General features: G+C 69.6%; 51 protein-coding genes and 3 pseudogenes (1 of these 54 only partly in view). 29 read left to right on the forward strand and 25 right to left on the reverse strand.

Features of this window, described 5'->3' with window-relative positions; genetic code table 11:
- On the forward strand, window positions 1–305 hold a 305-nt coding region (locus tag CRP55_RS38815; RefSeq protein WP_143235219.1), incomplete at its 5' end, for an IS30 family transposase.
- Between the two features lie 238 nt (window positions 306–543).
- Window positions 544–1,119 (forward strand): annotated as a pseudogene (locus CRP55_RS38820) (transposase); the annotation flags it as partial.
- A 26-nt stretch (window positions 1,120–1,145) separates the two neighbouring features.
- Here CRP55_RS38820 and CRP55_RS38825 read toward each other — a convergent pair.
- Window positions 1,146–2,708: an ISL3 family transposase gene (locus tag CRP55_RS38825; RefSeq protein ID WP_097327001.1), complete on the reverse strand. Its 1,563-nt coding sequence runs from the start codon at window positions 2,706–2,708 to the stop codon at window positions 1,146–1,148.
- Window positions 2,709–2,789: 81 nt separating this feature from the next.
- Here CRP55_RS38825 and CRP55_RS38830 point away from each other — a divergent pair.
- A pseudogene (locus CRP55_RS38830) lies at window positions 2,790–3,503 on the forward strand (IS256 family transposase); the annotation flags it as partial.
- A gap of 625 nt (window positions 3,504–4,128) precedes the next feature.
- Here CRP55_RS38830 and CRP55_RS38835 read toward each other — a convergent pair.
- Genes CRP55_RS38835 through CRP55_RS38845 form a run of 3 tightly spaced genes read right to left on the reverse strand, consistent with a single transcriptional unit; the run spans window position 4,129 to window position 9,584 of the window.
- Window positions 4,129–7,371, reverse strand: coding sequence for a discoidin domain-containing protein (locus CRP55_RS38835; protein ID WP_097327002.1), 3,243 nt, complete (start codon window positions 7,369–7,371; stop codon window positions 4,129–4,131).
- Window positions 7,368–8,741, reverse strand: coding sequence for a family 43 glycosylhydrolase (locus tag CRP55_RS38840; protein ID WP_097327003.1), 1,374 nt, complete (start codon window positions 8,739–8,741; stop codon window positions 7,368–7,370). The genes CRP55_RS38835 and CRP55_RS38840 overlap by 4 nt, the downstream gene beginning before the upstream one ends.
- 18 nt (window positions 8,742–8,759) lie before the next feature.
- Window positions 8,760–9,584, reverse strand: coding sequence for a hypothetical protein (locus tag CRP55_RS38845; RefSeq protein ID WP_245923641.1), 825 nt, complete (start codon window positions 9,582–9,584; stop codon window positions 8,760–8,762).
- 165 nt (window positions 9,585–9,749) lie between these two features.
- Here CRP55_RS38845 and CRP55_RS38850 point away from each other — a divergent pair, with 165 nt between their 5' ends.
- Window positions 9,750–10,844, forward strand: a complete 1,095-nt coding sequence (locus CRP55_RS38850; RefSeq protein WP_097327005.1) for a LacI family DNA-binding transcriptional regulator — start codon at window positions 9,750–9,752, stop codon at window positions 10,842–10,844.
- Here the strand turns inward: CRP55_RS38850 and CRP55_RS38855 are convergent.
- On the reverse strand, window positions 10,737–11,138 hold the full coding sequence (locus CRP55_RS38855; RefSeq protein ID WP_097327006.1) for a RidA family protein: 402 nt from the start codon (window positions 11,136–11,138) through the stop codon (window positions 10,737–10,739). The genes CRP55_RS38850 and CRP55_RS38855 overlap by 108 nt on opposite strands.
- 60 nt (window positions 11,139–11,198) lie before the next feature.
- Between CRP55_RS38855 and CRP55_RS38860 the strand changes: the two genes are divergently transcribed.
- From CRP55_RS38860 to CRP55_RS38875, 4 genes are all read left to right on the forward strand, one after another.
- The gene (locus tag CRP55_RS38860; protein ID WP_097327007.1) at window positions 11,199–12,170 is read left to right on the forward strand and encodes a helix-turn-helix transcriptional regulator; all 972 of its coding nucleotides are present in this window, start codon (window positions 11,199–11,201) and stop codon (window positions 12,168–12,170) included.
- A 5-nt stretch (window positions 12,171–12,175) separates the two neighbouring features.
- On the forward strand, window positions 12,176–12,745 hold the full coding sequence (locus CRP55_RS38865; RefSeq protein ID WP_245923642.1) for an RNA polymerase sigma factor: 570 nt from the start codon (window positions 12,176–12,178) through the stop codon (window positions 12,743–12,745).
- Window positions 12,727–13,641 carry a CU044_5270 family protein gene (locus tag CRP55_RS38870; protein WP_097327008.1) on the forward strand — a complete coding sequence of 305 codons (915 nt, stop codon included), beginning with the start codon at window positions 12,727–12,729 and terminating at the stop codon, window positions 13,639–13,641. The genes CRP55_RS38865 and CRP55_RS38870 overlap by 19 nt, the downstream gene beginning before the upstream one ends.
- 65 nt (window positions 13,642–13,706) lie before the next feature.
- Window positions 13,707–14,861: an alpha/beta hydrolase family protein gene (locus CRP55_RS38875; RefSeq protein ID WP_097327009.1), complete on the forward strand. Its 1,155-nt coding sequence runs from the start codon at window positions 13,707–13,709 to the stop codon at window positions 14,859–14,861.
- A gap of 3 nt (window positions 14,862–14,864) precedes the next feature.
- Here the strand turns inward: CRP55_RS38875 and CRP55_RS38880 are convergent, their stop codons facing one another.
- The 3 genes and pseudogenes from CRP55_RS38880 to CRP55_RS38890 form a co-directional block, all read right to left on the reverse strand.
- Window positions 14,865–15,683 carry a class I SAM-dependent methyltransferase gene (locus tag CRP55_RS38880; protein WP_143235221.1) on the reverse strand — a complete coding sequence of 273 codons (819 nt, stop codon included), beginning with the start codon at window positions 15,681–15,683 and terminating at the stop codon, window positions 14,865–14,867.
- 43 nt (window positions 15,684–15,726) lie between these two features.
- Window positions 15,727–16,616, reverse strand: a pseudogene (locus CRP55_RS38885) (IS5 family transposase).
- Between the two features lie 21 nt (window positions 16,617–16,637).
- A complete protein-coding gene (locus CRP55_RS38890) occupies window positions 16,638–17,477 on the reverse strand; it encodes a helix-turn-helix transcriptional regulator (RefSeq protein ID WP_097327011.1) in 840 nt (279 codons plus the stop codon).
- Between the two features lie 118 nt (window positions 17,478–17,595).
- On the opposite strand from CRP55_RS38890, the gene CRP55_RS38895 reads away from it, so the two are divergent.
- A complete protein-coding gene (locus tag CRP55_RS38895; RefSeq protein ID WP_097327012.1) occupies window positions 17,596–18,525 on the forward strand; it encodes an SDR family oxidoreductase in 930 nt (309 codons plus the stop codon).
- Here the strand turns inward: CRP55_RS38895 and CRP55_RS38900 are convergent.
- Together CRP55_RS38900 and CRP55_RS38905 are read right to left on the reverse strand one after the other, a co-directional pair.
- Window positions 18,512–19,504: a phosphatidylinositol-specific phospholipase C gene (locus CRP55_RS38900; RefSeq protein ID WP_097327013.1), complete on the reverse strand. Its 993-nt coding sequence runs from the start codon at window positions 19,502–19,504 to the stop codon at window positions 18,512–18,514. The genes CRP55_RS38895 and CRP55_RS38900 overlap by 14 nt on opposite strands.
- 68 nt (window positions 19,505–19,572) lie before the next feature.
- Entirely contained in the window at window positions 19,573–21,150 is a 1,578-nt protein-coding gene (locus CRP55_RS38905; RefSeq protein WP_245923662.1) for an FG-GAP repeat protein, read from the reverse strand.
- 113 nt (window positions 21,151–21,263) lie between these two features.
- On the opposite strand from CRP55_RS38905, the gene CRP55_RS38910 reads away from it, so the two are divergent.
- Window positions 21,264–23,240, forward strand: a complete 1,977-nt coding sequence (locus tag CRP55_RS38910; protein WP_218854816.1) for an alpha-1,4-glucan--maltose-1-phosphate maltosyltransferase — start codon at window positions 21,264–21,266, stop codon at window positions 23,238–23,240.
- Here CRP55_RS38910 and CRP55_RS38915 read toward each other — a convergent pair.
- Both CRP55_RS38915 and CRP55_RS38920 read right to left on the reverse strand, forming a co-directional pair.
- Window positions 23,224–24,360, reverse strand: coding sequence for a M48 family metalloprotease (locus CRP55_RS38915; RefSeq protein WP_097327015.1), 1,137 nt, complete (start codon window positions 24,358–24,360; stop codon window positions 23,224–23,226). The two genes, CRP55_RS38910 and CRP55_RS38915, sit on opposite strands and share 17 nt — an antisense overlap.
- On the reverse strand, window positions 24,357–24,803 hold the full coding sequence (locus CRP55_RS38920; protein WP_097327016.1) for a hypothetical protein: 447 nt from the start codon (window positions 24,801–24,803) through the stop codon (window positions 24,357–24,359). Before CRP55_RS38920 ends, CRP55_RS38915 begins: the two co-directional genes overlap by 4 nt.
- Before the next feature lie 96 nt (window positions 24,804–24,899).
- On the opposite strand from CRP55_RS38920, the gene CRP55_RS38925 reads away from it, so the two are divergent.
- Window positions 24,900–25,265 carry a BlaI/MecI/CopY family transcriptional regulator gene (locus tag CRP55_RS38925; protein ID WP_245923643.1) on the forward strand — a complete coding sequence of 122 codons (366 nt, stop codon included), beginning with the start codon at window positions 24,900–24,902 and terminating at the stop codon, window positions 25,263–25,265.
- Between the two features lie 29 nt (window positions 25,266–25,294).
- Here CRP55_RS38925 and CRP55_RS55870 read toward each other — a convergent pair whose 3' ends face one another.
- From CRP55_RS55870 to CRP55_RS38945, 4 genes are all read right to left on the reverse strand, one after another.
- Window positions 25,295–25,606 carry an alkaline phosphatase family protein gene (locus CRP55_RS55870; RefSeq protein WP_179855519.1) on the reverse strand — a complete coding sequence of 104 codons (312 nt, stop codon included), beginning with the start codon at window positions 25,604–25,606 and terminating at the stop codon, window positions 25,295–25,297.
- A gap of 55 nt (window positions 25,607–25,661) precedes the next feature.
- Window positions 25,662–26,381, reverse strand: a complete 720-nt coding sequence (locus CRP55_RS38935; RefSeq protein WP_097327017.1) for a sulfite exporter TauE/SafE family protein — start codon at window positions 26,379–26,381, stop codon at window positions 25,662–25,664.
- Window positions 26,378–27,010 (reverse strand): DedA family protein, encoded by a 633-nt coding sequence (locus CRP55_RS38940; protein WP_097327018.1) that lies wholly within the window; start codon window positions 27,008–27,010, stop codon window positions 26,378–26,380. Before CRP55_RS38940 ends, CRP55_RS38935 begins: the two co-directional genes overlap by 4 nt.
- 83 nt (window positions 27,011–27,093) lie before the next feature.
- On the reverse strand, window positions 27,094–27,375 hold the full coding sequence (locus tag CRP55_RS38945) for a cupin domain-containing protein (RefSeq protein WP_097327019.1): 282 nt from the start codon (window positions 27,373–27,375) through the stop codon (window positions 27,094–27,096).
- Window positions 27,376–27,393: 18 nt separating this feature from the next.
- Here CRP55_RS38945 and CRP55_RS55230 point away from each other — a divergent pair, with 18 nt between their 5' ends.
- The 3 genes from CRP55_RS55230 to CRP55_RS38955 all read left to right on the forward strand — a co-directional run bounded on the left by CRP55_RS55230 (window position 27,394) and on the right by CRP55_RS38955 (window position 29,301).
- The gene (locus CRP55_RS55230; RefSeq protein ID WP_245923645.1) at window positions 27,394–27,846 is read left to right on the forward strand and encodes a type 1 glutamine amidotransferase family protein; all 453 of its coding nucleotides are present in this window, start codon (window positions 27,394–27,396) and stop codon (window positions 27,844–27,846) included.
- A 249-nt stretch (window positions 27,847–28,095) separates the two neighbouring features.
- A complete protein-coding gene (locus CRP55_RS55235) occupies window positions 28,096–28,356 on the forward strand; it encodes a helix-turn-helix domain-containing protein (protein ID WP_245923646.1) in 261 nt (86 codons plus the stop codon).
- Window positions 28,357–28,476: 120 nt separating this feature from the next.
- Window positions 28,477–29,301: an alpha/beta fold hydrolase gene (locus tag CRP55_RS38955; RefSeq protein WP_097327020.1), complete on the forward strand. Its 825-nt coding sequence runs from the start codon at window positions 28,477–28,479 to the stop codon at window positions 29,299–29,301.
- Here the strand turns inward: CRP55_RS38955 and CRP55_RS38960 are convergent.
- Entirely contained in the window at window positions 29,291–30,061 is a 771-nt protein-coding gene (locus CRP55_RS38960; protein ID WP_143235223.1) for a hypothetical protein, read from the reverse strand. The genes CRP55_RS38955 and CRP55_RS38960 overlap by 11 nt on opposite strands.
- Before the next feature lie 170 nt (window positions 30,062–30,231).
- Between CRP55_RS38960 and CRP55_RS38965 the strand changes: the two genes are divergently transcribed.
- Complete coding sequence (locus CRP55_RS38965) at window positions 30,232–32,457, forward strand: ATP-dependent Clp protease ATP-binding subunit (protein ID WP_097327022.1); 2,226 nt, start codon at window positions 30,232–30,234, stop codon at window positions 32,455–32,457.
- A gap of 192 nt (window positions 32,458–32,649) precedes the next feature.
- Here the strand turns inward: CRP55_RS38965 and CRP55_RS38970 are convergent, their stop codons facing one another.
- The gene (locus tag CRP55_RS38970; RefSeq protein ID WP_097327023.1) at window positions 32,650–33,099 is read right to left on the reverse strand and encodes a hypothetical protein; all 450 of its coding nucleotides are present in this window, start codon (window positions 33,097–33,099) and stop codon (window positions 32,650–32,652) included.
- Window positions 33,100–34,198: 1,099 nt separating this feature from the next.
- On the opposite strand from CRP55_RS38970, the gene CRP55_RS38975 reads away from it, so the two are divergent.
- The gene (locus CRP55_RS38975) at window positions 34,199–34,807 is read left to right on the forward strand and encodes a response regulator transcription factor (RefSeq protein WP_097327024.1); all 609 of its coding nucleotides are present in this window, start codon (window positions 34,199–34,201) and stop codon (window positions 34,805–34,807) included.
- A gap of 102 nt (window positions 34,808–34,909) precedes the next feature.
- A complete protein-coding gene (locus CRP55_RS38980) occupies window positions 34,910–35,461 on the forward strand; it encodes a hypothetical protein (protein WP_097327025.1) in 552 nt (183 codons plus the stop codon).
- Window positions 35,462–35,520: 59 nt separating this feature from the next.
- Here CRP55_RS38980 and CRP55_RS38985 read toward each other — a convergent pair whose 3' ends face one another.
- Window positions 35,521–36,978 (reverse strand): cellulase family glycosylhydrolase, encoded by a 1,458-nt coding sequence (locus CRP55_RS38985; RefSeq protein WP_097327026.1) that lies wholly within the window; start codon window positions 36,976–36,978, stop codon window positions 35,521–35,523.
- A 244-nt stretch (window positions 36,979–37,222) separates the two neighbouring features.
- Between CRP55_RS38985 and CRP55_RS38990 the strand changes: the two genes are divergently transcribed.
- Both CRP55_RS38990 and CRP55_RS38995 read left to right on the forward strand, forming a co-directional pair.
- On the forward strand, window positions 37,223–38,428 hold the full coding sequence (locus CRP55_RS38990) for a right-handed parallel beta-helix repeat-containing protein (RefSeq protein ID WP_097327027.1): 1,206 nt from the start codon (window positions 37,223–37,225) through the stop codon (window positions 38,426–38,428).
- Between the two features lie 13 nt (window positions 38,429–38,441).
- On the forward strand, window positions 38,442–39,251 hold the full coding sequence (locus tag CRP55_RS38995; RefSeq protein ID WP_097327028.1) for an Fpg/Nei family DNA glycosylase: 810 nt from the start codon (window positions 38,442–38,444) through the stop codon (window positions 39,249–39,251).
- A 96-nt stretch (window positions 39,252–39,347) separates the two neighbouring features.
- On the opposite strand, the gene lon is transcribed toward CRP55_RS38995, so the two are convergent.
- Window positions 39,348–41,600: an endopeptidase La gene (gene lon / locus CRP55_RS39000; protein ID WP_245923663.1), complete on the reverse strand. Its 2,253-nt coding sequence runs from the start codon at window positions 41,598–41,600 to the stop codon at window positions 39,348–39,350.
- Between the two features lie 162 nt (window positions 41,601–41,762).
- On the opposite strand from lon, the gene CRP55_RS55240 reads away from it, so the two are divergent.
- Window positions 41,763–42,809, forward strand: coding sequence for a DUF6086 family protein (locus CRP55_RS55240; protein ID WP_245923648.1), 1,047 nt, complete (start codon window positions 41,763–41,765; stop codon window positions 42,807–42,809).
- A 94-nt stretch (window positions 42,810–42,903) separates the two neighbouring features.
- Window positions 42,904–43,608, forward strand: coding sequence for a polysaccharide deacetylase family protein (locus CRP55_RS39015; RefSeq protein WP_179855520.1), 705 nt, complete (start codon window positions 42,904–42,906; stop codon window positions 43,606–43,608).
- A 10-nt stretch (window positions 43,609–43,618) separates the two neighbouring features.
- Here CRP55_RS39015 and ppk2 read toward each other — a convergent pair whose 3' ends face one another.
- Window positions 43,619–44,515 carry a polyphosphate kinase 2 gene (ppk2, locus tag CRP55_RS39020; protein WP_245923649.1) on the reverse strand — a complete coding sequence of 299 codons (897 nt, stop codon included), beginning with the start codon at window positions 44,513–44,515 and terminating at the stop codon, window positions 43,619–43,621.
- Window positions 44,516–44,633: 118 nt separating this feature from the next.
- Between ppk2 and CRP55_RS39025 the strand changes: the two genes are divergently transcribed.
- From CRP55_RS39025 to chrA, 4 genes are all read left to right on the forward strand, one after another.
- Entirely contained in the window at window positions 44,634–45,122 is a 489-nt protein-coding gene (locus tag CRP55_RS39025; protein WP_143235225.1) for an ATP-binding protein, read from the forward strand.
- 77 nt (window positions 45,123–45,199) lie between these two features.
- A complete protein-coding gene (locus tag CRP55_RS39030; protein WP_245923650.1) occupies window positions 45,200–45,682 on the forward strand; it encodes a Chromate resistance protein ChrB in 483 nt (160 codons plus the stop codon).
- Entirely contained in the window at window positions 45,679–45,960 is a 282-nt protein-coding gene (locus CRP55_RS39035; protein WP_097327034.1) for a chromate resistance protein ChrB domain-containing protein, read from the forward strand. Before CRP55_RS39030 ends, CRP55_RS39035 begins: the two co-directional genes overlap by 4 nt.
- Window positions 45,957–47,315 carry a chromate efflux transporter gene (gene chrA / locus CRP55_RS39040; protein ID WP_218854817.1) on the forward strand — a complete coding sequence of 453 codons (1,359 nt, stop codon included), beginning with the start codon at window positions 45,957–45,959 and terminating at the stop codon, window positions 47,313–47,315. The genes CRP55_RS39035 and chrA overlap by 4 nt, the downstream gene beginning before the upstream one ends.
- On the opposite strand, the gene CRP55_RS39045 is transcribed toward chrA, so the two are convergent.
- The gene (locus CRP55_RS39045; RefSeq protein ID WP_218854818.1) at window positions 47,304–47,951 is read right to left on the reverse strand and encodes a class I SAM-dependent methyltransferase; all 648 of its coding nucleotides are present in this window, start codon (window positions 47,949–47,951) and stop codon (window positions 47,304–47,306) included. The two genes, chrA and CRP55_RS39045, sit on opposite strands and share 12 nt — an antisense overlap.
- Window positions 47,952–48,045: 94 nt before the next feature.
- On the opposite strand from CRP55_RS39045, the gene CRP55_RS39050 reads away from it, so the two are divergent.
- Entirely contained in the window at window positions 48,046–48,612 is a 567-nt protein-coding gene (locus tag CRP55_RS39050; protein ID WP_097327123.1) for a TetR/AcrR family transcriptional regulator, read from the forward strand.
- Window positions 48,613–48,625: 13 nt separating this feature from the next.
- Here the strand turns inward: CRP55_RS39050 and CRP55_RS55245 are convergent, their stop codons facing one another.
- Window positions 48,626–50,467 (reverse strand): alpha/beta fold hydrolase, encoded by a 1,842-nt coding sequence (locus CRP55_RS55245; RefSeq protein ID WP_245923651.1) that lies wholly within the window; start codon window positions 50,465–50,467, stop codon window positions 48,626–48,628.
- Between the two features lie 26 nt (window positions 50,468–50,493).
- Between CRP55_RS55245 and CRP55_RS39065 the strand changes: the two genes are divergently transcribed.
- Window positions 50,494–50,877 (forward strand): nuclear transport factor 2 family protein, encoded by a 384-nt coding sequence (locus tag CRP55_RS39065; protein WP_097327035.1) that lies wholly within the window; start codon window positions 50,494–50,496, stop codon window positions 50,875–50,877.
- A 43-nt stretch (window positions 50,878–50,920) separates the two neighbouring features.
- Here CRP55_RS39065 and CRP55_RS39070 read toward each other — a convergent pair whose 3' ends face one another.
- Together CRP55_RS39070 and CRP55_RS39075 are read right to left on the reverse strand one after the other, a co-directional pair.
- Window positions 50,921–52,279: a UTP--glucose-1-phosphate uridylyltransferase gene (locus CRP55_RS39070; protein WP_097327036.1), complete on the reverse strand. Its 1,359-nt coding sequence runs from the start codon at window positions 52,277–52,279 to the stop codon at window positions 50,921–50,923.
- A 51-nt stretch (window positions 52,280–52,330) separates the two neighbouring features.
- Complete coding sequence (locus CRP55_RS39075; protein ID WP_097327037.1) at window positions 52,331–52,900, reverse strand: hypothetical protein; 570 nt, start codon at window positions 52,898–52,900, stop codon at window positions 52,331–52,333.
- A 51-nt stretch (window positions 52,901–52,951) separates the two neighbouring features.
- Between CRP55_RS39075 and CRP55_RS39080 the strand changes: the two genes are divergently transcribed.
- Together CRP55_RS39080 and CRP55_RS39085 are read left to right on the forward strand one after the other, a co-directional pair.
- The gene (locus tag CRP55_RS39080) at window positions 52,952–54,877 is read left to right on the forward strand and encodes a Xaa-Pro dipeptidyl-peptidase (protein ID WP_245923652.1); all 1,926 of its coding nucleotides are present in this window, start codon (window positions 52,952–52,954) and stop codon (window positions 54,875–54,877) included.
- Window positions 54,878–55,074: 197 nt separating this feature from the next.
- A protein-coding gene (locus CRP55_RS39085) for a serine/threonine-protein kinase (RefSeq protein WP_097327038.1) crosses the window boundary here: on the forward strand, window positions 55,075–56,271 show its 5' portion. Its footprint extends 207 nt past the window's final position; the window shows 1,197 of its 1,404 coding nt (coding positions 1–1,197); its start codon is at window positions 55,075–55,077; its stop codon lies off the right edge, out of view.

Raw genomic sequence — 56,271 nt, forward strand, 5'->3', positions numbered from 1 at the left:
TGCCGACCCACTTGAAACGGTCTCTGACCTGGGACCAGGGCCGGGAAATGGCGTTACACCACCAATTCAGCACCGCTTCCGGCATGCCAGTCTATTTCTGCGATCCTCACTCGCCCTGGCAACGCGGCTCGAACGAGAACACCAACGGCTTACTACGCCAATACTTTCCTAAAGGCACTGACCTCAGCTCACACAGCCCGCAGCACCTCGCCGCGGTGGCTGTCGAACTCAACGGCAGACCCCGCAAAACCCTTGGCTGGGACACCCCGGCTGAACGCCTCGCTACACTCCTGACCAGTAAATAAACCAAGAGTGTTGCAACCACTCCTAGAATCCGCCAACCCCAGTTGCGTCATAAACCATTATCCCGCAACTCGGAGATCGAAGACAACAAAACGATCATGCCACTCGAATAGCCCAGGAAGACGGCTACGCAATACATTTCTCGGCCAGCGGGGACCGTGCCAGGAGCGGTGTTTCCGGCCCGACACGCCGGGCTGAGGTCGGGCGAGATGGGCACCGTGAGTGATGACATCGAACGTTATGAGTCGACGGAAGAAGACCGAGGGTGACGGGCGGCAGCTGTCGCCTGAGCAGGCCGCCGCGGCGGCGATGGTGGCCGAGGCCAAGGCCCGCGGACTGGAACTAACCGGCCCGAACGGCTTGTTGAAGCTGTTCACCAAGAATGTTCTCGAGACGGCGTTGAACGAGGAGATGACCGAGCATCTCGGTCATGAGAAGAACCAGGCCGATCCGGGCCGTGAGTCGACGAATGTGCGTAACGGCAGCCGGGGTAAGACGGTGATCTCTGACGCGGCGGGCGAGGTGCGCATCGCTGTGCCGCGTGATAGGGACGCGACATTCGAACCGCAGATCGTGAAGAAACGGCAACGCCGGCTGACCGAGGTCGACGAGATCGTCCTGTCGTTGCATGCGAAAGGAATGACGACCGGGAAGATCTCCGCGCATTTCGCGGAGATCTACGGGGCGTCGGTGTCGAAGGAAACGATCTCCCGGATCACCGACAAGGTCGTCGCGGAGATGACCGAATGGTCAACGAGGCCCCTCGACGCGGTTTATGTGGCGGTGTTCATCGACGCCATCATGGTCAAGGTTCGGCTCTGTCGCCGGTTGTGTGAAGCCGATCAGTGCGCGAGTAGGACGCGTTTGCGGAGTAGGTCGAGGCCGGCGCGGCCGAACATCTGCCGTTTGATCATCTTGAGGCGGTTGATGTTGCCTTCGACCGGGCCGGAACTGTGCGGCAGGGTCAGCCCGTTGCGGACGGCGTCGAGGTCGCGGCGCAGGCCGCGAGCGAATCCGGCCAAGGCGGTGAGGGTGTCGTGTTCGACGACGGTGATCCATTCCTCGAGGCGGTCGCCGTGGCGGCCGGTCATCATGATCGCGAAAGCGCGCACGTGTTTGACCAGCCGGTTCAGGTCACGTTGGCGGCTGCGGACATCACGCAGTTTGGCGGCGTCGCGGGGGTCGAGGTGGTCCGGGTGAGTCATAATCCATGAGGTCACCTGACGCACCGATGGTGGTTTCGGGCCTGGGTCCGGGGCGTGACCGCGACCGCGGCGGAAGCGCTGCAGGTAACGCTGGACGGCGAGTTCCCCGCCGGGATAGCCCTGTTGTTTGATCTCGCGGAACAGTTGAGTGGCGTTGCGTTCTCCTTCGTTCCAGCGCTGGTGCAGATAGGCGACATAGTCGTCGACCACGTGTGCGCGTTGCTCGGACACGGCGGTTAACTCGGCGGCAGTGGTGGCGTTCAGATATTTGCGGACCGTGGCGTGATGCAGGCCGAGTTTGCGGCCGATCGCCGACTTGTTCCACCCTTGAGACGCCAGTTCATGGACGATGGCGTGGTGCTCGCGAAGCCGAGTGACGATCTTAAGTTCCCTCATCGGCCGGACCTGGGCGGGCATGGTGTCGTCTGCGGGTGGCGCGGCGGGGGCGACGAGCCGGGCCCGATATGCGGTCACGGTCTTCTCGACGGCTTGGCCCAGGTTCTGCCAAAGGTGGAACCGGTCGGCGACCTGCAGCGCGTTCGGCGCGCCCAGCCTGGCGCCTTCGCCATAGCCGCCGGCTCGGTCCCGGCAGATCACCTCGACTTCGGGATGTTGCCGCAACCATTCAGCGAGGCTATCCCCGTCGCGGCCATCGAATATGTCCACTGGCCGGTGGCTGTCCATATCGATCAGCACAGTGCCGTAATGACGTCCCCTGCGGAACGCGAAATCGTCGACGCCGATCACAGTAATCGGCGTCTTCGGCGGATCCTGCAACGCCTTAACCAGCCGCAACAACGTGTCACGGCCCGCCGCCGAGCCGATGAGCGACGCCAGCCGGGAACCGGCCCGGCCGGCCAGCGCGAGACCGATCTGCGTCAGCATGGCTTTCAAACCGGCCGTCAGCCGCGCATGCGGCATGGTCAGTCCCTCGACCTGTTCGGCGAAGGTCTTTGCCGGGCAAGCGGTGTTGTCACAACGGAACCGCCGGATCTGCACCCGCAGCAGCACCGCCATCCCAGCCACGGCGACGTCTCGCAGCCGCCGTTGATACTGCCCATGAACCCGACTCGACGGCTGCCGGCACTTTCCGCACCGCGCGGTCGCTGCCCGGACCCGAGCTGAGAGCACCACCACGCCGTCAAGCTGCTCAACAGCCTCGATCGACAGACCCGACAGATGCGGCAACAACTGCTCCACAAGCGAACACAGCGGACATGATCAACGAAGCTGTGGTTCGGGTGACGGAACCGTCCACATCACAAGATCAGCGACAGAGCCAAGGTTCGGGAGGGTCAGGTCGCCAACCGGCCTATCTACGCGGCCATCGGGGTCACCGTGGACGGCCATAAGGACGTGCTGGGGTTGTGGGCGGGCTCCGGCGGTGAGGGCGCCAAGTTCTGGATGAGCGTCCTGGTCGATCTGAAGAACCGCGGCGTGCGCGATGTGTTCTTCGTCGTCTGCGACGGCCTGAAAGGACTCCCGGACACGGTCGAGGCGCTGTGGCCGGAAGCGATCGTGCAAACCTGCATCATTCATTTGATCCGGAACACGTTCCGGCTCACCTCACGGGCCGACGGCGACGCGATCAAACGCGATATCAAACCGATCTATACGGCGGTCAACGCCGACGCGGCTTTGGCTGCGTTGGACGAGCTTGATGAGAAATGGGGCAGTAAATACCGGGCGATGATCCGCCTGTGGCGTAACGCGTGGACCGAGTTCATTCCGTTCCTCGATTACTACGTCGAGATCCGCCGGGTGATCTGTTCGACGAACGCGATCGAATCGTTGAACGCCCGTTACCGGCGGGCCGTTCGGGCCCGTGGGCATTTCCCGAGCGAGCAGGCCGCTCTGAAATGCCTGTACCTTGTGACTCGCAGCCTGGACCCGACCGGGGCCGGCCGCGCCCGATGGACGATGCGGTGGAAGGCCGTGATCAACGCCTTCGCCATCACCTTCGGTGACCGCTGGCCGGCCGCCGAAACCTACTAACCGAACAGCCGGAAACACCGATCTTGGAACGGACCCGGCCAGCGATATAGCGGGTCAGGACTGCTCTATTGGCGAAGGCGCTGTGACCGTGTCGATAAGCTTGGGCAGTCACTCACCTGGTGTGTTGCGACCGTCTGAATCCGCCCGGGGACGGCCGCGGCCCAGGTCAAGTACGGTCAGGGCGGTCGTCGGCGACTGCGATCCATGGAGCCGGAGACGCGTTGCCCCGAAGCAGCAGCTGGACCGAGGCCAAGGATGCGCCCGCGAGTTTGATCAGGGCCATGGTGGCCGCGCAGGGCAAGGATGACGGCGATGCCAATGAACGGCCCGGGCAGGGCGCCGAAGCCGGTGCTGGGAGCGGCGTGACGATGATGCCGCAGGCGATGCCGGAGATGCCCGAGCTGAGCAGGCGCCGGCGCAGCGCCAGCCGAGGTGGGCTGTTGCTCCGTGCCCACCACAGCAACCTTCGGGTGGCTGCGGGTTGGGGAAGGCGGACGGGTGCACCGCCACGAAGGTCGTGCCGCATCATGTGCCTTTGCCTTAGCGGCGCGGGCGCCGCGACCGCTGACGCCGCGCGCGGGGTGGTGCGCGGCGTCAGCGGTGTCGAGCAGTTCTCCGGCGGGCGTCAGCTGAAGGCCTTCACCTCCAGGAGGCCGACCGAGGCGGTGCCGCTGGTCAGGGCGACCCTCAACCGTGTCGTGCTGATCTGGCCGAAGGTCACCTGGTTGTACTGGTTGGCGGCGGTCGGGTAGCCGCTGGCCGAGGGGACGTCGGCGTAGGCCGTGCCGGTCCAGTACTGGAGCTTCCAGGAAGCCGGCAGGTCTATGCCCTGGCCGTCGTCGAAGAAGTAGACCTGGGCCGAGCGCAAGGTCTGCGCGGCCGGCCACGTGAGCTCGGCCCACTGCTCGCCCTGGTTGGGCCAGGTGCCCCAGCGCGGGTTCACCGTGTCGTTCGAGGATGGCGGGTCTATGCCGTCGTTGATGGCGGCGACGCTTTCCCACGATGAGGTGTACGAGGCGGTGGGCGTGGCCGCCGTGGCCAGGTTGCCCGTGGGTGGCACCACCACGCCTCGCTGGTACAGCTTCAGCTCGGTCAGTCCGGTCTTCGCGGTGCCGGTGGGCTGGGTGAATTGGACGCGGAGACGAGACGTACTCACCGGGGTGAAGTTGACTTTGTTGTAGTTGGCTTGTGGGGTGCCGGGCGACTTCACCTGGGAGGCCGCGGCGACCCAGGCCGTGCCGTTCCAGTACTGGACCGTGTAGGCCGCCGGCGGGCGGTAGCGGTTGGTGGCGCGGTCGTGGCGGAAGTACAAGCGAGCCTCGTCGACCGTCTTGGCCGAGCCGAAGTTCACCTCGTACCAGTCGGTGGCGTTGGTGCTGCCGTACGAACCCCACAGCGGTGCGTTGGTCGGTAGGCCGTCGATCGCGCCCGCCGTCGTGGTGCCGGAGGTCGTGTACGACGCCGTGGCGGTGGAACCGGCGGCCAGGTTGGCCGTGTCGGAGGTGAGGTCGACGCCGGCCTTGGCGAAGATGTCGACCACGCGGGCACTGCTCTGCACCACGTTCGGCGGCGCCTGCAACGACGGGAAGGCCGCGCTGTAGGTGGCCGCGACGTTCACGGCGCCGGTCGCCGGGTTGTAGACGAACGGGGTGAGCCGGTCGAGGGTGACGACCCGCGTCCCGTTCAGATAGATGGAGTAGCCCTGCGGCACGCCGGCGTAGCGGGTGACGCCGTCGGCCGGGTCGTCCCAGACGATCGACAGGTCGGCGTTGCGGTAGCGCAGGTTGTTGACCGCGAAATGCGACCAGCCGATGTTGATCGGGGACAGCTCGATCTGGTTGTCGTTGCGCGGGCGCAGGCCGGCCACGTCCTCGATGATGGTCCAGTTGCTGCTGCCGAGGATGTTGTGGTGGATCCAGGAGCGATAGGTGATGGCGCTGCCGTTCCAGTCGGCCCAGAACTCGTTGGCGTCGGGATAGGCCGTGTTGCCGTTGATGTACTGCGCCCAGGCGTTCCAGTAGAGCAGTTTCTTGTAGTCCTCGGCCGTCATCCACGAGTTCGGATAGTTGCGCAGCACCGACGAGTAGAGCCGGAACTGCACGGTCGAGTTGATGGTCGAGAAGTTGTTGCTGCCGGTGGCCGAGGCCGCCTTGTCCTTCTGGTTCGCCGTGTAGAACGGGAAGACCGGGTATTCGGCCGGGTCGGCGAACAGCCGCAGCGCTTCGCGGTACTGCGCGGTGTTGGGCATCAGGCCGACGGCGTACGGGTAATAGTTGTTGATTTCCTTCCAGGGCACGTGGGTGTTGGTCGCGACGTGCTTGTGCTCGAGCAGTTGCCGCGACGGGTTCCACAAAGTCGTGACGACACCGTTCTGGATGCGGTCGGCCAGCGTCTGCATCTCGGTCGTCTTCGCGGAATCACCGAGCATCGAGTACGCCTGACGGGCGGCGTTCGCGGCGGTCCACACATAGGCGGTCTCGGCCCGGTCGAGGTTTCCGGCCCGCCAGTGGAAGGACACGGCGTCGGCGTCGTTGCCGGTCATCGCGCCCCAGTCGTATTCGATGACGCCGTTGTTGTTGGTGTCGTAGGTGGCGAGCTGGCCCTTGGCGTCACCCTCGGCGTAGCGGGCGAAGTTGCGCAGCATGGCCGGCTGGCCGCCGTGGATCTGATAGGCGCGCCACGCGGCCTCGGCGATGTACTGGGTGTACGAGTTCGACCAGTTCTCCGGGTCGCCGGGATTGTCGACGAAGCGGCCGTTGGCCGAGTACTGCCCGACGGCCAGATAGGGCCCGTACGAGTATTCGGCGCCGCGCAGGTACTTCAGGTCGTCGATGTGCATCGGCTGGGTCAGCGCGATCGCGTTGTTGTATCCGGTGACGCCCTCGATGGACTGCGGGAACTGGAAGTCCTGCCCGGGGATGTCGGCGTCGAGGTGGTTGAAGCGCATCAGCCACCAGCGGTAGTAGATGTTCTTCTTGATGGCGGCGTCGGGCACGTCGATGTACGGGACGTTGTCGGCCCACCATTTGTTGTATTCGCGCACGTGGACCGCGAAGGCGTCGGCGGCCGTCCGCGCCCGGTAGGCGTCGTATTCCGTACGGGACTGGGGAATCTCGTTGGCCACGAACCCGAGTTGCACCTTGACCGTGACGGTCTGGCCGGCCGCGACGGTGACCGACCTGGTCAGCGTGCCGCCGGCGGCGGTGAAACCGTCGCCCGAGAAGCGGGGATAAAGCGTGGTGAGGTTGTTCTTCACGGCCCGGGTGCCGGTCAGCTCGGTGCCGCTGACCGTTGTCGCGTAGGGCGAGGTCGCGTTCAACGAAACAGTGGCCGAGGCGGTGCCGGTGTTGACCACGGCCACGTTGGTCACCAGCACGTTGTTGGCGGTGATGAATTTGGTGACGTCGAGCCGGATCGAGCCACTTCCGGTGTGCACGCTGCGCCAATGACTGGGGGTCTGCCGGCGTTGCGCGGGCTGTTCGGTGAAGGTGCCCGGTGAGGCGGTGATGGCGTACGCGTTCTGGCTGCTGATGTTGTCCCAATAGGCGGCGTTGCCGCCGAAGCCGATGACCGACGGATTGTGGGTATACATGAACGCCGCCCGGCCCCGGGTCATCAGCCAGGTGCCGGCCGGGTCGTTGCCGGTGCGGGCCAGAAGCCGGTCCATCCAGAAATCGGTGCCGGACGCCTCGGCGTCGTAAATGGCCCGCATGGTGTCGCCGGTCGAATAGCCGACGGGCGGGGCGGGGATCGACGAGGCGCCGCTGAAGGTGGGATAACCGATGGTCTGCGCGGCCTGGGCCGGGGCGGAGAGACACGTCGAAACCAGAATCAGGCCCATGCTGTACGCGATCAGGCGGCGCTTCATTGCAGGGACGCCTTCCACTCGAGAATGCCGGTCGAGTAACCCGTGCGGGAGGTGAAGTTCAGGCGGAGCCGGGTCGTGCTGATGGTGCTGAACGACATCTGGTTCTCGGTGTTGCCGGCGACGCCACACGCTGATGCGCCGGGTACTGCGACGTAGGCGCTGCCGTTCCAATACTGGGGCTGGCACGAGGCGGGCAGGTCGATGCCCTGGTCGTCGTCGAACCAATAGACGGAGCTTCGGTTCAGCGACTGGGCGGTCGGCCATGCGTACTCCACCCACTGCGTGCCCTGCTGCGGCCAGTTCCCGTAGGCCAGGTTGGAGCGGTCGGCCGAGTTGGCGGGAGTGCCTCCGTTGTTGACGGCGCTCAGATTCTCCCAGGGCGAGACATAAGACGTAGTGACCGTGGGCGAAGCGCCCCGCGTGGGGATGACCCGCTGAATGGTGCCGTCGGCGTTGAAATACAGCTTGTCGATCGCCACCGAGCGGCGGAAATTGCCGCCGCCGGGCGCGTCGGCGGTGTGGTAGACGAGGTACGACTGGCCGTTCAGCTCGGCGATTCCCGCGTGGTTGGTGGTCGAGGAGACCTGCCCGAGCACGATTCCACGGTGTGTCCACGGTCCCAGGGGATTCGTCGCGGTCGCGTACCGCTGGCACGCGTAGTTCGAGTTCGTGACGCAGCCGTTGGTGTCGTTGGCGGCGTACATCATGTAATAAAGCCCGTTGCGTTTGAACATCCACGGGGCCTCCCAGTAATTGGTGAGCCCCTGCGGCGTGACGACCGAGCCGACCGTGTCGATCATGTTGGCGGCCAGTTTGACCGCGCGCGGCGCCCAATAGCCGCCCCAGTACATGTAGGCCTGGCCGTCGTCGTCCACGAAGACCGTCGGGTCGATGTTGAGCCCCGACGAGTTGGCCGTGCTGTCGCTGATCAGCGGGCCGCCCTTGGCGTCGGTGAACGGGCCGAGCGGGCTGTCGCCGACCGCGACGCCGATGTTCATCCAGCCCGCGCCGTTCCCGTTCACCGACGTGTACCAGTAGTACTTGCCGTTGCGCGGCTCGACCTCGCCCGCCCAGGCGTCGGCGCCGGCCCACGGGAACGTCCCGATGTTCGCCTTCGCGCCCTGGTCGGTGAAGTTCTGCGCGTCGGTCGAGGTGAGCACATGCCATTCGCGCATCACGAAGTTGTTCGTCCCGGCGGGTGCCTCGTCGCGGCCGGCGTAGACGTACAGCGTGCTGCCGACCACGAGCGGGGCCGGATCGGCGGTGTAGATGCTGGTGATGACCGGATTGGCGGCCCGGACCGGGGTGGCCACGGCGGCGATCGCCGTGATCACCCCGCAGGCCGCGGCCGCCCACCTTCTGACTGACATGTGCGCCTCCGTGAGTGCCTAATAGCCGTAGCGGCTCTTGAGATGCCGCCACCAGTCCCGGAACATCCAGGCGTCGAACTCGGTGATCTGCGCGGCGCTGCCGGCCTTCATGAGGAAGCCGCCGACGCCGGTCGGGGTCCAGTCGTAGAAGTCGTCCAAGCCCCACGTGTGGCCGATCTCGTGCAGCAGGATGTGGATGTTGGCCGCGTTGAGGTTGCCCATGAAGTACTCGCGGCCGACGCGCTGGCCCCAGTCACCGCCGGCGCCGCCGCCGAAGCCGTCGGTCAGCCACAGCGACTGGTCGTAGTGGCGGGCGTAGCCGCCGGGGCAGTTCGGATAGTTGCCGCTCTGGTTGAAGAAGCGGCCGCACGGCACCGAGCACTGGGGCGCGTTCTCCCGGATGTCGTTGACGTAGATGTCGACCGACGAGTCGGACCATTGCAGCTGCGAGCGGTTGCGCACGGCCCAGCCGACGACCCGGACCGGCACCTCCGCGTACGGCCAGGCGTTGTGCCCGACGAGCTCGTCCATCCACTTCTTGTGCTGACGGGCGAGGGCGGCGTGGACCTGGTCGCGCTGGGCGGCGGTCACCGTCGCGGACGAGTCCCACCGTACGCAGTAATTGATGTAACCGCGGTTGGCCATGACCTGGTCCCAGCCGTAGTTGCGGAACCCGTACAGGTTGCCGTTGTTGTAGGTCTGCTCCTGGTGCTGCCAGACCTGGTTGAGCGGGGTGACCAGGTTGGCCGGCGGGCTCCACGTCGCGGGCGCCGCGATGGCCGCCCCGGCCGGAACCATGATGACCGCCAGAAGGGCGGCGATCAGTAGTCGTGCGAGTCTCACGGAACCTCCCATAGATCCAGACATGTCTATGCCGCTGTCCCACGATGAAGAGAGACTCCCTTACGAAAACGTTTTCGGCAAGATGTCCACTGTGTTACTCCAAAAGGCGCGATCCTGCTGGTAGCGTCGCCGCAATCACGGCTGACGGCGACCGAAAGGCAGCGCATGGGGCGGCGAAGATCCGAAGCGGTGACCCTGGCCGACGTGGCCCGCCGGGCCGGTTGCTCGATAGCCACCGCCTCAAAGGCGCTCAATGCCCGGGCCCAGGTGGCCGAGGCGACACGGCAACGGGTCCTGGCCGCGGCGAGCGAGCTGTCGTTCCGCGCGCCCGGCCGCACCCGCGCCATCGGCCTGCTCACCGACGAGCTCGGCGGCCGCTTCTCCATCCCGATCCTGCTCGGCGCCGAGAACGCCCTGGCCGGTGACCGCATGTCGGTGCTGCTGTGCGACGCCCGGGGTGACGACGCCCGGCGGCGGCACTACGTGGCAACGCTGCTGGCCCGCCAGGTCGACGGGCTCATCGTGGTCGGCGACGACAACGACGTGCGCCCGTCGCTGCCGCGCGACCTGCCGGTGCCGGTCGTCTACGCGTACGGCGAATCCGGGCACCCGGACGACGTCTCGGTCATCGCCGACGACGGCGGGGGCGCCCGGCTGGCCGCCGAGCATCTGATCGCGCTGGGCCGCCGCCGGCTCGCCCACATCACCGGCCCGCGCCACTACCGGGCCGCCCGCAAACGCGCCGCCGGCCTGCGCGAGGTCCTCGACGAGAACGACCTCCCACTGACCGGCGGCGAGCCCCTCTACGGCGAGTGGTCCCAGCGCTGGGGCCGGCGCGCGGCCCACCGGCTGCTGGCCTCGCATCCGGGCACGGACGCGGTGTTCTGCGGCAACGACCAGATCGCGGCCGGCGTGGCCCAGGCTCTGAGCGAGCGGGGGCGCCGCATTCCGGACGACGTGGCCCTGGTCGGTTTCGACAACTGGACCGAGTTCGCCGCCGACTGCCGTCCCCCGCTCACCACAGTGGATCTGAGACTTCAAGAGCTGGGTGAGGCGGCCGTACGCCATCTGTTCGCGGCCCTGGACGGCCGCCCCTCCCAGGGCGTCGTCCGCTCGCCGTGCCGCCTGGTCGTGCGCGCCTCGACCGCGGGTCTACGCGACCGCGGTGGCCTCGAGCTCGACCATCTGGCCGGGGACGGCCAGCCGGGTCACGCCGAGCATGGTGGTGGCGGGCGCGACACCGGCCGCGGCCAGCCGTGAGGCGAGCACGCCGTAGTGCCGGAACAGCAGATCGACGTCGGTCGTGTAGACGTTGAGCCGGACGACGTCGGCCAGCGACATGCCGGCCCCGCCGAGCACGGCCTCCAAGTTGTCCAGGCTCAGCGCCAGCTGGGCCGCGATGTCGCCGTCGTGCTGCGGCTTGCCGTCGGCGTCCATGGCGGTCTGGCCCGAGCAGTACAGAGTGCGGGTGTGCCCCTCGACGAGCTCGCCTTGGTGGAAGCCCATGCCCACCGACCAGGTCACGGGGTTGATCGCGGTTCGCGTGAATGTCATGCGGCCACCCTGGCAACAAATCACGACATCCTCTGTCGTGTATTTCGGTAGGGTCGGCGGATGCGCGCCGATCGGCTGGTCTCGCTGGTGCTGTTGCTGCGCCGTCACGGCCGCCTGACCGCGGAGGCGCTGGCCCGCGAGCTGGAGGTGTCGACCCGAACGGTTCTGCGCGACATCGAGGCGCTGTCGGCGGCGGGGGTGCCGGTCTACGCGGAGCGCGGGCGGCACGGCGGGTTCGCCCTGCTGCCCGGCTTTCGGACCGAGCTCACCGGAGTCAGCCACGACGAGGCCCTGGCCCTGCTGACCGGGGAACCGGTGTTCGGGCTCGGGCCGGCGCTGACGTCGGCGATGCGCAAGGTGGTCGACGCGCTGCCGGACGACCACCGGGCCAAGGCGAGCGACGCCGCCCGGCGCTTCCTGGTCGAGCCGGAGACCGACCTGCTGTCCCGCCGGACGTCCATCGAAGAGCTGCCGGCCGAGACCATGATGGAGGTCCGGCGGGCGGTCCTCGCCGGGCACCGGCTCCGCATCCACTACGCGGCCACCGGGCAGGAACCGCGGTGGCGCGCCGTCGACCCGATCGGCCTGGTCACGGTCCGCGAGCGGGGATATCTGCTGGCGACCCGGGCCGGAGCGGACCGCACCTACCGGCTGTCGCGCGTGCGGGCGGCCGAGAAGCTCCCCGAACCCGCACGGCGGCCACCCCAGGTGGATCTCGACCGGATCTGGCGGGAGCGCTGCGCCCAGTTCCTGTCCGGGGACCACATCGCCGTCCTGGCCCGGGTTCGCTTGTCCCGCCGGGAGGAGCTGCTGAGCAGCGCGGTGGCCGTCCGCGCCGAGGAAGCGGGCGACGACGGCTGGGTGCGGCTGGAGGTGACCTTCCAGGATCTGCGCCACGCCGTGTGGGCGCTGTGGCAGCTCGGCCCCGACGCGGAAGCCCTGACCCCGCCGGCCCTGCGCGCCGCACTGCACGACCGCGCCGCCGCGATCGCCGCCCGCTACGTGAACCCTCCGGCCGCGGATGACGGATAACAGGCGTGGATGACGCAACAGTCCTGCTCCGGTCACGGGAGCGGCCGGAAGAGTTCGCCGTGCTGTTCGACCGGCACGCACCCTTCATACATCGCTATCTGGCCCGCCGGCTCGGTGACCAGCAGGCCGACGACCTGGTGGCCGAGACGTTCCTGACCGCGTTCCGGCGCCGGGACACGTTCAAGCCCGGGCACAGTGACGCCCGGCCCTGGCTCTACGGCATCGCCACCAATCTGATCGCCCAGCACCGCCGGGACGAGGTCCGTGAGCTGCGGCTGCATCGGGCCGTGACGCCGGAGACCAGCGCCGACTGCCACGCCGACCAGGTCGCCACCGACGTCACCGCGGCCGCGCTGCGCGACCTGCTCACCGCGGCGCTGGCCGGGCTGGCCGACGGCGACCGCGACGTGTTCCTGCTGAGCGTTCAGGAGGAGTTGACGTACGAGCAGGTCGCAGCGGCCCTGGAGATCCCGGTGGGCACGGTGCGCTCGCAATCAGTTGCGTGCGGCCCTCGGCGGCCGCAATCCCCTGCACCTCGTCGAGAAGGAGGCCCGCCATGGATGAGACGACACTGACCCGGCAGCTCGGCGAACAGACCGCGCTGCCGTCGCCGGAGCGGCTCGCCCCGGCACGGGAAAGGCTGCTGGCCGAGCTGACGGCGGACCTCACCCACCCCGAGCCGGCGTCGCAACCTCAGCGGACATTCCGGGCGCCGCGGGCTCTCCGGTCGCGGAACTCGTTCCGGCTGGCCGTCGCGGTGGCCTCGGCGGCGGCCGTTGCGGCCTTCGGGGCGATCGCGCTGCGGGGACCGGCGCCGGACAGGCCGCCCGTGGCGATGGCGCCGGTCGCGGAGTTTCTCGGCACGGCCGCCGCCGTGGCCGCCCGGGACAGGGACGTCACGCCGCGCGGCGATCAGTTCGTCTACGTCAAGACGGCGGGGGCGGACGGGACGTGGTTCGAGCAGTGGAACTCCGTCGACGGTGAGCACGACAGCGTCGGGCGCTCCTCGGACGGGCGCGAGGAGGTGCTGCCGGCCTGCGTCGACGGGCTCGGCAAAAGCACTGACAGCGCCGGGAAGGCCGTATCGGCGCCGTGCGACGTCCATCCGTGGTTCCTGCCGGACCTGCCGGCCGACCCCGAAGCCCTGATCGCCTGGCTGACCAAGCGCAACTCGAACGTCAACGGCGTCGCCAAGGACCTGTGGTCGCTGGCCGACGGCTACTGGCTGCGGCCGGCCCAGCGGGCCGCCCTCTACCGGGCGGTCGGCATGGTGGACGGCATCAGCCTGGTCCCCTCGGCCGAGGACGCGGCCGGCCGTGTCGGCACCGGCGTGGCGTGGGTGAGCCCCGGCCGATCGGTCCCCGAAGTCATGTGGATCTTCGACGCCGAGACGCATCTCCTGCTCGGCAGCCCGGCCACCTCGGTGGTCACACAGCCGCGGATCGTGGACGAGGTGGGCGAGCGCTCCTGATCGGTCGACAACTATGCGCTTGGCGTATACCTTCAGTGTATACGTCAAGCGCATTGGAGGCTGTCATGTCGATCAGTCGTCGGAACCTGCTCGTGTCGGCGCTGTCCGCCACGGCCGTGGTGACCGCCGGTGGCACTGTTCCCGCCATGGCGGCACCGCCCCGGCTCACACTGCCGCCGCCGACCGGGCCCTGCCCAGTGGGCACGGTGGCGCTCCGGCTCCTCGACAAGTCACGGCCGGACCCGTTCACCGGCGCGGCCGGGCATCGCGAGCTCATGGTCGCCGTCTGGTACCCGGCACGCGACGCCGGAGGCCGTCCGCGGGCGCCGTGGATGGACCCCGCCGTGCTGCGGCGCTACCTGTCGGACGCCGGCTACGCGCCGGACGTCATCCGGGGGCCGCTCGCGGCCGGGCGGGTCGGCGCTCCGGTGCGGCGTGCAGGACGGCTGCCCGTCGTCCTGTTCTCGCACGGGGCCGGTGACCACCGCGGCGGCAACACGATGATGGTGCAGGAGCTGGCCAGCCACGGATATCTGGTCGTGACGATCGATCACCTCGGCGACGCGTACAGCCGGCTGCCCGATGGCCGTGTCGTCGTGCCGACCGAGGAGTCGCTGGCTCCCGAGGACTTCGCGCACGACGCCCGGTTCGTGCTCGACCGCGTCGAAGACCTCGCCGCCGGCCGCAACCCGGACGCCGACCGGCGGCCGCTGCCCGATGGGCTGGCCGGCGCGCCCGACCTCCGACGCGCCGGCATGTTCGGGTGGTCGAAAGGCGGCACCGCCACCGCCCGGGTCATGCTGGCCGACCGGCGGGTGCGGGCCGGGGTGGCGGTCGACGGCCCGATGCTGCCGCTGATGAGCGGCACCATCGACCGGCCGTTCATGATGATGACCGCGGAGTTCACCCGGGCCGCCGAGCCGGCCGTCGCCCGCTTCTTCACGGAGCAACTGGCCGGGGAACGCCTGAACGTCCAGGCCGCCGGGGCGGTCCACTCGTCGTACAACGACCTCCAGGTGCTGGTGCCGCAGCTGGCCGAGGTGGTCGGCATGAGCGACGACGAGCTGCGGGGCTGGATCGGCACCCTCGACCCGGCGCGCGCGGTGCGCATCGACCAGGCCTACCCTCTCGCCTTCTTCGATCAGCACCTGCGGGGCCGCCACCGGCCCCTGCTGGACGGACCGAGCCGCGCGTTCCCTGAGGTCGAGTACCTGCCGTGACCTCTACCTGACGGCGACCGCGACCCGCTCGCCCGGGAAGACCGCCAGGGACCGCCCGGCCGGGCGCAGGAAGCGCTTCTGGTAGTCCTCGGCTCCCAGGTCGGCCACGACGCGCAGGCCGTGGCCGGCCAGGTGGCGGGCCAGTTCATCCGGGTCGTAGGCGGCGCGCCAGCGCAGCCGGCGGGCCCAGGTGGCGTGCCGGGGATCCTCGGCGACCGACCGGGGCATGTAGGTCACCACGAAACGGCTGGCCTCGGGCAGGGTGCCGGCGTACGCGAAGACGGCCTCGACGGCGTCCGGAGGCAGGTACATGGTGACCGCCTCGCAGAGCAGCAGGGCCGGCTGCGGATGGATCTCGGCCGCGCCGTCCGGCAGCCGGGCGGCCAGGTCGATCGGCACGTAGCGTACGGACGAAGGAAGCCGGCCCAGCCGGCGCCGGACCGCGGCCTTCTTCGCCTCCTGCACGGCCGGCAGGTCGAGCTCCCAGACCTGCGCCGTGGCCATCTCGGCCAGCCGGTAGGGGCGCGTATCCATGCCGGCGCCGAGGATCACCACCTGGGTGATGCCGGTCGCCAGCGCCTCCCGGCACGCGTCGTCGATGGCCCGGGTCCGGCACACGACCGCGCCGTAGAAGCCGGGACCGGAGCGCTCCAGCAGGCGCAGGAACACGTGCCGCAGCGCGCGATTACGCACGACCACCGCCGGCCACCCGCTCAGGAAGCGCCCGGCCAGCGGATCGTCGAACAGCGGCCGCCGCGCGTGGGCCTCCAGCGCCCGCATCATGCCGGCTCCCGACGCTGTGCGCACCTCATTGGCGGCCACGGCCCCGACCGTAGCGCAGCCCCGCTAGGGCGTAACTGGCGGATCATGGGGTGAGGTCGGGTACGGCGCGGAGCCAGTCGAGGGTTTCGGCGAGGTCGAGTGTGGCCTGGTAGGAGTCGATTCGCTTGTCGTAGCGGGTTGCCAGGCCTCGCCAGTGTTTGCGTCGGTTGAAGCCGCGTTCGACCTGGTTGCGTTTCTTGTACGCGTGCGGGTCGAACGCGGGTGGGCGTCCGCCGGATGATCCTTTCCTTACCCGGTTGGCTTCTGGTCGGAACGGATCACCGCTTTAACCTTGCGGGCGCGCAGCCCGGCCCGGTTCGCCTTGCTGGAGTACGCCTTGTCGGCGGTCAGCGACAACGGCCGTTTCCGCGGACGGCCGCCGTCCGGGCCGTGGACGGCGACCTGATCCAGCAGGCCGAGCAACTGCCGGGTGTCGGATGCCTGACCCGCTGTGATGCGTGTGGCGAGCGAACGGCCCCGGCCGTCGCAGATAACGTGCACCTTCGTGGTCAGTCCCCCGCGGGAGCGACCCAGACCTTGACGTGCCTGCGAGTCTTTGCTGGCCAGCCACCTTTACGGGCACCGGCAGCGTGCTGGTGAGCCCGCACGATCGTCGAGTCGGCTTGGGCGTCCCAATCGATGTCACCCTCGGCCGCGGCCATCGCGATGACCTCACGCCGGATCCTGGCCCAGGTGCCGTCCTCGGCCCACTTCCGGAACCGGTCGTAGGCGGTCTGGTAAGGCCCCTACCGGGCCGGCATGTCGGCCCACGGGGCTCCGGTGCGTTTCACCCAAATGATCCCGTTGATGACCTGCCGATGATCACGCCACCGGCCACCTCGTTTTGCCGTATCCAGGCAGCAACGGCTCCCAGATCGCCCACTCATGATCCGTCAGATCGAAAACGCGCCATACCCCTTCAACGACCGACATCCATGATCCGCCAGTTACGCCCTAGCTCAGGGCTTGCGCGCCGATCACCGACAGGAGCTCGAGCTTCTCGTAGCTTTCGGTGCCCGGGGCCGCCGTGTAGACGAGCAGGGCGTGTGACTGGTCCGGGTCCAGGAGGGACTGGCAGGTCAGCTCCAGGTCGCCCACCTCGGGGTGGACGAAGCGCTTGACGTGGCTGTATCCGACGCCGATCTCGTGGTCGTTCCACACGGCGCGGAACTCCTCGCTGCTGTCCATGAGCAGGCTCTGCAGGTGGGCCGCGTACGAGCGGGGGCCGCGCAGCGTGACCACGCGGCGCAGGCCCGAGGCGAAGACGCGGGAGTGCAGCTCGTGGTCGTCGGGGTGGTAGAGCGTGCGGACGTCCGGGTCGGTGAACCAGCGGTAGCCGATGCTGCGGGCCGGGCCCGTCCAGCGGCCGGCGTCGCCGGTCAGGGCCACGCCGAGCGGGGTCTGGCGCAGGGTCTCGCCGAGCTCGGTGACGACCTCGGCCGGGGTGTCGGTGAGGCGGTCGAGGATGCGGAGCAGGCCGGGGCTGATGTGCTCACTGGCCGTGCCGCGGGTCGGCGGCTGATGACCGGCCAGCCGGAACAGGTGGTCACGCTCGTCGAGGGACAGGTGCAGGCCCTGGGCGAGCGAGGCGATCATCTGCTCGGACGGGTGCGGGCCGCGTTCGCGTTCGAGGCGGCTGTAGTAGTCGGTGGAGATGTGGCACAGGACGGCCACCTCCTCGCGGCGCAGGCCGGCCGTGCGGCGCCGCTGCCCGCGGGGCAGGCCCACGTCCTGCGGCTGCAACGACTCGCGGCGGCGGCGGAGGAACTCGGCAAGCCCGGCTCGATCGATCACGCCTTCAGTTCTACCGCTCCCGGCGGAGCGCAGCCTGGGATCGTCAGGCCGTGGATAAGCCCGCGGCGTCCCGGCAACCTCGACATCACCACGACATCGAGTGACAGGGAGTCACGACATGGCACGCAAGCAGGCCGACATCGCCGTACCCGACCTGACCGGAAAGCTGGCCCTGGTGACCGGCGCGAGCGACGGTGTCGGGCTGGGCTTGGCGGCGCGCCTCGCGGCGGCCGGGGCCGAGGTGCTTCTGCCGGTACGGAATTCACGCAAGGGCGAGGCGGCGATCGAGCGCATCAGGCAGCAGCACCCGCGGGCCGCGCTGTCCCTGCGGGAGCTCGACCTGTCGTCGCTGAAGTCGGTGGCCGCGCTCGGCGCCGAGCTGACCGCCGAGGGCCGGCCGATCCACATTCTGATCGGCAACGCCGGGGTGATGACGCCGCCCGAGCGGCAGACGACGGCCGACGGGTTCGAGCTGCAGTTCGGCACCAACCATCTGGGCCACTTCGCGCTGGTCAAGCACCTGCTGCCGCTGCTGCGGGCCGGACGGGCCCGGGTGACCTCGCAGCTCAGCCTGGCCGCGAACTCGGGCGCCATCAACTGGAACGACCTGAACTGGGAGAATTCCTATAACGGCGGGCGTGCGTACAGTCAATCGAAGATCGCCTTCGGCCTTTTCGGTCTCGAGCTGGACCGCCGGAGCCGGGCCGGCGATTGGGGCATCACCAGCAACATCGCTCATCCCGGGGTCGCCCTCACCAACCTGCTTCAGGCGCGGCCCGAGGTGGGACGGCCGCAGCCGACGATGGGCGGGCGGCTGGTCCGCGCGATGGGCCGCCGCGGGATCCTGGTCGGCACGCCCGAGAGCGCCGCGCTTCCCGCCCTCTACGCCGTCACATCGCCAAAGGCGCAAGGCGGTTTGATGTACGGGCCGAGCGGCTTCCTGCATCTGTCGGGCCCGCCCGCCGAGCAGGCCCTCTACTCGCGGTTGCGCAGCGAGGACGACGCCCGGCGGGTGTGGGAGGTGTCCGAGAAGCTCACCCGCGGTTGAGCGCGACGATCCTGTCGATGAGGCCGCTGCCCGGGAAATCGAGCATCACCATGCCCGTACGCGCCGCGGAAGTTTGATTGAGGTAGTTCAGCAGGAACGGGTTCACACCCTGCACGCCGAACGCGCCCCCGGCCACCTGCTGCGGCTGCGCGAAGAGGCTGGAACCGCTGGCGAAGTTGACGTACATGAGCGACGGATCGGCGGCCCGGGTGGCGTCGAGGAAGCGCCGCACCTGGTCGCGTTTGGTGGCGATGGCGCCCACGTTGGGCACGGTGTACTCGTCCTGCACGTAGGTGGAGGAGCCGTCGTCCCAGCCGGCGAACTGGGCCAGGCCGTACCGCTCGACCGGGCCACCGCGAGGCCCGTTCACCACGGCCAGCACGACGCGGCCGCGGATCTCGCCGAGAGTGGGTGTCGCCGCTGCGGCCGACCGGTTCACCGAGGGCGTCCAGAACAGACCCGGATTGCGGGAGACGTACGCGTCGAAGATGTCGGCGAAGCCACGCTGCCCCGAGACGTCGGTGCAGGAGCCGAGCTCACCGGTGCACTCCTGCTTGAGGCGCATGACGACGGACTCGCGCGGGTGGGCGGCGAGAAAGGCGGCCAGCGCGGCCAGGACGTCGTCGAAGTTGGCGTTCTGATAGGTCGCGCCATGGTGGATGGTGAAGGTGTCGCCGGTATTGACCCGGGCCCGAATGTCGATCATCCGGATGCCGGCGGTCAGCTGCCGGGCCAGGGTGCCGCCGCTGTCGCCGAAGTTCTCCTGCGTCTGCGTCAGGATGCCGCCGCGGATCGACATGGTCTCGTGCGTGCCGGGCACGGACAGCGCGGCCAGGCTGGTGGCGTCGGCCAGCGGGGCCATCCAGTCGGGATTGTTCGCGGCGCCGAGCGTGCGATACGACGCGTCGGCCGCGAACGCCGGTTGCGGCGCGGCGAGAAGGGCGAGGACGAGGAGGCCGACGGCCGCGAAGCGTCTCATGAAGTGAACGATATCGATGGCGAGCTCCGAGTGGGGCCGCTGTGTGCGAGCGGCCCCACTCGGGGCTGTCAGAGGACGTACCCGTAAATGTTGGTGTTGAAGCCGGGCTGTGCCACGTCGTCGCCGGAGGTGGTTGCCGTGCCGTACATGAAGTTGGGGTCGCCGCCGAGGCACTCATAGACGGTGCCGGCGGTGTCGCCCTGCGTGGTGCCGCGCTCGCCCGGCGCCGAGACGACGGCGTCCAGGCCGTTGCGGCCGTCCAGGTTGAGCACCTGCAGGTCGTGGCCGAAGCGGTCGCCGGGCTCGGAGACGCCGTCGACGTACTCGTAGCCCTGCGAGATGTCGCCGCCGCGCGAGACCAGGCCGGACGCCGAGCCGCGGAAGGGGCTGACCACGCCCGCGTCGCGGACCGTGCCGGGCGGGGCCGTCGGCGCGTCGACCACGTCCTGGCCGGGCACGCCGACCAGCAGGTCGCCGAGGCTGTCGCCGGTCAGATCGCCGGCGGCCACCGCGGCCCCGAAGGCGTCGCCCGCGGCCGGATCGCCCGGCACGCCGGCGGTGGCGCGGGTCAGCACCGACGACGCGGTGACGAAGAAGCCGTCGTTGTTGCCCTGAAGGACGGCGACCATGCCGGCGCCGGTCTTGCCGCCGACCACCGCCTCCGGCGTACCGGCGAACAGCTCGTCGGCGCCGTCGCCGTCGGTGTCGGCCATGGCCAGGCCGCCGAAGCCGAGCCGCACCGGCTGCACCCGCGGGGCCACCTTGGTGAAGTCGCCGCCGCCGACCGAGAAGACGCCGATCACGTTGAGGCCGGTCGCGACACCGAGGATGAGGTTGAGCGAGCCGCCGCCGCTTTCGCCGGGGCTGCCGACGGCGAGGTCGCCGTACCCGTCGTGGTTGTAGTGGCCGATGGCCAGCACGCTGCCGAAGCGATCGAACGCGGTGGGATTTCCCGGCACGTACGGGTCGGACTGGTCCAGCCAGCGGGCGCCGGTCGTGCTGACGCCGTTGGCGTCGCTCAGGAACATGATGAGGCCGCCGGCGTCGGCGACCGTGCCGACGCGCTCACCGGGCACGCCCACGGCCAGGTCGGCGCGGCCGTCGCCGTTGATGTCGCCGGCCGCCAGCGCGCCCGCGAACTCGTCGCCCGCCTCGGCCGTCTCCGGCACCCCGGCGCTGCTCTGGTTCAGATGGCGGATCGCGCCCACGTTCAGGCCGGCGGCCGATCCGGGGACGATCCAAAGGCCGCCGGCCGCCGTGCCGTTGGTGCCGTCGGCTTCCGTGGGATTGCCGACGACCAGGTCGTCGTAGCCGTCGCCGTCGAAGTCGCCGCTGGTGATCGCGGCGCCGAGCGTGACCGAGGTGCCGCCGGCGGGCTTGCCCAGATAGTCGGTGAACCGGCCGGACGAATAGCGCACCACCACGCCTCCGCGGGCGGTGGCGGCGATGTCGTCGAGGCCGTCGCCGTCGAAGTCGGAGGTGGTCGGCCCGGTTCCGGTCCGGGGCGTCGCGGGGGCCGCGACGCGCTGGAAGGTGATGGAGGCGCCGTCCTTGGTGATGGTCTGTGAAGTCGCAGCGGCGTGGGCCACTCCGGGCGACAAGACGGCGGCGACTGCGGTGGACAGCGCGGCCGTGGCCGCGTACACCCTGATCAAGATCTTTCCCCCGTTCAGTTGTGACTGATCCACAGTTGCCGATGGCCGTGTGGGCAAACATGAACTCCGGCGGAATGTGGCCGGGTCCGTTAGCGTCGGTCGGTATGACGAGCTCAATCGGGCGTATTCCGGTGGTCGGGGTCGGGCCGGTCGTCGAGCACGGCACGCGGCCGGCGAAATCGGTGACCGGTGAGGAATTCGAGGTCACGGCGACCGTGTTCCGCGAGGGGCACGACGCGGTCAACGCCACCGTCGTGCTCACCGACCCGCAAGGGCACGAGCACGACGTGCCGATGACGCGGGTCAACGCGGGGCTGGACGCGTGGGCGGCCACGGTCAGCGCCGACCGGGCCGGGCGGTGGTCGTTCCGGGTCGAGGGGTGGTCCGATCCGTACGGGACGTGGCACCACGACGCCATCATCAAGGTCGAGGCGGGGGTGGACGTCGAGCTGATGCTCGAGGAGGGTGCCCGCGTTCTGGAGCGGGCCATCGCCGAGGTGCCGCGGACCAAGGAGCAGTGCACGCCGCTGGCCGAGGCGGTCGCGGCCCTGCGGGACACCGCGCGGACGCCGGCCGGGCGGTTGAGCGCGGGCGTGTCCGAGGCCGTACGCCATGAGTTGCAGGCCCGGCCGTTGCGGGATTTCGTCAGCCCGTCGGCCGACCTGCCCTGGCTGGTCGAGCGGGACCGGGCCCTCTACGGCGCCTGGTACGAGATGTTCCCCCGCTCCGAGGGCGCCCACTTCGACGAGGAGACCGGCCGCTGGGTGAGCGGCACCTTCGCCACCGCCGCCCGGCGCCTCGACGCCGTGGCCGACATGGGCTTCGACGTGGTCTACCTGACCCCGGTCCACCCGATCGGCCGGGTCAACCGCAAGGGGCGCAACAACTCGCTGCACGCCGAGCCCGAGGACCCGGGTTCGCCCTATGCGATCGGGTCCGAGGAGGGTGGGCATGACGCCGTACACCCGGAACTCGGGTCTTTCGATGATTTTGACGCCTTTGTGGCCCGGGCGCGGGAGCTGGGTCTGGAGGTCGCCCTCGACCTGGCGCTGAACTGCGCGCCCGACCATCCGTGGGTCGCGGCCCACCCGGAGTGGTTCACCACGCGGGCCGACGGGTCCATCGCGTACGCCGAGAATCCGCCGAAGAAATATCAGGACATCTATCCGCTGAACTTCGACAACGACCCCGAGGGCCTGTACGAGGAGATCCTGCGGGTGGTCCGCGTCTGGCTCGACCACGGCGTCACCATCTTCCGGGTCGACAATCCGCACACCAAGCCGCTGTGGCTGTGGGAGCGGCTGATCGCCGACACCGACCCGGACGTCATCTGGCTGGCCGAGGCGTTCACCCGGCCGCCGATGATGCACACGCTGGCCAAGGTGGGCTTTCAGCAGTCGTACACGTACTACGCCTGGCGGCACACCAAGCCGGAGCTCGAGGAGTACTGCACCGAGCTGGCCGGACCGGCCGCCGCCTACATGCGGCCCAACTTCTGGCCGACCACACACGACATCCTCACGCCGTTCATGCAGCGCGGCGGGCCGGAGGCGTGGATGCTGCGGGCGGCGCTGGCGGCGACCCTCTCCCCCTCGTACGGCATCTACGCCGGCTACGAGCTGATGGAGCGCGTCCCGCGGCCCGGGGCCGAGGAGCAGATCGACAACGAGAAGTACGAGTACAAGAACCGGGACTGGTCCGCACCGAACGGCGCCCCCTACCTGAAACTGATCAACGAGATCCGGCGCGCCCACCCGGCCCTGCACCGGCTGCGGAACCTGCGCTGGCACGACGCCGACGACGACCACGTGCTGGTCTTCTCGAAGTCGCGCCGCGTCTACGACCGCGACGACGTGATCGTGGTGGTGGCCAACCTGGAACCGGACGTCACCCGCGACACGTGGATCCACCTGCGCATGCCCGAGCTGGGCCTGAACTGGACCGACTCGTTCGTGGCCCACGACCTGATCACCGGCGAGCACTGGAACTGGTCGGAGCACAACTTCGTCCGCCTCGGACCGGACACCGAGCCGATCCACATCATCCACGTCCGCCCGGAGGGCATCACCGGACCGCGCTGACCTCCTTCGGGATGGCGCGCCACGTCGGGGCCGGTCGCACGCCGCGCTGGTGCATGGCGAGGATCTGGGGCCGGGCCCGCTGCCACAGCGCGTCGACCACGGCGCTGACCGCGGCGGCGGCGCCGGAGTTGTGCTCGGCGAGGCGCTGCTTGCGCACGGCGGCCGGCGGGTGCGAGCCCACCTGGTACGACTGCTCGTTCCCGGACAGCAGCAGCGACACCGCGCGGTCGAAGACGTCCATGGCGTCGAAGAACAGGCTGATGCCCATGAAGGCGGTCGGCGCGTCGACGCCCTCGGAGCCCATCGCGTTGAGCGCCATGACGGTGCCCAGCGCGTCGGCCTCCAGCTCCTGCCGCCAGTCCCAGGCGAAAGCCTCCGCTTCTTCGAGCGGCAGCACGCCACGGCGGCTCTCGGCCTGGCCGAGGTGGTTGCAGAGCACATGGGCGTACTCGTGGCCGAGCACGAAATATTCGAGCCCGTCGCGCAGGGTGGAGGCGAAGTTGAACCAGCCGTTCGGCAGCAGGTGGTGCTTGGTGTCGTTGAGGACGCCGTACGCCGCGTAATGCAGGACGATCTCGGTGAAGCGCTCGGCGATCGACGGGTCGCCGTCGAGCCGGGCCGCCACGTCGGGCCCGCTGATCCGGAAGTGGTGCATGCCGTCGCTGCCCTGCTCGCGCGGGACGGCCCAGGCGAACGCCTTGCTCAGCTTGCTGGCGAACAGGGGCATCTGATCCTCGACGAGCACCAGGTGCGTGTCCGACATCGGCACCCGCATGGTGACGGCGTTGAGCTGACCGGTCTGCAGGTGGCCGACCAGGGGCCGCAGCGGGCTGAGATCGACGCCCGGGTTCTGCGCGACGATGGTGCCCTCGATGACGGTGAGCATCTCGGCGAACATGTCGGCGAACGTGTCGTCCTGCGACGCGCCGGCCATCCGCTGCCGCTGCCGGGCGAAGGCGTCGATCAGCTCCGCCTCGTCGCGCTGCTGCGGGCTGATGCTCTCGCGCCGCAGCCGCTCGCTGACCGACTCGATGGTCAGCGGGTCGACCGGGCCGAGCTTGCCGGCGGTGGCCGCCCGCAGCTGCTCCAGGAACCAGCGGGCGTCGTCGTGGCCGCTCACCGGGTGGTCACCTCGACGTCGTCGCCGAACTTCTTCTCGATGGCCCGGGCCACCACCTCGGCGCTGTCCGGCCCGCCGGAGACCATCTCGGCCAGCGTGGACAGCACCTGGCCGAACAGGCCCTCCGGCTCCTTGACCTCCACCGTGGCGGTGCCGTCGGCGGCGACGACCACGACGGTCCCGTACACGACCTCGGGCGTGCGGTAGATCGTGCGGGGCGCGCCGGGCCGCAGGTCGACCACCTGCCCGCCCTTGCGCTGGTCGAGAAGCCGGGAGACGAGCCCGACGGCGGCCGCGGTCCCGGCGATGACGATGGTGGCCGTGGTCACCGGCTCGACCCCGAGGCGCGGCACCTCCTCGGCCCGCACACCGTGCTCGGCCGCGAGGCGCAGGGCGGCCGGCACCTCCGAAGTCTCGACAACAACGATCGAGCGCGTCGACAATGGGTCCTCCCCCGATCGGCGACCATCCATCGATCAGGGTCGCACCCCCGGGCAACCAGGCGGCGGTGGCTATCCTGAGCGGGGAGGTCGGCGACGGTGACGACGAAGGACGGGCGGCGCACGCCCGGCAGCCTGGAAGCGGCGGCGATGGGTGTGCTCTGGGCCGCGGACGAGGCGATGACCGCGGCCGAGGTGCAGGAGGCGCTGGGCGGCGGGCTCGCCTACAACACCGTACAAACAATTCTCATTCGGCTGTACGACAAGGGAACCGTCCAGAGGCGCCGGGTGGGCCGCGGCCACGCCTACTGGCCGACCCAGGACGCCGCCACCGCGGCCGCGGCGCAGATGAGCGCCGCACTGACCGGCCGACCCGACCGAACCAAGGTCCTCCAGCACTTCGTCGGCACACTCGACGAGTCCGACGTCGCCCTCCTGCGCCAACTGCTGGCCGACGAGCCGTAACCTTTCGCCGCAGGCGTGGCTCTGAGCCTTCAGCGCCAGATGTCCGGCAGTCCGGAACTGCGGCGGGCCGCAGCAGTCCGTACGGCCGCTGGAGGGTGTGCAGCAGGTCGTAGTGTGCCGGTGGACGTCACCCGCGGGCGAGCATCCCGGAACCCGGTCCGTGGCAGGTCTTCCGAGTAGCCGGCGAAGGTCCGGCCGGAGTCGAGCAACTGCCGCGCCAGGTTGGGCCGGGCGCCGAGGTCATGCGGGCAGGCATTGCCGGTGACACCCCGCACCGATCCGGAGAACAGCGCGAGACAATTCGGCTGACTGGGGTGGGTCTCGGCGTGGAACTGGAGCATGTTGGCCGTCCACCTGGTCCTGTGATCGGTGGCCTTGGGGTCGCGGCTTGCGGGGTTACAGCCCGAGCAGGAACAGGGTTCCGGCGGCGATCAGGCCGGCCTCGACCAGGGCCACGAAGACCCGGTCGCTCAGGCGGCCGACGATTCCGCGGCCCAGCCAGGCGCCGGCGAGCGTGGCCGGTGTCAGTGCCGCTCCGAACAGGAGCACCCGACCGGTCAGGAGATCGCCGGCGCCGTAGGCGGCGATCTTCGACAGGTGCATGGTGAGCGCGGCGGCGGCCTCGGTGCCGATGTACGAGGCGCGGGCCAACCCGTAGGCCAGGAAAAATGGGGCGGTCAGCGGGCCCACCGAGCCCAGCAGCGCCGAGCCGAGCCCGGAGGCCGCACCGACGGCGGCGAAGCGGCGATCGGACGGCTTGCGGGGGTGCGGGTGGCGGCGGCGCCAGACGACCACGCCGATGAGGAACATCCCGAGCAGTCGTTTCAGCGGATCGATCGGGGCCTGCGCGAGCAGCAGCCCGCCGGCGACGGCGAGAGGCACCGCGCCCAGCGCGAACCAGCCGGCCAATCGCCACCGGATCTCGTGCCGGTTGAGCCACATCCGGGACCCGTTGCTCGACAGCTGGGTCAAGGTCAGTATCGGCACCGCCATCCGCAACCCGAACATCGCGGTGAACACCGGCAGCAGCAGGACCCCGCCGCCGAAGCCGGCCACCGCCGACAGCGGGGCCAGAGCGAACGCGGCGGCCGAGGCGACCGCCAGCTGCCCGGTCAAGCGCCGGACCGGGCACGCCGCCTACCGCGCAGGAGCTCGATGCCGACCGGAATGACGGACACGGCGACGATCGCGATGAGGATCAGCTCGATGTTCGACTTCACGAACGTGACCTGGCCCAGGAAGTAGCCGAGGATCGTCACCCCGCAGCCCCACAGCGTGCCGCCGATGACGTTGAAGAGCAGGAAGGTGCGGTAGTGCATGTGGCTGGCCCCGGCCACGATGGGCGTGAAAGTCCGTACGATCGGAACGAACCTCGCAAGAAGGATGGACCGGGCCCCGTACTTCTCGAAGAACCCGCCGGCCCGCGTCAGGTTCTCCTGTTTGAAGAGCCGCGAGTCGGGTCGTCGGAAGAGCGACGGCCCGAAGCGCCGGCCGAACACGTAGCCGAACTGGTCTCCGGCCACCGCCGCCACCGACACCAGAAGGCACATCAACCACAAGGGCGTTCTGAGGTACGTCCCGTCGGCCACCAGCAGGCCGGCGGTGAACAGCAGCGAGTCGCCGGGCAGGAAGAACCCGATCAGCAGGCCCGACTCGGCGAAGACGAAGGCCAGGATGCCGATCAGCCCGAAGGTGGAGATCAGGTGTTCCGGGTCGAGGAACGAGGGGCCGAGAGCTGCGGTCATCGGATGACGTCGCCTTTCCTGGCGGTCGTGTTCCCCGGTCGTGTCTCCACCCGGCAAGTGATCGAAACCTACATCTTGTAGTTTTACGGCATCTCACTCCAGACCGGCTTGCCCCCGGCCGCGGTCGAGGTCACGTCGGGGCCGATCAACAGGAAGTGGGCCTCGTCGCCGTCGACCCGGGGGCAGTGTTCGACGCCGCGCGGAATGACCAGGAGGTCGCCGGGCAGCAGGTGGACGTCGCCGTCGCGCAGCTGGATCGTCATCTCGCCGGACAACAGCAGGAAGGTGCGTACTTCGTCAGCATGCCCTCGATCTTCGGGCCGGAACGGACGGTGAGGCAGTGGTAGGAATGACCATTGCCTCAAGGATCCTCACACCGAGTCGTGCTCGTCGTCGACGAGCAGTCAAACCCCTTCGAGGTGGGCTGTGCGTGTGAGATCTTCGGCGGTCCGCTGCGGCCGGAGATCGGTTTCCCGATGTACGAGCTACGCGTGGCCGCCCCGCGCCGGTCGACGCCGATGCGGGACGCGCTGTTCAGCGTCGGTGCGGTCGGGCGGCTCGACGAGATCGACCGGGCCGACACCGTGATCGTGCCCAACCGGCCGTACGTCGAGACGCCCTCCCGCCCCGTGCTTCTCGCCGCCCTGCGCCGTGCTCACGAGCGGGGCGCTCGCCTGGTCGGCCTGTGCACAGGAGCGTTCACCCTCGCCGAGCCGGGCTGCTCGATGGGCGCCGGGCCACGGTCCACTGGACTCTGGCCGAGGAGTTCCGGGTGCGCTTCCCCGCCGTACATCTGGAACCCGATGTCCTTTTCGTCGATGACGGTGACCTGCTGACCTCGGCCGGCAGCGCCGCCGCCCTCGACCTCGGGCTGCACATCGTGCGGCGCGACCACGGCGCCGAGATCGCCAACCATGTCAGCCGGCGGCTCGTCTTCGCCGCCTACCGCGACGGCGGGCAGCGCCAGTTCGTCGAGCGCCCGATGCCGGCGGCCACCGGCCAGTCTCTCGCGCCGGTGCTGGTCTGGGCTCAGCGGCGCCTCGACGAGCCGATCACCGTCGCCGATCTCGCCCCGCCGGGGCGGGATGAGCGCGGGAAGCCTGCACCGCCGCTTCCGGGCCGAGCTCGGCACCACGCCCCTGGCCTGGCTGACCACCGAACGCGTCACCCTGGCCTGCCGCCTGATCGAGCAGGGCGCCCACGGCCTCGAAGCGGTCGCCCGGCGGTCGGGACTGGGCAGCGGGGCGAACATGCGGGCCCTGTTCAAGCGGCATCTGGGCGTGAGCCCTTCGGCCTATCGGGTAGGGCTGGCCCCCACCGCCGATGGGGGTCAGCCCTACCGCTGACCAGGCGAAACGCGTTTCCGGGGAAGTGTGAGGAGCGGTAAGAAGCGGTTCCGGACGATGCTTCGGCGGGCAACAACTCAGCATCCGCAGCACGTCGCTACTCGAGAAGGAAGCCCCGCGATGCCGTTCATCACCACCCCCGACGGAGTCGAGATCTACTACACCGAGCAGGGCAGCGGGCAGCCCATCGTGCTCAGCCACGGGTGGCCGCTGAGCTCGGACGCCTGGCAGGTCGAGCTGAAGCGGTTCGCCGACGCCGGATATCGGACCATCGCGCACGACCGGCGCGGGCACGGCCGGTCGGAGAAGACCTACACGGGCAACGACATGGACACGTACGCCCGTGATCTGGCCGCCGTGATCGAGGCGCTGGACCTGCACGACGTGATCCTCGTCGGGCACTCGACCGGCGGCGGCGAGGTCGTCCGCTACGCCGCGCAGTACGGCCAGGCTCAGGGCCGCGTGGCCAAGGTGATCACGGCCGGCGCCGTGCCGCCGCTCATGGTGCGAACCGAGGCCAACCCGGACGGGCTGCCGATCGACGTGTTCGACGGCATCCGGGCCAACGTGCTCAAGGACCGGTCGCAGTTCTGGAGGGACCTGTCGGAGAGCTTCTTCGGGGCCAACCACGGCCGGGCCGTGTCGCAGGGCGACAAGGACGACTTCTGGCGCCAGGGCATGCTGGTCAACCTGGCCGCCGCGTACGACTGCGTGAAGGCGTTCTCGGAGACCGACTTCACCGAGGACCTGAAGGCGCTGACCGTGCCGATCCTGATCGCGCAGGGCGACGACGACCAGATCGTGCCGATCGGCGACGCCGCCCTCAAGTCGATCAAGCTGGTGAAGGACGGCACGCTGAAGGTGTACGAGGGTGCGCCGCACGGCATCCAGGGCGACTACCAGGACAAGCTCGACGCCGACATCCTCGAGTGGATCAAGCAGTAGTCACTGTCGACGCGGCCGCGGTGACCTGGACGCCGTCGAGGTGCACCAGGTAGTCGCTCGGCGGCCCGGACCGTTCCCATCGGGCGCCGACGACCGTGCCGGTCTCGCCTCCCACCCGGACCTTGACGCCGGGTGGGAGGCCGCCGTACGCCTCGACCAGCAGCGCGTCGAGGATCTGCCGGGCGGCGTCCATCGAGCTGCGCAGGCTGGTGGACCGCAGCTCCCGGCCGAGGGTGATCGCGGCGTCGCGTACCCGCCGATCGGGGTTGGTCTCCCCCGCGGTGAGCGCGGCCTCGATCCGGACCCACAGCCGCCACCGATCCCCGTCGAGCAGGAGCCGGGCCGCCCGGTCGACCGCCGCGCAGGCGACGTCGACGCCGGCGTCCTCGCCGAGCCCGGCCGCCCAGGCCAGCTCGTCCTTCGGCGGCAGCAGATCAGGCGACTCGTGCTCGACAACCGCGTACAGCATGGCAATTGCCGTCTCCCGGCCCTCGCCGCTGTAAAGAGCCTCGGCGCGCATGGCCGGGAAGCGCGTCACCAGGTGTGCGGCGCGGCCCAGCGGAAGCTCGGCGGCCTGCCGGCTGTCGCGCACCCGGGCGAGGAAGGTGCGGCGTTCGCGAGCAGCGAACATCAGGGCCCGATGCTCGTCCTTCACGCGCGCGGCCACGGAATACGCCACACCGAGCTCGGCCGCCAGCGCCCGGATCGCACGCTTACGGGCCCGGTCGGGCACGGATCGCCGGCTCCTGGTTTGACTCATGGTGTTCCTCCCGTTGTAGCTTGGGGATGCACCGCGCATGCACGAGCGTAGCGGGGTCCCCCACGCGGGCCACGCGTCAACGCCAAGAGGCTCCGACTCAGCGCACGCGATTCCCGGCTGCCCATCGTCGGGCGGGGTGCGTGGGGCTTCGCCACGAGGACGTGAGTGGCATGTTCGAGCGGTTCACCGACCGTGCGCGACGGGTGGTCGTCCTGGCCCAGGAAGAGGCCCGCGCGCTCGACCACGACTACATCGGAACCGAGCACCTCCTGCTCGGCCTCATCCACGAGGGCTCGTCCGGTCTCGACATCTCCGCGGAGAGCGCCCGGCAGCAGGTGGAGGAGATCATCGGCCGCGGCCGGCACACGCCGGGCGGGCACATCCCGTTCACCCCGCGCGCCAAGCAGGTCCTGGAGCTCGCCCTGCGCGAGGCGTTGCAGCTCGGCCACGACCACATCGGCCCCGAGCATCTTCTGCTCGCGATCATTCGAGAAAATGACGGCGTCGCCGCCACAGTGCTGGTCCGGCTGGGCGCCGACGTCCAGCAGGTGCGTCTTTCGGTGTACGAGGGTCAGGCGCCCGCCGAACCGGACACTCCCCCGCCCACCTCCGCCATCCTGGAGCAGTTCGGCACGAATCTGACGCAGCGGGCGCGGGGCGGCAAGCTCGACCCGGTCATCGGCCGCGCGCGGGAGATCGAGCGGGTCATGCAGGTGCTGTCCCGCCGGATGAAGAACAACCCGGTGCTGACCGGCGAGCCGGGCGTCGGCAAGACCGCCGCCGTCGAAGGGCTCGCCCAGGCCATCGTCAAGGGCGTGGTGCCCGAGACGCTCAAGGACAAGCAGATCTACACCTTGGACATGGGCTCGATGGTGGCCGGGTCGCGCTACCGCGGCGACTTCGAGGAGCGCCTCAAGAAGGTCCTCAAGGAAGTGGGCGTACGCGGCGACATCATCCTTTTCATCGACGAGATCCACACCTTGGCCGGCGCGGGCGCGGCCGAGGGCGCGATCGACGCCGCCAGCATCCTCAAACCGATGCTGGCCCGCGGCGACTTCCAGCTGATCGGGGCGACGACCTCGGACGAATACCGCAAGTTCATCGAGAAGGACAAGGCCCTCGAGCGGCGCCTCCAGCCGATTCCCATGGGTGAGCCGACCCTGGCCGAGACGATCGAGATTCTCAAAGGCTTGCGGGACTCGTACGAGGCACACCACCGGGTCAGCTTCTCCGACGCCGCCCTGGTCGCGGCGGCGACGCTGTCCGACCGATACATCTCCGACCGCTTCCTGCCGGACAAGGCGATCGATCTGATCGACGAGGCGGGCGCCCGCACGCACCTCCGCCGTCCCGGCCTCGCCCCCGAGATCGGTGACGAGCAGATCGCCGAGGTCCTGGGCCACTGGACCGGCATTCCGGTCCACAAGCTGACCGAGGAGGAGACCTCCCGGCTGCTGCACATGGAGGACGAACTGCACAAGCGGATCGTCGGCCAGCAGGAGGCCGTCCAGGCGGTCTCGAAGGCGATCCGGCGTACCCGTGCCGGCCTGAAGGACCCGCGGCGCCCGTCCGGCTCGTTCATCTTCGCCGGCCCGTCGGGGGTGGGTAAGTCGGAGCTGTCCCGAACTCTGGCCTCGTTCCTGTTCGGCTCCGAGGACGCCTTGATCCAGATGGACATGTCGGAGTTCCACGACCGGTCGACGGTGTCCCGTCTGGTCGGTGCCCCTCCCGGCTTCGTCGGCTACGACGAGGGCGGCCAGCTGACCGAGAAAGTGCGGCGCAAGCCGTTCTCGGTGGTCCTGTTCGACGAGATCGAAAAGGCCCACCCGGACGTCTTCAACACGCTGCTGCAAATCTTGGAGGACGGTCGCCTGACCGACGGCCAGGGCCGCGTCGTCGACTTCAAGAACACGGTCATCATCCTGACCACCAACCTGGGCACGCGGCCGGGTGCGTCGCTGGGCTTCCAAGCCTCCGAGGGCCGGCAGTCCACATACGAGGTGACGCACGAGATCAAGCAGCACTTCCGCCCCGAGTTCCTCAACCGCATCGACGACACGATCGTCTTCCACCCGCTGCGCCCGACCGAGATCCTCGAGATCGTCGACATCTTCACCGCGCGGATCGAGACCCAGCTCAAGAACAAAGACATGGGCTTGGAGCTGACCGACAAGGCGAAGAAGTACCTGGCCGAGAAGGGCTTCGACCCGGCGCTGGGCGCCCGCCCACTGCGCCGCACCATCCAGCGCGACCTGGAAGATCCGCTGTCGGAGCAGATCCTGTTCAACGAGCTGCGCCCCGGCCAAACCGTCGTGGTCGACTGCGAAGACGACAAGTTGGTCTTCCACCCTGGTGTGTCAGCGCCTCCCGAGCGGGTAGCAACCATCGATAGCTAGCGATGTGACCGAGAGGAGGTGGGCCATGCACAAGTTCCCGCTCCACCGCACGGCCCGCCTCCTGCTCCTGATCGCCCTGGCCATGGCCGCTTACGCGGTCCTGACCCTGCTGGACCACGCCGCCCAGGCCGACGACAGCACCGCAAGCACCCAGCACCTGGCAACCGATGCGAAAAACCCCGGCCACATAGTTCAAACTGCGAAGGCCCGGACGAATCCCCCTCCCCGGTCCGCCACCCCAAAGGTGGCGGTTCCCAAGACCCTCTCGCCCGCAAAGGCCGTGGCCCGCAAAACCACCATCTCCAAGGCCACGAACCGGAAGTCCTCGCTGGAACCGAAGGGCGGGACACCCTTGGTCCGCCCCACCGGAGAACACACGAGCCCAGATCCCAAGCCCGCATCCTCAGCCCGAAAGCAGTCCGGCCAGAAAATCTCGAAGGCGCGGGCGACCTCGACGGCGGCCGATCCGAAGACACTCACACGGCGCGACGCGGTAACCAACAAGACGCCGGCCTCAGTCCGGACGGCGACCACAGGCAAGACGCCAGCCGGCGGCAAGACGGCGACCGCAGGCAAGACGGCAGCCAGCGAAACGCCGGCGCCCAACCGGCCGGGCCGCGCGTCCTCGGCAGAGAGCAGCACCCTCGTTCGTCAAGCTTCCGCAGCCCTGCCCAGCCCGCCGGCAGACCCGGTATCGCGCCCGCTCGGCCGCCTCACCCGCACGGAACTGCCCAACGCGGACGCCACTCCCCCTTCAGCCCTCACGGATGCGCTCCATCGGGATGCCACCGACCTCATCACGCGCGCGGAGCCACTCGGCCAGGTCGAGACCACCTCGCCCACCCTCACAGACCTACTCAACCCGGATGTCACCAGCCGGCCGGCCCTTGCAGGACCACTCCATTCGCGCGCCACCGCCCTTCCCCTAGCGGTGCTCCCTTCGAACGTCGCCACCCTCCCGGTCCTCGCAGAGCTAACCGCCCCGGACGCCACGATCTCTCCCGCCCTCACAGGACCACTAACCTCAAACGCCATCACCCTCCCCGCCCTTACAGGACTACTCGGCTCAGACCGCGCCACCCTCCCCAACCTCACAGGACTACTCGGCTCAGACCGCGCCGCCCTCCCCAGCCTCACAGGGCTATTCGGCTCCGAGGCCGGCCTTCCCGGCGCCGCGGAAACAGGCGTGGATGCTGCCGCGCGCCTCAAGCTGACGGTTGCGGGTGACGAGCCTGGTCGGCTGCTTTCGCTTCCCGGGGCAACGGTCACGCACGCGTCTTCGGCGGCGGGAGCGGCCATCGCATCTGCGCTTCCCCGCATGCCCGATATTTCGGCTTATGGGGGTCGGGGTTCGGCCCAGGTTGGGCTCGGTAGCGACGAAGTCGGCCAAGGGCCCGCGGATGTTCCCTGTGACCTCGGCGATCGATGGCCCGGCCGGAATGGGAACGGTGGAAGCCGTCTGGGTCGAGTGTCGGGCGTGCCGACGGCGCCCAGCGGGCCGGGGCAGCCCGGCGACCACGTTGGCGGGGGTGCGTCGCTGCGTGACTCCGGGGGTGGCGCCTCTTTCCCGATCGGCACCGTTCCTTCGTCTTGGTGGCTGAATGACTCGGCTGCCGGCTTTTCTGTTGCTGCGTCCGTGAGCTGCTCCGGGCGTACGACCAAATATTGCGGTCCTCCCAGCTAGATCTCGCGGTTCGGAATCGCTCGTTCCCACCGCTTTGATCCTGGCTGGGAGGCCATTGTGATCCGCATTCTGCTTGTCGAACCGATGAATCTTTTGCGCGGCGCCCTGGCCGCGACCCTGTCTTTGGAAGAGGATTTCGCCGTTGTGGCCGAGCTCGGCGGGCTCGAGGGAGCGCCCGACATGGCCCGCGCCGTACGGCCGGACGTCATTGTCGTCAATGTCGGGCTGCTGGCCGGCGACGGGCTTCGGCTGCTCGGGCGGCTCGGTGCCGAGCAACCTCACTGTGCCGTGCTCGTGCTGGCCGGGCCGGATGCTCCGGGGCGGCTCAACCGGGCGCTCGACGCCCACGTCCGCGGCGTGGTCGGCACGCAGGCCGCGCCCTGCGAGCTGGTGCGCGACATCCGCCGGGCCGCCCGCGGTGAGCGTGTCATCGACGCCGGGCTGGCCGTGGCCATGGTCGCCGCCCCTCGCAGCCCGCTGTCGGCGCGGGAGCGGGACGTGCTGAGCGTCGCCGCCTCCGGGGTGCCGTCGCGGGAGGTCGCGGCCCGGCTGCATCTGGCCGCCGGCACCGTCCGTAACCACATCTCGGTGATTCTGCGGAAGACGGGCGCCCGGAACCGGCTCGAGGCCGTCCGTCTCGCCGAGAGTTCGGGCTGGCTGCAATGAAACGTGACTTTTGTCAGCGATCCCGATGGCAGCGGTCACTGGGACGCCCCTCCGAGGGCATCGAAACTTATCGGTGTCTACAGCGAATCGGCAGGAGGAACCATGACATTTCGCAAGAGGCTTTCGGTACTCGTCGTCACGATGGTCGCGGCGCTGAGCCTGACCGCGGTGGGCGCCAACCCCGCTCAGGCCGCCCCGCCCACCAGCACCGCCGCGCCGACCAGCACCGCTCCGATCACCGGCACGTTCACGGACGCCGCCGGCAAGACCGGCACCTTCGCCGGCAGCTTCACGCCCACCAAGTTCGCCGCCCAGGACGGCAACCTGGTCGCCACCGGCACCCTGACCGGCACACTCACCGACTCGGCCGGCAACGCCGTCGGCACCGTCGACCAGTCGGTCACCGCGCCCGCGGCCATCGCCCAGGCGACCTGCCGGATCCTGGACCTCACGCTCGGCCCGCTGCACCTCGACCTGCTCGGCCTGGTGGTCGACCTGAACCAGGTGCACCTCGTGATCACGGCGGTCTCCGCGCCCGGGAACCTGCTCGGCAACCTGCTCTGCGCGATCGTCGGCCTGCTCGACGGCACGCCCACCGCCGGCCAGCTGGCCGCGATCCTGAACTTCCTCCTGGCCCTGCTCAGCGGGCTCTGAGACTCGCCGACCCCCGGCGAGATGCGGCCGCCCCCTTCCCCGGGGGCGGCCGCGTGGCGTCAGGAGATGGTGACGTCGTCGTAGTAGACGGTGCCGGTGTTGTCGCCGGACTTGAGGTGCAACTGCACGCTCGCGGCGCCGGCCGGCGCGACCGTGTCCACCGACAGCTTCGTCCAGCTGGTGGTGCCGGTCGGCAACCGGTTCGAGGTGTTCTGGCTGATCCACGTGCCGTTGATGTCGAACCAGCTCAGCGCGATCTCGGTGATGCCGGCGGCGCTGACCCCTCGGGCGTACGCCTCGGCGTGCCACGCCTGCCCGGCCTGCACCGGCGTGATGGGCGAGGTGAGCAGCGACGGCAGGTTGCTCCCGGAGCGGGTCGTTCCCGAGAACTTGGCCGACTTGGTTCCCGTACGAGCCGACTCAGTGGTCATGACAGCCGCACCGGCCTGTGGGAGGTACTGCCGCCACGGCGAATCCACGGCGGCCGCCTCGAAGCCCAGGTTGAGGATGCTGTTCGGCGTGGACCCGCTCGTCCACGCCGCGTCGACCACCGGGGCGCTGAACTTCGAGGTGCCGTCGGTGCGGTGCAGGCCGAACTTGTACTGCGCGGGCTGCGTCGACACCGACGAGTTGGCCGGGATGGCGCCCTGGGCGAAGTCGTTGAGCGTCCACGGCGCCACCGAGCCGATGCCGGCCTCGCCCGCCGCGCGGAAGACGCGGGCCAGGTAGGCGCCCTGCTCCCCCTCGGAGGCGGACAGGGTGCTGAGCCCGGTCTCGCCGATCACCACCGGATCCGGGGCGACAGCGGTCTGCGCGCGGCGGATCTCGGCCAGCGCCCGTTCCGAGGCGCCGTAGAAGTGGAAGTCGTAGAAGTCCAGCGGCGTGGTGGCCAGCTGCGTCTTGAGGGTCGCCATGCCGGTGGCGCCGCTGGTCCCGTCGACGGTCAGGGTGATCGGCATGGCCGGGGCGGTCGCGCGGATCGCCGGGATCAGCTGGCGGGCCCAGTTGATCGCGGTGGCGTCGTTCGGCGGGATCTCGTTCTTCAGCTCGACGGCGATCACCCGCGGGTCGTTCGCGTACGGCGCCAGCAGTGCCTGCGCCCAGGTGATGCTGCCCGCGACGTCGCTGTAACCGGACCACCAGTCGAACAGCGTGAGTTTGACGTCGAGGCCGTTGGCCTCGGCCAGATCGACAAAAGTGCTCAATTCATTGGTGTACGTCGCGGAGGGCACCGGATAGCCGAAAGTCTGCGGGAAGACGATGGCCCGGACGGTGTCGGCGCCGAGCGCGGCCGCCTTGTTGAGGTCGGCGTGGATGCGCACCAGATCGAAATTGGTCCACATGTAGGTCCAGCCGGCGTTTGACGGGTAGTAGTTGATCGTGTTCGCGGCCTGCACCGCGGCCATCCGGCTCGCGAGGGTGGGCGCGGAGTCGGCGTGGGCGGGCAGGGCCGGCAGCAGCGTGCTGAGCAGCACGGAACCGGACAGGACGATGGCACGAAGGCGGAGGGAGCGCATACGGAACCGAGCCCTTAGGTGGGGGGTGCGACTCACGGCGGCGCGCGGTGGAGAGGCGCGGCGGCCGGCCGTGGTCGAGGGGGGCAGACACCCCGGGAGGTTCGTCGTTGAGTGCCCGTCCCGGCGAGGCGTCTATCGATGACGGTAAGCGGCGAAACCCGCATTCGGCAATGACCGCCGCGTGCCAGCCCCGTCGATGATCATGATCGATACGACAAAGTCGCAGGTCGGATAGGGTGGCTCAATGCCCAGCCGCCGTCGCCTCCCGCTGGCGCTGACCGCCTTGTCGATCGCGGTGGGCGGCGGACTGATCGCGGTGGCCCTCTCCCCCACCGACACCGCGCCCGCGACCGTGAGCGCACCGGCGCCCTCCGTCAGCCCCACCGAAAGCATCGGCCCGGCCGCCTACGTGACGTCCCCAGCGCCGAAACCGTCGGTCGCCCCCAAATCGTCAACGCCGCCCGACAACGGCCTTCACGTCGACTGCGCGAAGGGTGACGACGGCAACAGCGGAACCCTCGCGAAGCCTCTGCGCAGCATCCGGGCCGCCACATCCCGCGCCTCGGGCCGCGGCTCGGTGATCGAGCTGGCCCGGGGCTGCACCTGGCCGACGACTGTCGATCTGCGCGGGGACGGAACCAGGCTGACCGCGTACGGAACCGGCCCTCTCCCCATCATCGACGGCACCGGTGCCGACGCCGACAGCGTGGTCGTGCTCTCGGGCGAGAATCAGGTCGCCGAGAACATCCGGGTCACGAACGCCACCGCCAACGCCATCGAGATCCAGGGCGAGGACAGCGCCGTACGCTCGAGCACCGTCGACCACGCCGGCGTCGGCGTCCTCCTCAAGGCCCGCGGCGCCTCGGCCGACCGGGTGACGGTCAGTGACCTGCACATGGTGCTCGACACTCCGGGCGGTGACGACGACTACGGCGCGATCGGCTTCGCGGTCCAGGCCGGCGACGTCGAGATCGGCCACAGCAGTTGTACGGCGTGCCGGGCCCCCAGCAACGACTACGGCTACGACGGCGGCTTCGTCGAGGTGTGGAACTACGCCGACCGCCTCGACGTGCACGACAACACCGGCTCGGACATTCAGGGCATCCTGGAGATCGGCGGCGACCGTACCGACTCGTCGGCCCAGGGCATCACCCTGCGCGACAACACGTTCCGCGACTCGCACGGCGGCCTGGTGCTGCACACCGAGGGCACCTTCGCCGTCGCCGCCGCGCGGATCGCCATCACCGGCAACACCATCACGAGCACCGGCCCGCAGGATCCGCCGATCCTCGACGGCGACCTGAGCCAGGTCACCTTCGACGGCAACACGGTCAGTACGGCGAGCTTCGTGAGCCATTCCGCGCCGGCCCGCCACCGGGACAACCGGATCACCTTGCGTGGCGGCGCCGAACTCGGGTATCCCCGGGACAGCACCGAACGCCTGAGCTGAACGGGGACGAGTGATGCCGGAACTGCCCGAGGTCGAGTCGGCCCGCGCGGTCATCGAACGGTCCGGCCTCGGCCGCAAGATCATCGACGTCGACGACTCCGACTCGTACGTCTGCCGACCGCATTCCCCGGGCCAGATCAAGGACGCTTTGATCGGGCGTGAGCTCGTACGGGCTCACCGGCGCGGCAAGAGCATGTGGTGCGACACCGGCGAGGACGGCCCGGAGCTGGGCATCCACCTCGGCATGTCCGGCAAGATCGTGATCGCCGATCCGGACGGCGGCGAGATCGACGGCGGCGACTACTGGGAGGGCCGCCGCCTGCCCGGCGACTACCGCTGGTCCCGTTTCGCCCTCTTCTTCGCCGACGGCGGCCGTCTGATGCTGGTCGACCCGCGCCGCCTGGGCCGTGTCCGCCTCGACCCACCCGTGGAGGCCTTGGGCCCCGACGCGGCCACGGTGACACCGGCCCAGTTCCGGGCCGCGCTGTCCTTCGGCACGGCCCCGGTCAAGGCCCGCCTGCTCGACCAGGACGCCGTCGCCGGCATCGGCAATCTCCTGGCCGACCAGATCCTGTGGTCGGCCAGGATCAGCCCGTCCCGCCGCGTCGACCGCCTCACCCCCGACGACGTCGACCGCCTGTTACGCGCCACCCGCCAGGCGGTCCGGGCAGCCATCCGGGACGGCGGCGTCCACACCTTGAAGGTGATCCCGTTCCGCCGCGCCGGAGCCCACTGTCCCCGCGACGGCGCCCTCATGGCGATGAGCAAGGTAGGCGGCCGCACAACCTGGTGGTGCAGCCTCGAACAGGCCCCCGGCGCCTGAGCAGCCGAACCCGGGAGAGGAACGAGCGTCACACCCGCATGCAGCGCAGAGGCCCGCCGTCACCGTGTCCGGGTGACAGACGGGCCTCTGACTGGATCAGGCGGCGGCCACCAGACCGGCCGAGACCGGCTCCAGGGCCGTGCTCAGGATCTCGCGGACATCGGCGACGATGTGCACGGTCAGCGCCTCCAGCACGTCGGCCGGGACGTCGTCCAGGTCGGGCTCGTTGCGCTGGGGCAGGTAGACCTCGGTCAGGCCGGCCCGCTGGGCGGCGAGCAGCTTCTGCTTCACGCCGCCGATCGGCAGCACCCGGCCGGTCAGCGAGACCTCACCGGTCATGCCGACCTCGGCCCGCACGTTGCGGCCGAGCAGCAGCGAGACCAGCGCCGTGGTCATCGTGACGCCGGCCGACGGGCCGTCCTTCGGCACCGCGCCCGCGGGCACGTGCAGGTGGATCGGGTGGTCCAGCTGCTCCGGGGAGATGCCGAGCTCCTCGGCGTGCGCCCGCACGTAGGACAGCGCGATCTGCGCCGACTCCTTCATCACGTCGCCGAGCTGGCCGGTGACCGACAGGCCGCCCTTGTCGCCGGGCAGCAGCGACGCCTCGATGTAGAGCACGTCACCGCCCATGCCGGTGACGGCCAGGCCGGTCGACACACCCGGAACCGCGGTGCGCTCGGACGACTCCGGCGTGAACCGGGGCCGGCCGATCAGCTCCTTCAGGTCGCCCGCGTCGACCGACACGGGCAGGTCGCCGAGGGCCGCTTTGCGGAACGCCTTCGCGAGAAGGCGCTCGAAAGACCGTACACCCGCCTCCCGGGTGTAATTGGCGGCGATCTCGCGGAGCGCGTCCTCGGTGACGGTCACCTCGCCCTCGGACAGCGCGGCCCGCTCGAGCTGCCGCGGCACCAGGAAGTCGCGGGCGATCGCGACCTTGTCGCTCTCGGTGTAGCCGTCGATCGAGATGAGCTCCATCCGGTCGAACAGCGCCTGCGGGATCGTGTCGAGCACGTTCGCCGTGGCGATGAACAGCACGTCCGACAGGTCGAGGTCCAGGTCGAGGTAGTGGTCGCGGAACGTGTGGTTCTGCGCCGGGTCGAGCACCTCGAGCAGGGCCGCCGCCGGGTCGCCGCGGTAGTCGCTGCCGACCTTGTCGACCTCGTCGAGCAGGACGACCGGGTTCATCGAGCCGGACTCGCGGATGGCCCGCACGATGCGACCGGGCAGCGCACCCACGTACGTACGCCGATGGCCTCGAATCTCCGCCTCGTCGCGAACGCCGCCCAGGGCGACACGGACGAACTTCCGGCCGAGAGTACGGGCGACCGACTCACCGAGGGAGGTCTTGCCGACTCCGGGCGGGCCGGCCAGCAGGATCACCGCGCCGGAACCGCGACCGCCGACGGTCGTCAGGCCGCGGGACTCGCGGCGGGCGCGAACGCCCAGGTATTCGACGATGCGGTCCTTGACCTCGTCCAGGCCGTGGTGGTCGGCGTCGAGGACGGCGCGGGCCGCGGCCAGGTCGGTGTTGTCGTCGGTGCGGACGTTCCACGGCAGGTCGAGCACGGTGTCGAGCCAGGTGCGGATCCAGCCCGCCTCCGGGTTCTGGTCGCCGGCCCGCTCCAGCTTGCCGACCTCGCGCAGCGCGGCCTCCCGAACGGCGTCGGGCAGGTCGGCCGCCTCGACGCGGGCGCGGTAGTCGTCGTTGCCCTCGGCCTCGTCCTCGCCGAGCTCCTTGCGGATCGCCTTGAGCTGCTCACGCAGCAGGTATTCGCGGTTGCGCTTCTCGACGTTCTCGCGAACGTCGTGCTCGATCTTGTCGCTGACCTCGGACTCGGCCAGGAAGTCGCCGGTCCACTCGATGAGCAGCCGCAGCCGGGCCTCCACATCGGGCGTCTCGAGCAGCTCACGCTTGCGGTCGTTGGTCAGATAGGGCGCCCAGCCGGCGGTGTCGGCCAGGTCACCCGGGTCGTCGATGGCGCTGACCGAGTCGATGACCTGCCAGGCCTCGCGGCGCTGAAGAACGGAGACGACCAGTTTCTTGTACGCGGCGGCGAGCTCACGGGCGGTCTCGCTGGGCTCGCCGGCCGCGACCGGCTCGACCTCGACCCACAGGGCCGCGCCGGGCCCGGTGACACCGCCGCCGATGCGGGCGCGCACACCGGTGCGCAGAACAGCGGCGGGGGTCCCGCCGCGGGCCTTGCCGACCTGCTGAACAGTGGCCACGACACCATGCGACGCGTACCGGTCCTCGAGCCGCGGAGCGATGAGCAGCTCGGACCCGGCCGAGGTGCGGGCCGCGTCCACGGCGGCCTGAGCCGGCTCGTCCAGCTCGACCGGCACGACCATGCCCGGCAGCAGAACGATGTCGTCCAGGAACAACACGGGAAGTCGCTTGCTAACCACCCGGCACCTCCGAAAAGTTGAGTATGCGGGGCTCAACCTCCGGACTTCCGAGGATCTTCCACCGTTCGCTGGGAGCGGAAAACAGGACTATGGCAAGGTCATCCGGTGCCAGTTGCCAGCGTTTCCCGGGATGTTCAGATCGCTTACGAGACCTTCGGTAGTCCGCGTGATCCGGCGGCGCTGCTCGTCATGGGGTTCGGGGCTCAGATGATCGCCTGGCACGAGGACATGTGCCGGATGCTCGCCGATCGCGGGCGCTATGTGATCCGCTATGACAACCGGGACTGCGGGCTCTCCACGAAGTGGGAACAGCACCCGGTCGACCTGATGGCGTTCATCGCCGCGGTCAGCGGTGGCGACATCGCGGCCGCACGAGAGATGATGCCCTACACCCTCTCGGACATGGCCGGCGACGGGATCGGGCTGCTCACCGCGCTGGGCATCGAGCGCGCGCACGTCGTCGGCGCCTCGATGGGCGGCATGATCGCTCAGCGGATGGCCATCGAGCATCCGTCCCGCGTCCTGACGCTGACCTCCACGGCCGGCATCGCGCGCCAGCTCGGCGCCATGATCCTCGATGGCTCCCGGGCCGGCGAGCTGACGAAACTCCAGGTGCCGACCCTCGTCATCCACGGGCTGGACGATACCCTCATCGAGCCGAGCGGCGGACGGCGAACGGCGAACGGCCGAGCTCGTCCCGGGCGCCAAGCTCATGCTGGCCCCCGACATGGGACACGACCGCCCGCGGCAACTCTGGGGCGACCTCGTCACCGCCATCACCGACTGGACGGCACGATGACCTACATCTTCGAGTTCCGGGACGAGGCGATCTGGCACCCGGCGAACCAGGCCGGCCAGGTCTACCTCGGCATGATCGCGACCGCGGCCGAGCTGGTGGGCAGGCCGGACGGTCTCACCGACAAGTTCGGCAGCGGTGACACGTGGGTGATGGACCCGGTCGAGTTTCCGGAGCTGATCGCCGAGCTGCTGCGCTTCCACGCGGAGAACAAGCATTGGATGCTGCACCTCATGATCAGTGGCGTGCTGGCCGTCTCGGTCGAGCTTCTCGACCGCGCGGGCGTACCGGCGGAGCCGCGCACCGAGAGCGAGCGAGAGTCGCTCGATGAGCTTCGCGCCCAGCTGAGCGACTGAGGACGGCCGAAAGTTTCGCTCGCTATTGACCGGCCCGGCCAGCGACCCTAGCGTGCAGAGAGCGATATTCGTCGATACTTTTGAGGGAGTCACGATGGGACGTTCTCGGGTCATGGCCTTGCTCGCGGCGTCCGCGCTGGCGGCGTTCGGGTTGACGAACGCGGCGCCCGCCTCGGCGCAGGGCCATCCGTGCCGGGGCGGATATGTCGGGCTGACGTTCGACGACGGGCCCAGCGCCACCGCGCCGCAGCTGCTGGCGGCCCTGCGGGCGCACCGGCTGCGGGCCACCTTCTTCAACCAGGGTGACAATTCGCTGGCGCGGCCCGAGATGGTGCGCGCCGAGCAGCGGGCCGGCATGTGGATCGGCAATCACACCTTCACCCACCCGCACCTGCCGCAGCTGAGCGATGCGGCCGTCTTCCAGGAGATCGCCAGTACGCAGTGGGTGCTGCGCGACATCACCGGGCGCGAGCCCACGCTGTTCCGGCCGCCCTACGGGGAGACCAACGACCAGGTCCGCGCCGCCGAGGAGCGCATCGGTGTGCTCGAAGTGCTGTGGACGGTGGACTCGCGCGACTGGGCGGGCGTGACCGCGGAGGAGATCGCCGCCGCCGCGCGCACACTGCAGCCGGGCGGGATCATCCTGATGCACGACTGGCCGCCGGCGACGATCGAGGCCATTCCGCAGATCGCCCGCGACCTGGCCGCCCGCGGCCTGTGCGCCGGCCGGATCGCCTGGACCCCGGAGGACATCCCGTACGGCGACCAGGTCTTCCACGCCAAGGCGGCGCGCCCCTGACGCTCGCGCGTCAATCCTGCAGGGAGTCGCGCCCGCGCTGGACGATCAGGGGGTCGGCCGGATGGACGACCGCGGGGTTCTTGTCCTCGTAGTCGAACTGGTTGAGGAAGAACCGCATCGCGTTGATGCGGGCGCGCTTCTTGTCGTTGCTCTTGATCGAGGTCCACGGGGCGTAGTCGGTGTCCGTGTGCTCGATCATGGCCTCCTTGGCGGTGGTGTAGTCGTCCCAGCGGTCCAGTGACTCGAGGTCCATCGGCGAGAGCTTCCACCGGCGCACCGGGTCGATCTGCCGGATCGCGAACCGGGTGCGCTGCTCGGACTGCGCGACCGAGAACCACAGCTTGGTCAGCGAGAAGCCGCTCTCGACCAGCATCTCCTCGAACAGCGGGGCCTGCCGGAGGAAGACGCGGTAGTCCGGATCGGTGACGAAGCCCATCACCCGTTCCACGCCGGCCCGGTTGTACCAGGACCGGTCGAACAGCACGATCTCGCCGGCCGTCGGGAGCTGGGTGACATACCGCTGGAAATACCACTGGCCGAGCTCGGTCTCGGTCGGCTTGGTCAGGGCGACCACGCGGGCCGCCCGCGGGTTGAGATGCTCCATGAACCGCTTGATGGTGCCGCCCTTGCCGGCGGCGTCGCGGCCCTCGCACAGGATCACGTGCTTGGTGCCGGTGTCCTGCGCCCAGTACTGGAACTTCAGCAGCTCGATCTGAAGCTGATACTTCTCTTCCTCGTACACATCGCGGTCGAGGCGTTCGTCGTACGGATAATCCTCGCGCCAGGTCTCCACCGGGTTGCCGCCCGGATCGATCAGGTCAGGATCCGACAGGTGCTCGTCGTGCCGCACCGTGTAGCCGTCGCGCAGCAACTTCTCCAGGTACTCCCGAAAGTTCTCGCGTATCACCCGTCCAGTATGGGCCCGCATGAGGAGTGGATGATGAGGCAATCCGGCGCGATGACCTGGCAATTCTTGTCATTGTGCAAGGGTCGCGGACCTGCGGAAGGTCGGTACCGTGTGCACCATGATGGACGGCGTCCGGCCCGCAGCGGACGTGCCCACCTCGGCTAGGCTGCACGGTTCGCGGGTACTGCTGAGTGAGCGGTTCACCGAGTCAACGGTTTCCACGCTGCGGCATTCGTTGACCGCGGCCGTCGACGCCGCCGGCGTGACCGGTGCGCAGGGCGAGGACTTCGTGCTGGCGGTGCACGAGCTGGTGACCAACGCGGTTCAGCACGGCGGAGGCGCCGGCGTTCTCCGGCTACGTCGCGTTGCTGACGTGCTGACCTGCGAAGTCACCGATCACGGGCGAAGTGCCGGCGGCCTGACTGTGCGGCTGTCACCGATCGACCAGGCCGGCGGACGCGGATTGTGGCTGGCCCACCATCTCACCGGATCGCTGATCCTGACCCGCCGGGCGGACGGCGTCACCGCATCCGTCAGCGTCTGCGCCGGTCCTTCCCCGGCGCCCTCCGACGCCGCACGTCAGTCCGTGCCATACGGCGGCCGGTGACGGCAACCGGCGGGACCATCTCATCGCGTACCGCACCATGCGAGAGGATCCTGGAAATCGAAAGTAACCATGGTTACATGTGCGCTATGGAAGCGGCGGTCGGTCAGTGGGTGCTGCTGGCCTATCGGATGCCGCGGGAGCCGTCGAGTCCGCGGATCGCCGTGTGGCGCAAGATCGATCGCATCGGTGCCGCGCGGCTCGGTGACGGCCTGGTGGCGTTGCCGGCGGACGCGCGGACGCGGGAGCAGTTCGACTGGCTGGCCGAGGAGGTCACCGAGGGCGGCGGCACGGCGTCGGTGTGGCTGGCCTCGCCGGCGAGCGCCGAGCAGGAGCGGCAGATCGCCGGCGGCATGCGGGCCGCGCGGGCGGCCGAACATCAGGCGGTGATCCAGGAGGCCGCCGCGGCCCGCGACGTCGATCCGGCGCGCGCCCTGCGGCGGCTTCGCGGCGAGCTGCACCGCATCACTCGGCGCGACTTCTTCCCGCCACCCGAGCGGGAGGCCGCACGGGTGGCCGTGGAGTCCTTGGCCGCCTCCGCAACCGAACGCGAGCGGGCATGAGGTGGGCGACCCGGGCCGGGGTCCACATCGACCGGGCGGCCTGTGCGTGGCTGATCCGCCGGCACGTCGACCCTGATGCCACCTTCGTCTTCGTCTCCGGCCCGGCGGCCGTGCCGCAGGACGCGACGCCGTTCGACATGCGCGGCCTCGACGTCGTCCTGCGCGGGCTGTCGATGGTCTGCGACGACGACCGCGTTCTCGAGCTCACCGCCCCGATCTTCGACGGCCTGTACGAGTACCACCGCCGTGCCCTGCTGCTCGACCGGCCGCCGGCATGACCGAGGTGACGCCACGCCGCGACGTGGTGCCCCTGCGCGAAGCGGTACGGGCCTGGTTCGCCATCTCGTTGCAGACCTTCGGCGGCCCGGCCGGCCAGATCGCCGTCATGCAGCGCCACCTGGTCGACGAGCGCCGCTGGATCGGCCAGCGCCGGTTCCTGCACGCGCTGAACTACTGCATGCTGCTGCCCGGCCCGGAGGCGCAACAGCTGGCCATCTACGTCGGCTGGCTGCTCAACGGCGTCCGCGGCGGCCTGATCGCCGGCACGCTGTTCGTGCTGCCGGGCATGGTCGCCCTCCTCGCCTTGTCGGCGATCTACGTCGGCTTCGGCGACACCACCGTGGTCACCGCCCTGTTCGCCGGCCTGGCCCCGGCCGTGGTGGCGATCGTCGCCCAGGCCGTGTGGCGGGTCGGCCGCCGCTCACTCACCAACCGGTTCCTGGTCGGCTTCGCCGTGGCCGCCTTCGTGTCCTTGGCCGTGTTCGGCGTGCCCTTTCCCGTCGTGATCGCCGTGGCCGCGCCGGCCGGTTGGGCGCTGCACCGCTGGCGTCCCATGCCGGCCGCGAGCGGTGGTGGCGCGGAGGGGCCCGAGCCGCTGATCTCGGACGACGCCCTGCACCACGACCAGCCGTCGACTCGCCGGGCCGGGAAGATCCTGGTGATCGGCCTGGTCGCCTGGCTCCTGCCGGTGGCCCTGTTCGCGATCGTCACCGGGACCGGCAGCGTCTTCACCCAGCAGGGACTGTTCTTCTCCGGCACCGCGGTCGTCACGTTCGGCGGCGCGTACGCGGTCCTGGCGTTCGTCGCCCAGCGGGCGGTCGAGTACTACTCCTGGCTGTCGGCCGGCGACATGGTGCGCGGCCTGGCCCTGGCCGAGACCACCCCGGGCCCGCTGATCATGGTGGTGCAGTTCGTCGCCTTCCTCGGCGCCTACAACAACCCCGGCTCCATGGACCCCTGGGTGGCCGGCGTGATCGCCTCGCTGCTGACCACCTGGGTCACCTTCGTGCCCTGCTTCCTGTTCATCCTGCTCGGCGCCCCGTACGTGGAGAAGCTGCGCGGCAACCACGCCCTGTCCGCCGCCCTGACCGGCATCACCGCCGCGGTGGTCGGCGTCATCGCCAACCTCGGTCTCTACTTCGCCGTCCACACCCTGTTCGGCGCCACGAAGACGATCACCACCGGCCCGCTGAACCTGCAGATCCCCGATCTCGGCACGATCCGCTGGACACCGGTGGCCATCGCCGTCATCGCCGCCGTACTGATCTTCACCTTGAAGTGGCCGGTGCTGCGGGTGCTCGGCGTCTGCGCGCTGCTCGGCCTGACCGCCGGGCTGGCCGGCCTACTGAACTAGGGCACGCACGTAGTGCAGGAACGGCCGGAGGTCACCTTCGCCGACGACGGTGAATCCGGCCGCGGTGATGGCCGGCGCGTGGTCCTCGACCTGGGTGTGCTGCATGGCGTGGCCGGCGACGGCGCCGACGAACCGGTTGCCCAGCGCCCCGCTCGGTGGCCGGAAGTCCGCGATCAGGAGCCGGCCGCCGGGGCACAGCAGCCGGAAGATCTCCGCGAACGTGTCCGCGCGCTGCCCGGGCTCGATGTGATGCAGCGCGAGGCTCGAGACGGCCACGTCGAACGACGCGTCCTCCTCGGGCACCCGGCGGCCCTCGGCCACGTGGAAGACGCACGTGGGCGGCGACTTGCGGCGGGCGTACTCAATGACGTTGATCGAGGGGTCGACGCCGACGACGCTGCCGGCGACAGCCGCGGCCCGGCGGGTCAGATAGCCCGTGCCGCAGCCGATGTCGAGGACGCGGTCGCCCGCCGTGATCCCGGCCCGGGCGACCAGCCGGTCGAAGACCGCGCGCCGCCGCCCCAGGAAGGCGAGCGCCGCGAACAGCTCGTATCGCTTCGGCGCGGTGATGAGCCCGCCGCTGTGGTCGTCGGCCGGTCCGTGCGGGTCGCCCATGAGCCTGCGTGCCAGTGCCATGACTCCTCCTCCAGTAGCCTCCCTCGATTTTGCGATACACTCTGTCTCTGGTCAATACAGACTGACGCAGTTCGGCACACTGTACGATCGGGTGGTGCCGAAGCTGTGGGACGCGACGATCGAAAGTCACCGGCAGGTCGTGCACCAGGCGATCCTCGACGTCACGGCCGCGCTGGTACGCGCGCACGGACCGGCCGCGGTCTCGATGTCGCAGATCGCCAAGGACGCCGGCATCGGCCGGGCCACCCTGTACAAGTACTTCCCCGATGTCACAGCGATCGTGACGGCGTGGCAGGAACAGCAGATCGCCCGCCACCTCGACCGGTTGGCGGCGGCCGGCGAGACCCAGCAGGATCCGGCCGTACGGCTCACGGCCACCCTGACCGCCTACGCCTCCGCGATCCACGCCCACCACGACGACAAGCTCTTCGCCCTGGTCCACAGCAACGACCACGCCGGCCGCGCGCAGGACAAGCTGCGCACGTTCCTGGCCGGCGTGATCGCCGAGGCCGCCGCGACCGGAACCGTCCGCACCGACGCCGAACCCGGTCACCTCGCCGACTATTGCTTGTTCGCCCTGGCCGCCGCGGCCACGATGCCCGACGAGGCCGCCGTCGGCAAGCTCGTCGACATCGTCCACACGGGCCTGCGGCCGGGGTGATGCCCGACCCGGGTCAGCGCAGGAACGTCAGAAGGACCTGGGTCATCTGCCGCGGGTGCTCCTCGTAGATCCAGTGGCCCGAGTTCGCGATCACCTTGCCGGTGACCCGTGTGGCGTACTGACTCACCTGGGTCTCGATGGTCTCGCCCAGGCTGCCGCTGGCGCCGATGGCGAGCACCGGCATGGTCAGCTTGGTCTTCTTGTTCACCTCACTGTCCTTGACGTCCTTCGGGAAGGCGCGGAACCACTCGAAGCTCGCCTTGAGATGGGCGTCATCGCGCAGGTACGACGCGAACTCCTTGACGCTCCGCGCGTCGACCGCGCCCTTGCGGATCTCCAGTTGGTCGATGAAGCGGTCCACCCACAGTTCCTCCCGCCCGTCGACGAGCTGCTCGGGCAGCCCGTTGGTGAGGCTGAAGAAGCCGAAGTTCCAGACGCTGGCACCCTTGGGGTTCAGGGCCGGAAACGTGTAGATGCTGTCGTCCGGGATCGGCGCCTCGCTGAGGACCAGCTTGGTGACCTCGGCCGGGTGCGCGGCCGCGTAGGCGTACGCCACCATCGTCCCGATGTCATGGCCGACGAGCCGGATTCCCTTGTTGAGCCCCAGTTTCACGAGCAGCCCGTGCAGGTCGGCGGCCATCGTCTTCTTGTCGTATCCGCCGGCCGGGGCGTCGCTCCGGCCCGCGCCGCGCAGGTCCGGCGCGATGACCGTGTAATGCTTGGCGAGCTCCGGCAGCTGGTCGCGCCACTCGTACCAGGTCTGCGGATAGCCGTGCACCAGCAACAGGACCGGCCCGTGACCACCGCGCACGTAGTTGATGCCGACGTCACCGACACGGACCTTGCTCTCCGTGAAGCCGGCCGGCACCCGCGGCTCGACTCCGGTGTGGACGGACGCGGGCGCCGGCGCAGCCGAAGCGGCCGTCGTGCTCAGAGTGCCGGCGACAGTCACCGCGGCCACCGCGGCAAGCGACAACGCTCGCCTCATTCGTGGGTTCATGCTCCCTCTTCCTTCCGGATCATCTGTGGCCTCACCGTAGGAAGATCTTGTGGACAAGATGTGGGCGATTCGTGCGCACGAAAACCTATGCCTTGACGGCCACCCGCAGAACTGGTTGACATCGGTGTCGCCGGTTTCGGCGTCGGGGCGCCAGCGGTTGCAAGGGACTACCCCAGGGTCGAGCAGGTTCAAGCCATGGAAGAACTGGGTGATCCGGGCCGCGCTCCGGTACTGGATTTTCGGGGTGCCGCGTTCGTTCCAGAACTCGACGATGCGATTGGCCTCGGCGGTGTTGATGTCATCGCAGCCGTGGGCGATCACCAGGTAGCTGCCGGGCGGAACGGCGTCGATCAGGGTGCGGACGGCATTCTGAGCGTCGTCGTCACCGAGGAAGTGCAGGATGCCGAGCAGGGTCACGGCGACCGGACGGGTGAAGTCGAGCGTCTCGGCGGCGGATCGCAGGATCTCCGAGGGCTGATGAAGATCGGCTTGGGTGTACGTGGTCACGCCCTCCGGGGTGCTGGTCAGCAACTTCTGGGCGTGCACCAGAACCAGCGGGTCGTTGTCCACGTAGACGACCCTGGTTTCGGGGGCCTCGGCCTGTGCCACCTCGTGCGTGTTGTTCGCCGTGGGCAGGCCCGACCCGATGTCCAGGATCTGGCGGATTCCGGCGCCGGCCACCAGATGACGTACGGAACGGCGAAGGAACTTCCGGTCTTCCTGGGCCAGCGTGACTATCGAGGGCAGGATCGCGGCGATGGCGTCACCGGCCTCGCGGTCGACGGGGAAGTTGTCGGTGCCGCCGAGCCAGTAGTTCCACAACCTGGCCGAGTGGGGTGTGCTGGAATCGGTCACTTGCTCATGTTAAGTAGGGTCGCCCGATGGACGACACCTCACGAACGCGGCAGACCGCATCGGATTACGTCGATCTCATGGAGAAGCGTGACTGGGCGGGGCTGACCGGGCTGCTCGATGAGGATGTCGTGTACGAGATGCCGCAGACGCGGGAGCGCATTCGCGGGCGGGCGGCGTTCGTGAGCTTCAACGCCGACTATCCGGGTGACTGGCATCTGCAGGTGCGGCGCGTCGTTGCCGACGGGCGGGACGCGGCGCTGTGGCTCGACGTTCGGGTCGGCGCCGAGCAGGTGGACGCCTGCGTGTGGCTCGAGGTGTCGGAGCAGGGGCTGATCAGCCGGATCGTCGACTACTGGCCCGAGGCCTACGATCCCCCGGCGGGGCGGGAACATCTGGTGGAGCGATGGTAACGGTGCTCGCGGCACGGTCGCCCGTGCCGCGAGCTGCCGCAGGCTAGTTGTCCTGAAGGACCTCGCCGTCGGGGATCTGCCTCGGTCCGGTCACGTGCGCCTCGCCCTCGACGACGACGTTCGCGCCGAAGGTGACGTCGCCGTCGACCTTCAGGCGGGTGGCCCGGCGCAGTGACGGGGGGCCGGCCGGGAAGCGCTGCTCGAAGCCGGGCATCAGCTTGTAGAGCTCGGGGTCGAGGGTCACGACCGGTCCGGGTCCTTCGTACACCGGGCGCATCTGCCCGTCCTCGGTCAGCTCGTAGGCATCGGAGCGGACCACCAGCAGGTCGTTGGTGGTCTTGACGGGGGCGAACCGGGTGCGCGGGACCAGCACCGGGCGGGCGCCGGCGATCGAGCCGATGGCGGCGCCCATCGCCGTTTCGAGCTGGACCACGGGCGTACTCGAAGAGTCTTTGGGGTCGACGGTTTTGTGATTGACGATGAGCGGGAGCACGGGGGCGCCCGGATCGTCCTGCTGCAACCGCCGCAGCGCCTCGAGGTCGATCCAGAGGTTGTTGGTGTTGTAGAAACGCCACCGCTCGACGTCGGTGAAGGAGGTGTCGCCGTCGGGCACCTGGGCGGTCTCCCGGATCACGACCCGGCCCTCGTGCATGGCGAGATGCCCGCCCTTGCGGTCGGCCGGGGTGCCCCGGACGACCTCCATGGCGAACGGGATCTGCTCGGACTCGATCCAGGCGGCCAGGCGTACGTCGACGGCGGCGCCCAGGTTGTCGGAGTTCGACACGAAACACCAGCGCAGACCGGCGCCGAGCAGCTCGTCGAGCTTGCCCGAGGCGGTCAGCGCGGTGTAGAGGTCGCCGTGCCCGGGCGGGCACCACTCGAGCTCGGGGTCGGCCGGCCACTCGACGGGGAAGTGGTCGTCGGCGCGCAGCTTGGGCTCGCGGCCCTGCAGGAAGTCGCTGACGTCGCCGTAGCGCTCGAGCGCGGCCAGCGACGGCCCGCGGGTGGCGGCCGAGTTCATCAGCAGCAGCGGCAGGCGCGCGCCGTAGCGCTCGCGCACGGCCGTGACCTGGGTGGCGATGACGTCGAGGAAACTGGTGCCGGGCTTGACCTCGAGCAGCGACTTGGGGCCGGTCAGGCCCATGCTGGTGCCGAGGCCGCCGTTGAGCTTCACCACGACCAGACGGTCGAGGATCTCGCGGGCCCGCTCGGCCGAAGGCTCGGGCAGGTCGTCCAGCGCGGTCACCTCGTCCAGCGGTTCGAGGTCGTCGCCGGACAGCAGCCCGGCCCTCGGCTGCGCCAACTGCTCGAGACGGCGGCGTAGCGCGGCCAGCTCGGCCGGGTGGGCGCCGTCCTTCTCCGCCTTGGCCAGCGTGGCCTGGACATAACCGGGCGCGTCCATGTCTGTTCCTCCGTGGTGCCGGGAGAGCCTGTGCTCCCCCAGTATCGGCGGTCAGGCCAGGCGCCACACCGCGACGGGGTGATTGGGGTCCGGCCCGTAGGTCAGGCGGCCCGGTTCCACGGCGGTGAAGACCACGGTCCGCTCGGTCGCGCCCTCGTCGAATCCGGTGGAGCACCGCTCGACGGCGAGCCCGGCCGAGCCGTCCGCGCCGACGAGAGCGAAGTCGCCGGGCGTCAGGTCCTCGGCGCCGCGCGTACCCTCCACGGTCAGGGCGACGGTCAGGAGCGGCCCGCACGCGCCGGCGCCGGCCGTGACCTTGCCGGGCGTCACCCGTACCTCCGTGGCCGTGTTGCGCAGGGTCACGGTCTCGCCGGGGGCCAGGTCGAGCGCGTTCGGCTCGGCGGCGCGCAGAGGAGCGTCGGGGTCGATCATCTCGGCGAACTTCTGCACGGCGGCATCCTGCTGGGTGGTGTCCGGTTCCTGCCTCTTGTCGAAATAGATGAATCCGGCCAGGACGGCGAAGGCTGCCACGAAGGCGATCACCCGCAGTACGGCCAGCGGACTCACCGGCTGGTGATCGGCTTCGGCGCGGCGTTCCTGTTCGGCGTCCCAATCTTCCACAGCGCCGCATTGTAGACATGCGATCCGTTATTGATGAATTACGATTCGTCGATGTCCGGAACTTTGAAGCGAAGGCTCGCCCTGGCCGTCGTGGCCGGGGTCGGCGCCACCCTGATCGTCTCCGCGGGACCCGCCGCGGCCGGCGGGGTGCCGCACATCCGAGGCGGGGAGACCGTGCCGGTCTACTCCTACGAGAACGCCGTCCGTGAGAGCGTCTGGGTGCAGACGCCGCTGGACAACGACGAGGACGGTGTGCCCGACAAGGTCGCCGTCGACATCGTGCGGCCCCGCGAGACCGCCGACCGGCGCCTGAAGGTGCCGGTCATCCTCGAGGGCTCGCCCTACTACTCCTGCTGCGGGCGCGGCAACGAGAGCGAGCGCAAGCAGTACGACGCGAACGGCACCATCGTCAAGCAGCCGCTCTACTACGACAACTACTTCGTGCCACGCGGCTACGCCTTCGTCGCCGCCGACCTGGCCGGCACCGGTCGCTCCACCGGGTGCATGGACGTCGGTGGCCGCGAGGAGGTGCTCAGCGCCAAGGCGGTCGTCGATTGGCTGAACGGGCGGGCGAAGGCGACGTACGCCGACGGCACCCCGGCCGTCGCGACGGGCTGGACCAACGGCCGCACCGGCATGATCGGCAAGTCGTGGGACGGGTCGGTGGCCAACGGCGTGGCTGCGACCGGCGTCGAGGGCCTGGAGACGATCGTGCCGATCTCGGCCATCTCCAGCTGGTACGACTACCAGCGCTACAACGGGGTGCTGCGGGTCGAGGACTACCCCGAATACCTTTTCTCGTACGTCAACGGGCGCCCCGCTTCCGCGTGCGCCGCGACGGTTTCGCGGCTCGACGAGGGCAGCGATGACGCGACCGGCGACTACAACGCGTACTGGGCCGAGCGGAACTTCCGGCCGGACGCCCGCAAGGTGCACGCCAGTGTGTTCATCGCGCACGGCCTGAACGACACCAACGTGACGACCGATCAGTTCGCTCAGTGGTGGGCCCGTCTGGGCGTACCCAAGAAGATGTGGCTCTCCCAAGCCGGGCACGTGGACCCCTTCGACCTGCGGCGCGCCGACTGGGTCGACACCCTGCACCGGTGGTTCGACCGTTATCTGCAGGGCCTGCGCAACGGGATCGACCGTGAGCCGGCGGTGTCGATCGAGACGACGCCCGGAAACTGGGTGAACGAGCGGAGCTGGCCCGCCGCCCGCGCGACGTCGCAGCGCATCACCCTCGGCAACGGCGACGGGACGACGGGCACGCTGGGTGGTGGGTCAGGACGAGCTGTCCGTACGTGGACCGACGCCCCCGACCTCGACGAGGCCACCGCGGTCGCGAGCCCGGCCACCGCGGTTCCGGGCCGGGCCGCCTTCCTGTCCGCCCCGCTGACCCAGGAGGTCCGCGTCTCCGGCACGCCGTCGGTGACGTTGCGCGTGCGGGTCGACAAGCCGACGACCGAGCTCACCGCCCGGCTCGTCGACTACGGCACGGCCACCCGCGTCAACTACCTCGCCCGGGGCGAGGGCATCACCACGCTGCCCACCGAGTCGTGCTGGGGTGCGGCGACCGCGGCCGACGACGCCTGCTACCGCGACACCGCCCCCAGCCTGGTCACCGCCGACCACGCGATCCTGACCCGGGGCTGGAAGGACGCCGCCCACCACGTGTCGCTGCGGTTCACCACGCCGCTGCGGCCGGACCGCTGGTACACGGTGACCGTCCCGATGCAGGCGACCGACCAGCGCCTCGCCGCCGGCCACGTGCTGGGCCTGATCCTTCAGGCCAGTGACAACGAATACTCGACTCCGCAGTCGACCGGTGCCACCATCGATCTCGACCTGCGGGGCAGCTCCCTGACCCTGCCGTTGGTGGGCCGCCTGCCCAAGCCGGGCGCTGTCGCCCCGGCCGTGACGACGGCGCCCGTGCCCCGCACGTTCGCCCCGCCGCGTTTCGATCCATTGGTGCCCTGATTCCGGATATCTGGTGCGGTCACTGTTGGGGCGCTGTTTCCCAACAGTGACCGCCGACGCAGTTTCCCGTCATACCTCCCGGGTATGCTGCTGCCACGGAGCTGATCACCCGTCACCACCAGCGCAGATTTACCACTGTGGGTAGCTGCCGCGGCGCGGAGTGACATCGGCTCCGGGTCGGCCATGGGGAGGTCGCAGTGCCATTGCTCGCGGGGAGATATCGGCTGGGGGAAGCCCTCGGCCAAGGCGGCAGTTCGGTGGTGCACTACGGCTTCGACACGACCCTGAAGCGCCCCGTCGCCATCAAGATCTTCGACGAATCGGCGACGGATGTTCTGCGTGAGGCCCGCACGGCGGCCGGCCTGAGCCACCCGAACATCGCCCAGGTCTACGACTACGGCGAGGTCGTCGACGGCACCGACCGTACGCCTTATCTGGTGATGGAGTTCGTCGACGGCGAGACCCTGTCCGACCGCATCGCCCGCTCGGGCGCCCTGCGCTGGCGCCAGGCCGCCGAGATCGGCAAGGAGACCGCGTCCGCGCTGGCCGCCGCCCACGCGCAGGAGCTGGTCCACCGCGACGTCAACCCGCGCAACATCATGCTCACCTCCGAGGGCGTGAAGGTCCTCGACTTCGGCATCGCCATCGCCGCCGGCCACAACAGCATCGACATCAGCGGCGCCCTGTGGGGCAGCCCGTCCCACCTGGCCCCCGAGCAGCTGCGCGGCGAGCCGAGCTATCCGTCGGCCGACGTGTACGCGCTGGGCCTGCTGCTGTTCGAGTGCCTCACCGGCGCGAGGGCGTGGCCCGGCGCCAGCCTGGTCGAGGTGCTGGCCACCCGCCACGGCCGCCCCGCACCGCGCCTGCCGCGCATCTCCGGCCTGCCCCGCGACATCATCCGCCTCTACGAGGCCTGCACGGCCGAGGACCCGTCGGCGCGCCCCACGGCCCTCGAGATCGAGGAGATCTTCCGCGGCTTCGCCCCGACCCCGCTGACCCGCCCGGCCAGCCACATCCCGCCGATCCGTTCGGCCGCCCACCCGGCACCCCTGACGGTGGCGACGTCACCGTCGTCCCGCTCCCCGCGCCGCTCCCGCCGCCGCGTCACGGTGGTCGCCTCGGCCGCGGCGGTCGCCATCATCCTGAGCATCGTCGGCGTCCAGCTGGTCAACGGCACCGGCACCCCAGGCGGCAAGACAGCCGAGGCCGCCGTCGAGGGCACGCCGGCGCCACCCACCACACCGGCGAAAACCACCAGCCCGGCCCCGTCCTCCTCACCGACTTTCGAGCCGGCCGAGGAGACAACAGAGACGACCAGGTCCGAGGTACGCCGAAAGAACACCACCCACACGAAGGCGCCCGCCGCCAAGCCCACAAAGACGAAGTCCCCGTCC

This window comes from Paractinoplanes atraurantiacus (genome assembly GCF_900215205.1).
GTDB lineage: Bacteria > Actinomycetota > Actinomycetes > Mycobacteriales > Micromonosporaceae > Actinoplanes > Actinoplanes atraurantiacus.

What these genes read in the sequence shown, in the direction of transcription:
- CRP55_RS38840 (WP_097327003.1), bottom strand. Translation starts at nt 8,741, where the DNA reads ATGTCAGTCAGAAGGTGGGCGGCCGCGGCCTGCGGGGTGATCACGGCG.
- CRP55_RS39030 (WP_245923650.1), top strand. Translation starts at nt 45,200, where the DNA reads ATGTGCGCTATGGAAGCGGCGGTCGGTCAGTGGGTGCTGCTGGCCTAT.
- CRP55_RS38900 (WP_097327013.1), bottom strand. Translation starts at nt 19,504, where the DNA reads ATGAGACGCTTCGCGGCCGTCGGCCTCCTCGTCCTCGCCCTTCTCGCC.
- CRP55_RS38965 (WP_097327022.1), top strand. Translation starts at nt 30,232, where the DNA reads ATGTTCGAGCGGTTCACCGACCGTGCGCGACGGGTGGTCGTCCTGGCC.
- CRP55_RS55235 (WP_245923646.1), top strand. Translation starts at nt 28,096, where the DNA reads ATGAGCGCGGGAAGCCTGCACCGCCGCTTCCGGGCCGAGCTCGGCACC.
- CRP55_RS38955 (WP_097327020.1), top strand. Translation starts at nt 28,477, where the DNA reads ATGCCGTTCATCACCACCCCCGACGGAGTCGAGATCTACTACACCGAG.
- lon (WP_245923663.1), bottom strand. Translation starts at nt 41,600, where the DNA reads ATGGTCGTGCCGGTCGAGCTGGACGAGCCGGCTCAGGCCGCCGTGGAC.
- CRP55_RS39035 (WP_097327034.1), top strand. Translation starts at nt 45,679, where the DNA reads ATGAGGTGGGCGACCCGGGCCGGGGTCCACATCGACCGGGCGGCCTGT.
- CRP55_RS38835 (WP_097327002.1), bottom strand. Translation starts at nt 7,371, where the DNA reads ATGAAGCGCCGCCTGATCGCGTACAGCATGGGCCTGATTCTGGTTTCG.
- CRP55_RS38985 (WP_097327026.1), bottom strand. Translation starts at nt 36,978, where the DNA reads ATGCGCTCCCTCCGCCTTCGTGCCATCGTCCTGTCCGGTTCCGTGCTG.
- CRP55_RS38980 (WP_097327025.1), top strand. Translation starts at nt 34,910, where the DNA reads ATGACATTTCGCAAGAGGCTTTCGGTACTCGTCGTCACGATGGTCGCG.
- chrA (WP_218854817.1), top strand. Translation starts at nt 45,957, where the DNA reads ATGACCGAGGTGACGCCACGCCGCGACGTGGTGCCCCTGCGCGAAGCG.
- CRP55_RS38990 (WP_097327027.1), top strand. Translation starts at nt 37,223, where the DNA reads ATGCCCAGCCGCCGTCGCCTCCCGCTGGCGCTGACCGCCTTGTCGATC.
- CRP55_RS38850 (WP_097327005.1), top strand. Translation starts at nt 9,750, where the DNA reads ATGGGGCGGCGAAGATCCGAAGCGGTGACCCTGGCCGACGTGGCCCGC.
- CRP55_RS39070 (WP_097327036.1), bottom strand. Translation starts at nt 52,279, where the DNA reads ATGGACGCGCCCGGTTATGTCCAGGCCACGCTGGCCAAGGCGGAGAAG.
- CRP55_RS39080 (WP_245923652.1), top strand. Translation starts at nt 52,952, where the DNA reads ATGTCCGGAACTTTGAAGCGAAGGCTCGCCCTGGCCGTCGTGGCCGGG.
- CRP55_RS38995 (WP_097327028.1), top strand. Translation starts at nt 38,442, where the DNA reads ATGCCGGAACTGCCCGAGGTCGAGTCGGCCCGCGCGGTCATCGAACGG.
- CRP55_RS38855 (WP_097327006.1), bottom strand. Translation starts at nt 11,138, where the DNA reads ATGACATTCACGCGAACCGCGATCAACCCCGTGACCTGGTCGGTGGGC.
- CRP55_RS55870 (WP_179855519.1), bottom strand. Translation starts at nt 25,606, where the DNA reads ATGCTCCAGTTCCACGCCGAGACCCACCCCAGTCAGCCGAATTGTCTC.
- CRP55_RS39065 (WP_097327035.1), top strand. Translation starts at nt 50,494, where the DNA reads ATGGACGACACCTCACGAACGCGGCAGACCGCATCGGATTACGTCGAT.
- CRP55_RS38895 (WP_097327012.1), top strand. Translation starts at nt 17,596, where the DNA reads ATGGCACGCAAGCAGGCCGACATCGCCGTACCCGACCTGACCGGAAAG.
- CRP55_RS38940 (WP_097327018.1), bottom strand. Translation starts at nt 27,010, where the DNA reads ATGACCGCAGCTCTCGGCCCCTCGTTCCTCGACCCGGAACACCTGATC.
- CRP55_RS38960 (WP_143235223.1), bottom strand. Translation starts at nt 30,061, where the DNA reads ATGAGTCAAACCAGGAGCCGGCGATCCGTGCCCGACCGGGCCCGTAAG.
- CRP55_RS39025 (WP_143235225.1), top strand. Translation starts at nt 44,634, where the DNA reads ATGATGGACGGCGTCCGGCCCGCAGCGGACGTGCCCACCTCGGCTAGG.
- CRP55_RS38860 (WP_097327007.1), top strand. Translation starts at nt 11,199, where the DNA reads ATGCGCGCCGATCGGCTGGTCTCGCTGGTGCTGTTGCTGCGCCGTCAC.
- CRP55_RS39045 (WP_218854818.1), bottom strand. Translation starts at nt 47,951, where the DNA reads ATGGCACTGGCACGCAGGCTCATGGGCGACCCGCACGGACCGGCCGAC.
- CRP55_RS38910 (WP_218854816.1), top strand. Translation starts at nt 21,264, where the DNA reads ATGACGAGCTCAATCGGGCGTATTCCGGTGGTCGGGGTCGGGCCGGTC.
- CRP55_RS39015 (WP_179855520.1), top strand. Translation starts at nt 42,904, where the DNA reads ATGGGACGTTCTCGGGTCATGGCCTTGCTCGCGGCGTCCGCGCTGGCG.
- CRP55_RS38875 (WP_097327009.1), top strand. Translation starts at nt 13,707, where the DNA reads ATGTCGATCAGTCGTCGGAACCTGCTCGTGTCGGCGCTGTCCGCCACG.
- CRP55_RS38870 (WP_097327008.1), top strand. Translation starts at nt 12,727, where the DNA reads ATGGATGAGACGACACTGACCCGGCAGCTCGGCGAACAGACCGCGCTG.